Below are 53504 nucleotides of genomic sequence, written 5' to 3'. Positions count from 1 at the left end.
ACAATCGCCCCGGGGGGGGGGGGGGCGGGGGGGGGGGGCGCCGCCCCGCGCCGCCCCCCCCCGGGGGGGGGGGGGGGGGGGGCGCGCGGGGGGGGGGGGGCCACCTCTCCACTCGGGGTCCGTTCATTGCGGCGACACCCCCACCCCAGCCCTCCCCCGCAAGCGGGAGAGGGAGTGCAGCATCGCTGTTGATGCAACTCGCACTCATCTCGAGCAGGAAGCTCCCATGAAGCGCAGCTGGATGGATCGCGTTATCGATTCGATCGAGTGGATCGCAGCCGCCTTCGTCGGCATTGTCGCACTCGACATCTTCCTGTCGGTGCTGCTGCGCAACACGCTGAACTATGCGATCCCCGATAGTTTCGACATCGGCCGCATGCTGCTCGGCATCCTCATCTTCTGGGGCATCGCCGCGACCTCCTATCGCGGCACCCACATCACGGTCGATCTGGTCTGGGGCAATGTCGGGCCGCGCTACCAGCGCTGGATCGACGTGTTCGCGACACTGGTGCTGCTGTTCGTCGTGACGGTGCAGACCTGGACGCTGTTCGACAAGGTCCGCGGCACCTACAACGACAACGTCCAGACCTTCGACATGCACATGCCGACCTGGCCGTTCTTCGCGATCGCCTGGATCGGCGACGTCTCCGCCGTGCTGCTGATCGCGATCCGCACCTATCGGTTGATCTTCCATCCCGAAGAGATGCACGACCCCAAGCTGAAGGCGACGGAGTAATCATGAGCACCGATGCCGTCGCCGTTATCGGCTTCGTTTCCCTGTTCGCCCTGATGCTGCTGCGCGTGCCCGTCGGCATGGCCATGGGCCTCGTCGGCGTCTCCGGCTTCTCCTATCTCGTCGGCGCCACGCCGGCGCTGAAGCTGGTCGGCCAGACCTCCATGCGCACGGTGACCGACTACACCTTCGGCGTCATTCCGATGTTTCTGCTGATGGGCTCCTTCGTCAGCAATTCCGGCATGAGCCGCGAGCTATTCCGCGCCGCCAACGGCTTTGTCGGCCATTTGCGCGGCGGGCTCGGCATCGCCACCGTCGGTGCCTGCGGCGGCTTTGCCGCGATCTGCGGCTCCTCGGTCGCGACCGCAGCGACCTTCTCGGCGGTCGCTTACCCCGAGATGCGCCGTTTCGGCTACCCGCAGTCGTTTGCCACCGGCGTGATCGCGGCCGGCGGCACACTGGGCGCGATGCTGCCGCCCTCCACCGTGCTCGCCGTCTACGGCATCATCACCGAGCAGGACATCGGCAAGCTGTTCATCGCCGGCATCATCCCGGGCATTCTGGCGATGACCATGTACATGATCACGATCTTCCTGATCGGCTATTTCCGGCCGGACTTTCTGCCCAAGGGCAAGGTGCTGCCATGGCGCGAGCGCTTCGCCGGCCTGAAGGACATCTGGGCGCCGGTGCTGCTGTTCGTGTTCGTGATCGGCGGCCTTTACGGTCTGCCCTATTTGCCGCGCTTCACGCCGACCGAAGCCGGCGGCGTCGGCGCTGCCGGCGCCTTCATCATCGGCGTGGCGACCGGCCGCCTCGACCGCGAGAAAATTCTGGCCTCGCTGCTGCAGGCGACGCGCACGGCGGCCGCCGTGTTCACCGTGCTGATCGGCGCCTTGATCTTCGGCTATTTCCTCACGGTGACGCAGACCCCGCAGAAGGTGACGGAATTCCTCACCGGCCTTGGCCTCGGCCCCTACGGCGTGCTGGCGCTGATCATGGTGATGTATCTCGTGCTCGGCTGCCTGATGGACGCCATGGCGATGATCATCCTCACCGTGCCGATCATTTTCCCCGTGATCATGCATCTCGGCTTCGACCCGATCTGGTTCGGCGTCATCATCGTCATGACGGTCGAGCTCGGCCTGATTCACCCGCCGGTGGGCATGAACGTCTTCGTCATCAAGAGCGTGGTGAAGGACGTTTCCTTCTCCACCATCTTCAAGGGGGTGATTCCGTTCGTGGCGACAGACCTCGTGCGCCTCGTGATCCTGATCGCCTTCCCGCTGCTGGCGACATGGCTGCCGACGCGGATGATGGCGCATTGAGGAGGTGAAGCGATGACCACGCCGGCGCTCGAAACCAGATACGTCTTCACCGTCACTGCACGTATCGGCGACGTCGTCACCGCCGGCGAGACCGGCATCGGCGTTCGCCGCATCATCCCGATCATCGGCGGCGAGGTCTCGGGCGCGATCACCGGCAAGGTGCTGCCGTTCGGCGCCGACTTCCAGACCATCCGCCCCAACGAGCTGATTGATCTCGAAGCGAAGTACGCTTTCCAAACCAACGACGGCGCCATCGTCTATGTCGAGAACAAGGGCATGCGCTTCGGCCCGGTCGAGCTGTTACAAAAGCTCAAGCGCGGCGAGCCGGTGGATCCTAAACTGATCTATTTCCGCACCGTGCCGAAGTTCGAGACCGGGCATGAGAAGTACCGCTGGCTGATGCAGCACATTTTTGTCGGTTCAGCCGCGCGGCATGCGGACCGCGTCGTGATCGACGTGCATCAGGTGATGTGAACGCGTGGCGCCGCACCAAGGGCCGGCTGGTCCATTGACATTGCCACTTATGTAGCGTATACGCTACAGATGCCGACGATCAAGAGAACCGACGAATTCTCTGACTGGCTTAGAAACCTGCGAGACCGGAGAGCGAAGGCAAAAATCCTGGCCCGGATCGATCGGCTGGCGCTCGGCAATCCCGGAGACGTTGCTCCGGTCGGAGGCGGCATCAGCGAAATGAGAGTTCACGAGGGCGCTGGATACCGGATCTACTACGTTGCCCGAGGCGAGGAGATCATCATTCTTCTTTGCAGTGGCGATAAAGGCTCTCAGCCAGGGGACATAGCGTTGGCAAAGAAGATCGCGAGCGAATTGGAGGTCTGAGCAATGGCAAAAGTGAAATCCTTTGATACTGCGGAGTACCTCGACAGTCCGGAGATGGTTGCGGCCTATCTCACCGAAGCCCTTGAATCCGACGATCCGTCCGCAATAACGATGGCAATCGGCGCCGTAGCGCGCTCTCAGGGCATGGGCGCCATTGCCGAAAAAGCCGGTCTATCCCGTGAGAACTTGTATCGCTCGCTTGGCGGCGAGGCCAAACCCGAATTCGGCACTGTGATAAAGGTTCTCCACGCCATGGGTATCAATCTTGTGGCGCAACCCCAAAGCGGAACCAAGGCGGCGTAGCGGCCGGATAGCATCGGCGTCGGTGATATTCATCCCAATCTTGCGCATCGGGCATTCGGGTACGGGCTCTGTACCCGGACTGTCGTCCCATTTCCGGACGATGCATCGGCTTCCCCGCTGCCAGCCGTATTGACTCCCCCTGAATTCGTTATACAACATAACTATTCTGACAAGGACGCAAATGACACAGGGAAACGCCGAGACCGCCGACGCGGGCGCCTCCGGGCTTTTGAAGATCGAGCGGGCGGACCGGGTTTTGACCGTCGGCCTCAATCGGCCGGCCAAGCGCAATGCGCTCAACGACGGCATCATCCTGGAAATCGGCGAGTGTTTTGCGTCCCTTCCCGAGGATATCGGCGCGGTCGTCATCCACGGCATCGGCGACCATTTTTCCAGCGGTCTCGACCTCTCCGAACTGACCGACCATGATGCCACCGGCGGCCTTCTCCATTCCCAGATGTGGCACCGGGTGTTCGACCGCATCCAGTACAGCCGCGTGCCCGTGATCGCGGCGCTCAGGGGCGCCGTGATCGGCGGCGGGCTGGAGCTCGCCTGCGCGGCGCATATCCGTGTCGCCGAACCGTCGACCTATTTCGCGCTGCCGGAGGGACAGCGCGGCATCTTCGTCGGTGGCGGCGGTTCGGTGCGCCTGCCGCGCCTGATCGGCGTCGCCAGGATGATGGACATGATGCTGACCGGCCGCGTCTATTCCGCGACCGAAGGCACCTCCTACGGCTTTGCGCAATATGTCACGGAAGCCGGCAACGGCCTCGGCAAGGCGATGGAGCTTGCGACCAAGGTCGCCTCCAACGCGCCGCTGACCAACTTCGCCGTGCTCCAGGCGCTGCCGATGATCGCGGAGGCCAATCCGCAGACCGGCCTGTTGATGGAATCGCTGATGGCGACGGTGGCGCAGAGCGACAAGGAAGCCAAGCGCAGGATCCGCGAATTCCTCGAGCACAAGACCGCAAAGGTGAAGCCGAAATCATGAGCGCGCAGCCGTCCTCTTCCAGCATGGAGCGCGGCGCGAGCACTTCCCCGCTGCGGCCCATTTCATTCGGCGATCCCGTCGTGAATATCGAGCGGCGCGACGACGGCACGATTTACCTGCGGCCCAAACAGCCGCTCGGAGACTATCCGGCCCGCATCACCGACCGCCTGCATCACTGGGCGAATACGACGCCGGATCGCATCTTCATGGCCGAGCGCGAAGGCGGTCGCGGCTGGCGCAAGATCAGTTACGCCGAGCTGCTCGCCGCGAGCCGGCACATCGCCTCAGGACTCATTGCGCGCGGGCTGTCGGCGGAGCGGCCGGTCGTCATCCTCTCCGGCAATTCGATCGACCATGCATTGCTCGCGTTTGGCGCGTTCTATGCCGGCATTCCGTTCTGCCCGGTGTCGCCGGCCTATTCGTTGGTTTCGAAGGATTACGGCAAGCTCTCCTACCTGATGAAGCTCCTGACGCCCGGCCTCGTCTTCGCCGAGGACGCCGACAAGTTCGCCGACGCGCTCGCGGCCAACGTCTCGCTCGGCACCGAAATCGCCGCGTCCTACGGCCACGTGCCGGGCCGCGACGTCACCTCGCTCGCCGACCTCATGGCAACCCCGATCCGCGGCGATCTGGACGAAGTCCACGGCAAGATCGGTCCCGACACCATCGCGAAATTCCTGCTGACCTCGGGCTCGACCGGCAACCCCAAGGCGGTCATCAACACCCAGCGCATGATCTGCGCCAACCAGGTGATGCTGCGCGAGACGCTCGCCTTCCTCAAGGACGAGCCGCCCGTCATCATCGACTGGCTGCCCTGGAATCACACTTTTGGCGGCAACCACAATATCGGGCTGACGCTCTACAATGGCGGCTCGATGTATCTCGATGCCGGCAAGCCGGTGCCTGGAGGCATCGAGGAAACCGTGCGCAATCTCCAGGAGATTTCGCCGACAGTCTATTTCAACGTCCCCAAGGGATACGAGTCGCTGCTTCCTTATCTGCGCGACGACCAGGGCCTGCGCGCGAAATTCTTCGACCGGCTGCACGCGATGTTCTTCTCGGGCGCGGCGCTGTCGCCGTTCGTCTGGAACAGCCTCGACGAGCTCGCGGTGAAGGAAAAAGGCTACCGCGTTCCGATGCTGACCGGCCTCGGTGCAACCGAGACCGCGCCGTTCTTCATGTCGGTCAACCCGCGCACCAGCCGCTCCGGTCATGTCGGGCTTCCCGTATCCGGCAACGACGCCAAGCTGGTGCCGAACAACGGCAAGATGGAAGTTCGTTGCAAGGGACCGAACGTGATGCCCGGCTACTGGCGCCAGCCCGACATCACCGCGAATTCGTTCGACGAAGAAGGCTTCTACAAGCTCGGCGATGCGCTCAAGCCTGTCGATCCCGACGATCTCAACGCCGGCTTCGATTTCGACGGCCGCATCGGTGAGGATTTCAAGCTCGGCAGCGGCACCTGGGTCAGCGTCGGCCCGTTGCGCGCGCGCTTCGTTGCGGCCTGCGCACCGCTGGTGCGCGACGTCGTCATCGCCGGCATCAACCGTGACGAGGTTTCCGCGCTCGTCGTACTCGATCTCGACGGCTGCCGGCTGATCAACCCGACGCTGCCGACCGACGATCTCGTCGTCGCGACCCGCGACCGGCTGGTGCGCGAGGCATTTCGCGAACGGCTGACCCGCTTTCTCGGCGCGGCCACGGGATCCTCGACGCGGATCACGCGCGCGATCCTCATGGACACGCCGCTCTCGATCGACAAGGGCGAAGTCACCGACAAGGGGTCCATCAACCAGCGCGCGGTGCTCGAGCATCGCAGCCTGCTGATCGAGGAGCTCTACGCTGCCAATCCATCGGACCGTGTGATATCGGTCGGCTAAGAAAACATCGCTACAGGGAGAACGCCATGTTGTTGAAGGATCAGGCAGTCATCGTCACCGGCGGCGCATCGGGACTGGGCGCGGCGACCGCGCGTAAGCTGGCGGCGCAGGGCGCCCGGGTGGCGGTGTGCGACCTCAATGCCAAGCTCGCGGAAACCGTGGCCGCCGAGATCAAGGGCGTCGCGGTGACCTGCGATGTTTCCGATGCGGCCTCCGCGGAAGCTGCGATCGCCCAGGCGACCAAGGCCCATGGACCCGCGCGCGTGCTGGTCAATTGCGCCGGCATCGGCGTTGCCAAGCGCGTCGTCGGCCGCGACGGCCCGATGGCGCTCGCGGATTTCGACAAGGTGATCAAGGTCAACCTGATCGGCACCTTCAACATGCTTCGCCTTGCCGCGAACGAGATGTCCAAGCTCGAGCCGCAGGCAACCGGCGAGCGCGGCGTCATCATCAACACGGCGTCGGTTGCCGCTTATGACGGCCAGATCGGGCAATCGGCCTATTCGGCATCGAAGGGCGGCATTGTCGGCATGACGCTGCCGATCGCGCGCGAGCTGGCGCAGTTCGGCGTCCGCGTGCTGACGATCGCGCCCGGCCTGTTCCTCACGCCGCTGCTCGCCAACCTGCCGCAGGAAGCCCAGGACTCACTCGCCGCCGCAATCCCGTTCCCGCGCCGGCTCGGCCACGCCGACGAGTTCGCGGCATTGGCGCTGCACATGGTCGAGAATTCGTATCTGAACGGCGAAGTCGTGCGCCTCGACGGATCGCTGCGCATGGCACCGAAATAGGGCGCGACATATGTTCGTGAACCGGCGCGACGTCCAGATCCAGTGGGGTGACTGCGACCCCGCCAACATCGTCTATTACCCGCGCTATTTCGCGATGTTCGACGATTCGACATCGACCCTGTTCGAAGTCGCCGGGTTCTCCAAGCAGGACCTGGTCCGCAAATACGGCCTGGTGGGTATTCCCATGGTCGACACCCGTGCCAAGTTCTACATCCCCTCGACTTATGGCGACTGGATCACCATCGAAACGAAGGTCGAGAGCATCAAGCGCTCGAGCTTCGAGGTGAAGCACAACGTCTTCAAGGGCGAAGCTCTGGCGATCGAAGGTTTCGAGACGCGCGTGCTGGTCGGCCGCGACCCCGTTAACCCCGACAAACTGAAATCGGCACCGTTTCCCGCGGAAATGGTAGCCAAATTCACGGGGAGCGAGGCCCGGGGCTAAATCGCCACATCACCAAAAGAGGGGGCTGAATTACCCCCCGATTTCTGCTTTCAAAGAAACACATAAAGGGAGGAATAGATGAAACGCTTTTACCTGACCGCCGCCGTCACCGCGGCCGCGCTTGCGCTGCCGGCCGTGCCCGCGCTGGCCCAGACCGCCGAGGTCACCATCGGCATCACCACCACCACGACCGGCCCGGGCGCAGCGCTGGGGATTCCCGAGCGCAATGCGCTGGAGTTCGTGCCGAAGGAGATCGGCGGCGTGCCGCTGAAGGTGATCGTGCTCGACGACGGCGGCGATCCCACCACCGCGACCACCAACGCCCGCCGCTTCGTGACCGAATCCAAGGCCGATATCATCATGGGCTCGGCGCTGACGCCGCCGACCATCGCGGTGTCGAACGTCGCCAACGAAGCCGGCATTCCGCATTTCGGCCTGGCGCCGTTCCCGATCACGCCGGAGCGCATGAAGTGGTCGGTGGCGATGCCGCAGCCGATCCCGATCGTGGGCAAGGTGTTGTACGATCACATGAAGGCCAAGGGCGTGAAGACCATCGGCTATATCGGCTATTCCGACTCCTATGGCGACCTCTGGTTCAACGATTTGAAGGCGCAGGCCGTGCCGATGGGCATAACCATCGCCGACGAGGAGCGCTTCGCTCGCCCGGATACGTCGGTGACCGGACAGGTGCTGAAGCTCGTGGCTGCGAATCCCGACGCCATTCTGGTCGGCGCTTCCGGCACCGCAGCCGCGCTGCCGCAGACCGAGCTGCGCGAGCGTGGCTATCAGGGCCTGATCTACCAGACCCACGGCGCCGCCAGCATGGACTTCATCCGCATCGCCGGCAAAGCGGCGGAAGGCGTGCTGATGGCCTCTGGTCCCGTCATGGATCCCGAGGACCAGCCGGACGAAGCCGCCACCAAGAAACCGGGCCTCGCGCTCAACTCGGCCTATGAAGCCAAGTACGGCCCGAACAGCCGCAGCCAGTTCGCCGGTCACTCTTACGATGCGTTCGAGATTCTCAAGCGCATCATCCCGGCGGCACTCAAGACGGCGAAACCCGGCACGCCGGAATTCCGCGAAGCGATTCGCCAGGCCCTGCTGTCGGAGAAGGAGCTGGCCGCAAGTCAGGGCGTCTACAATTTCACCGAAAAGGACCGCTACGGCCTCGACGAGCGCTCGCGCATCCTGCTCACGGTGAAGAACGGCAAGTACATGCTTGTGAAATAAGCGCAGCGATAGTTTCGAGACGACAGAGCCGGCCCGATGGGCCGGCGATTTTCTTTTGGGTTTGTGTTTGGGGAGCGTGGAGTAAAATAGAGTTCGGCCACCAGCAGCACTCTCTCCGTTCCCGTCCCCCGAGTGGGGGAGGGGCAGGGAGGGGGGTGCCACACGGGGATTTTTTCGATCGCGCACCGACCAGTGCATCGTCGACAACGAGTACCTTTTCCTGGGCTACCCCTCTCCCTAGCCCTCCCCCACAAGGGGGGAGGGAACGCACCTTTCTCGGGGCGCTAGATCAGTCTCATTCCATCAGGCATCAAGCCGCCTGCCGCAGCGGGGTCCAGGCGAACTCCGGATAGTAAGTGTCCATCATCCGGTCGACATAAGCGGTGAGGTTCGGAAATCCTTCGGCGCGACGGCGCAGGGCGGATTCGAAGAACGGCGTCAGGATCCCGGCGAGTGCACCGAAGGCGGTGGCATCGACGCCGCAGGGCTTGTTGCCCATCAGATAGGACTTGTCGCCGAGCTGCACCGAGAGCGCAAACAGCGAGCGCACGGCGAGATCGACGTCGTCATCGGGCGCGTGACGGCCTAATCCGGAGAGCAAATAGTTCTCGGCGACACGGAATTGCGCGTCCTCGCGCAACTTCTCGCGATTGTGCTCCGGCGCGCCGTCGAAGAAATGCGCAGGCCCCTTGGCGAAGTTGACCGGGTCGACCCAGCGCGCCCCGACCAGCGCAAAATAAACGTGATGCTCGATCATGCGCTCGAACGCCCAGGCCTGCGCCCGCTCTTGCAACGACAGGCCGGCGTCGAAATCGAAGCCGTAGCGGCGCTCGATATGGGCGCGGATGAAGGTGGAATCGGCCACCGCCTCGCCGCCATCGTCGATGAAAGGAAGCTGCCCCTTGGGAGAGGCGGGCGGCATCGCCCGCTCCTTCCGGTAGGGCAATCCCGCCATCTTGAGCTGCACCTCCGTCTTGGTGACGAAGGGGCTGATTTCCGGCAGGCCGAAACCGGCGCCAAAGCCGTAAAGCGTGATCATGAAGGCTCTCCTGAAACGACCGAAAGAGTTGAGGGAACTTAGCCGCGGGCTGCTGCCACCATGGTGGCAGCAGCCGTGATATCTTCTGCGAAACGGGCCCCCCGCCAGGCGCGGGCCATGACATGACGAACCAGCCCGTCCGCGGCCTGGACCAGGAAGCGAGCCACCACGGTCGCGAGCGCAAGGCGGAGGTCGAGGACCATGAGATCAAGCGATACGAGGCGGCCGAACGCCCATGCGTACCAGGCTCGGACTTGCAAACGCAGGACTTGCAAAGGCTGGACCCGTAGAGGCTGGGTCCGCCACAGCGCAGCGGCCGGGCCGAAATGAGTTGGAATGATCATGGACAAATCCTCTTCAGTCGACGTGTTGACCCGGTATAGAACTCCCCTGCTGCCAACATCCTGTCAGCAGCCGCGCGCTACCTTCTGAAAAAACCACCGATAAGAGACCCGTCATGAGACGCGCCGACCGGCTGTTTCAAATCATCCAGGTGCTGAGGCGCACGCGTAAGCCGCTGACGGCGGACGCCATCGCGGCCGAGCTCGAGACCTCGAAGCGCACGATCTATCGCGACATCGCCACGCTGATCGGCCAACGCGTGCCGATCCGTGGTGAAGCCGGCATGGGCTACATCCTGGAGAAGGGCTTTGACCTGCCGCCTTTGATGCTGACACCGGACGAGATCGAGGCGGCGGTGCTGGGCGCGCAATGGGTCGCCGGCCATGCCGATCCCGCGCTGGCGCGCGCGGCCGAAGACTTGATGGCCAAGATCGCCGACACTGTCCCCGAACGCCTGCGTCCCTTCGTGCTGGAGCCGGCAAGCCGGGCCCGCCCGAGCTGGAACAGGGAGCCGGACCGCCTGGACATGGCACGCACGCGCACCCAGATCCACGAAGGCAAGAAGATCATGCTGCGCTATCGCGACGAGCAGGGCCGCGCCAGCGAGCGCATGATCTGGCCGATTTCGATCGGCTATCTCGAAGCCGTGCGCCTGCTCGCGGCCTGGTGCGAGCTGCGCGGCGACTTCCGCAGCTTCCGCACTGACCGCGTGGTGGATGCGAGCTATCCCGACGAGAGATATCCTGAAAGGCGCGACGTGCTGCGCGCGAAATGGCGGCAAAGCCTGGTCTGGGGCCCGCCCAAGGATACGTGAAGGACACGTGACGATGGACGAGAACGCCCCCGTCGACCTGTCGAGCTGTTGCCAGAGTTGCGGCGCCTGCTGCGGCTATTCGGCAAACTGGCCTCGCTTCTCGATCGAGAGCGACGAGGAGCTCGCCGCGATTCCCGAAGCGCTCGTCAATGCGCGTCAATCCGGCATGCGCTGCGAAGGCGATCGCTGTTCGGCGTTGCAGGGAGAAATTGGAAAAGCGACCGCGTGCGGCATCTACGCAGTGCGGCCGGAGGTGTGCCGCACATGCATGCCGGGTGATGCCGAATGCGCGATGGCGCGACGGAAATTCGGGCTGCCAATTATCGCGAGCGTTTAGGCCGGGACGGCTTCACTGATCTCGTCGTCGATCTCGTCGTCCAGCGGCGCGAGCACCGAGAGCGGCTTGGTCGACAGCGTGATCGGCTTGCGGCCACCGGACAGCGACGGCGAGGATTTCGCCGCGCCTTCGCGCGCGAGCGCGTAGAGCGTCGAACCGACACGGCCGCCGTTCTCGATCAGGTCGCGCTCGTTACAGCTGCCGGCGATCGCGACCGCCAGCGAGTGCAAATGGCTGCGGCGATAGCAGAACAGCGCCAGCCTGGCGCGCGCGTCTGGGGAAACACTTTCAACCAACCTCGGCAGGCCACTCTCGCTGGCGCGGTACATCTCGCCAAGGAGCTCGTCGCGGACCGGGCACGAATCGCCTTCAAAGGTATCGCGGCTTGAAAACATTGCAGTTCTCCCTCGTGGGCGAAGATGCAGTGCAATTCTCTAATGAAAGGTTAACCACGCTGCCCGGTAGTCGCCCGGGGTGCTTGCGCGTGGGCAGCGAATCAATGGGCTGGAAAGGGTTTCTCTGTGGCCATCCTTCGAGACGCCCGCCTTCGGCGTGCCCTCAGGGTGAGGTCTGTTTTCTGCTGAAAGATTCTCACCCTCATGGTGAGGAGGCGCGAAGCGCCGTCTCGAACCATGCAGGCCCGACAGCCACTTCAGAGGGCCGTCGTCCGTCAGTTCGCCGCCATGAAGATGGAGAGGCCGAAGCCGGTCAGATGGTGCAGGGCCTGGTCGACACCGATCAGGGTCCAGAACCAGGGATGCGCAAGGTCGACGCCGAAATTGGCCGAGACGAGGCCCTTGGCGCGGTCGATCGTGATGTGGATCACGAAGTCGATCAACGCCACGAACCAGAATTTCGGCGCCACGATCAGGATCAGCGGCAGCGCAACCGCGAGGTGAACCAGGCAGTGTACCAGGAGCGGCAGGGCCCAGCCGTGCTTCTGGTCCTTGCCGTGCGCCATCCAGGCGGTCTGGAGGACGAAATCGGCGATGATGTGCTTGAACGTCAGCAGCAACATCCAACCAATGAGGGCTTCGACCGGAACCGCCGATGACAGGGGTGGAAACGACAAGGCGCCCTCGTTGACGTGACAAGAAGAATTGGAGCGTTCAGCGCAATCTCTTCCTGGACCGGTCAAATCGCCGGGACTTGCGATTTATGACACCTCCCGCGGCGGAATGCAGCCGGGGGGAACCGGAAAATCGCCAACTGTGGCTAACTGGTGATAGGATGGCCAATCGCCGCGGCCGACTTGAGTAAGGTTACCTTCGGCTCGGAATTTGCATTCCGCGGGCTGCGCGCTATCATCGCCGGTAGAGAATATCGTTCTTTTTTCAGACGTTTACGAATTGCAGGGCGACCGCAGCGATCACATCCGCGAGCCGCCCGCCACCGGAAGCATAAGGCCAGAGTGCTGCCATGAGTACTGAGGGCCCGACCTCATCGCCGATCGAGCCACCGCCCCGGCGACCCAAGGTGATCAAGACCAACCAGCAGCAGGTCTTCCTCTACGTCGTGCTGACCCTGCTGTTGTCGCTTGCCACCGTCTGGGGCGGCCGCATGCTGGTGCACAATTCGGAAACGCTGACCTTTGCCGTCGGCGCGCCCAACAGCGATGAGGCGCTGTTCGCAGCCAAGCTCGCCGCCGTCCTGAAGAACAACGCCTCGCGCTTCCGGATCAAGATCGTCAACAACGCCGACAACGCCAAGGCGATCGCCCAGTTCGACCGCAAGCAGGCCGACCTCGCGGTGCTCCGCACCGACGCCAAGGTGCCGCTGCGGGCACGCACGCTCGCGATCCTCGAGCACGATCTCGTGCTGCTGCTCGGGCCCGGCAACAAGAAGATCAAGTCGCTCGCCGAGCTGAAGAAGAAGAAGGTCGCCGTCCTCGCCGACAGCGAATCCTCGCTCGCCTTCGTCCGCGGCATCCTCGACATTCCCGACGGTCCGGACGCGGCGAAGATCCAGATGGCGCCGCAGGGCGCAACGCTCGACAAGCTGTTCGCGCCGGCGAGCGGCTTTGGCGCGGTCGTCGCCATCGTTCACGCCTCGCGGGCGGTGCGGGACAAGGCGTATGAGCAGGTCGCCAGGCGTGGCGGCTTCACACTGAACGCGATCGACGAGGCGAAAGCGCTGGCGCGCAGGATCCCCGGCATTTCCAGCGAGACGCTGACGGCGGGGACGCTGTCTGCATCGCCGGAAATTCCCGACGACGATCTCGACACGATCGGTCTCGAATGGTTGCTGGTCGCCCAATCCAGGATGTCGCCGACGGCGGCCGGGGAACTCGCGCGCACCGTCTACGAGAACAAGTCCGCGCTCGGGCTCGACAGCGGCTTTGCCAGCAGAATCGAGCCCGCCTCCGTCGAGAAGGACGCCTTCGTGATGGCGCATCAAGGGGCGGCCGACTACATCAACGACGACACCAAGTCGTTCATGGATAAGTACAGCGACCTGATGTATCTGGGCGCTGCCGCGCTCAGCGTCATCGGCTCGATCTTCGCCGCGATCTACGCCAAGATCACCCGGATCGCGCCGGAGAAGGCGAGCGAGCTCTCCACCGCCATTCTCGACATCGGTGAGCGGATCGAACACGCTCATTCGCTGGACCAGCTCGAATATCTCCAGGACGAGCTGGAAGGCATTTTACGCGGCGCCGTCATCGGCCTCAGAGACGGCACGATCAGTACCGACGGGCTCGACACGTTCAAGCTCGGCTACGAATTCGTCCGCGACGAGATCGGCATGCGCCGCGACTACCTCAAGCGCCATGCCGGCGAGAGCGAGAAGGCAGCTCAGGATGTGGCCCCTCCCCACCACGACGAGAGCAATGTCGTGGTGGTGAAGACAGCTCAGAGTGCCTGACCTATCGAAGCTCGACTGCGGCCATCCTTCGAGACGCCCGCCTGCGGCGGGCCGAGCGACCGGGGGGCCCTAGTCCGGGAACCGTCCCCGTCCACAACCGTTTGTTCTCGGATCAACCGGAGACCGCGCCATGCGTGCACTCCTCATCATCTTCCTGCTGGGAATGTTGGCGGCGGTTGGCTATTTCGCTTATTCCGCGATGACGGTCGAGGGCGAGCCGATCCCGACGGAAGGCTATGTGGCGCTGGCGCTGGGGGCCGGGTTTTCCGTTGTTGTCGGCATCGGCTTAATGGTGCTGCTGTTCTTCAGCAGCCGTCGCGGCTACGACCAACCGCCGCATTTCAAGTAGCGGCGCGTGGCCGGCGGACGCGCCCGTCGTTGACGACCTCGGCCCGGGCAGGCACTTTGGCACCGAGGTTCCAGCCGGGGACCGCAAAGACAAAACCGAGCCGCCGTCCCGCATGTCCAAGCCGCTGATCTCCGCTATGGCCCAGTTCGCGGCCGCCACAGCCGGCCGCAACATGACCAGGGCGGCCTACGTGGCCGTCGCCGTCGGCGTGCTCGCCATGGTGCTGCTGACGGTCAACCCGGCCTATGAGACAGCGCATCGCTGGGTCGATGCCCTGCTTTGGACCTGCCTCGTCTACTTCGTGTTCGAATGGGTGGTCCGGCTACGCCATATGGCGCGACAGGGGCGCCTTGCACTCTACATGTCCTCCTCCGCCGGGCTGGTCGACACGGTCGGAGCGTTGGCTGTGCCGGCCGCGTTGATTCTCGGGATCGAGCCCAGGACGGCGTGGCTGCTCAGCGTGCTCTGGGTGCTGAAGGTGGTGCCCGGCATTCCCGGCCTGCGGCAGCTCCGCCGCGTGCTGGTGCTGGAATCGGGACCGCTGGTCAGCGTGCTCGTGATCTTCCTGATGGTGGTCTTCCTGGCCTCGGTCGCGGAATATTTCCTGGAGCGGGACGTGCAGCCCCAGACTTTCGGCAGCGTCCCCGCCGCACTTTGGTGGGCCGTCGCAACCCTGACGACGACGGGCTATGGCGACGTCGTGCCGGTGACGCCGCTGGGCCGCATGGTGGCCGCGCTGGTGATGATCTCCGGCCTCGGTGTGTTCGGCCTCTGGACCGGCATCCTGGCGACCGGCTTTGCCGCCGAGACCCGGCGTGACAACTTCCTCAAGACCTGGGAATCCGTCAGCAAGGTGCCGTTCTTCGCGGCGCTTGGGCCGGCCGCCATCGCCGACGTCACCCACATGCTGCGCACCATGGAGCTGCCGGCGCGCACCATGATCATCCGCAAGGGTACGCAGGGCGACTGCATGTATTTCATCGCCGCCGGCGAGGTCGAGGTCGACCTGCCCGGCAAGAAGGTGCAGCTCGGCGACGGCGCCTTCTTCGGCGAGATGGCCTTGCTCGGCAACAATTTGCGCGGCGCCAATGTCTCGACCACCAAGGTGTCGCGGCTCCTTGTGCTCGACCTCGTCGACTTCCGCGTGCTGATGGCACGGCATCCCGATCTCGCCGAGACCATCGATGCAGAGGCGAAGCGGCGCACGCTCGAAAACAAATAAATGGAGACAAGAATGTCGGATATCACCGACGCGGCCTCTGGCCCCGTGCTCGAAATCACCGGCGCACGCGCCACCATTCGCCTCAACAGGCCCCAACATCTCAACCGGCTCCAGGCCGAGGATCTCGGCGAGCTGGTCAGACTGTTCGACCGGGTCGAGGCCGATCCCGCCATCCGCGTGCTGGTGCTGACCGGCACGGGACGGGCCTTCTCCGCGGGCTACGATCTCAATTCCGTTGCCGAGCGTGCCGTCAGTGCCAACGAGCAGCAGAGCGCGGGCTCGGCGTTCGAGGTCGTCGTCAACCGGCTGGAGGATCTCGGCGTGCCCACGATCTGCCGGCTCAACGGCGGCGTCTATGGCGGCGCGACCGACCTCGCGCTCGCTTGCGACTTCCGCATCGGCGTCGACACCGCAGAGATGTTCATGCCCGCGGCCCGGCTCGGGCTGCACTATTACAGCAGCGGCATCAAACGCTATGTGACGCGGCTCGGCGTCGACAATGCGAAGAAGCTGTTCCTGACCGCGCAAAAGATCAGCGCGCCGGAGATGCTGCGGATCGGCTACCTCACCGATATGGTGGCGGTCGAGTTTCTGGACGAGGAGGTCGACAAGCTCGCCAACATCCTCGCCGGCAACGCTCCGCAGGCGATGCGCGGCATGAAGCGCGCGATCAACGAATTTGCCCGCGGCGAACTCGACCAGCAAGCCGCCGACCACCGTCACCGCGACAGCATGCGCGGCGACGAGATCAAGGAAGGCATCAAGGCGTTCGCGGAAAAACGACTGCCTCGGTTTTGAGTGAGATGGACATTATTTCGCAACAGCGCGCCACACCCTCAGTGTCGTCCCGGCCTAGTGCGCAATTGCGCACGGGGGCCGGGACCCATACTCCCAGGAAGGAGTTGTAGGGCGAACTGGTAACTCCGGGTCTTCGCAAAACGTAATCCTGTGCTTATGGGTCCCGGCCTTCGCCGGGACGACACCGGATTTGAGGTGCGCGCCGTCGTTCACCGATGCATGCCGCTCACGCTCCAGCAGCCGCAGCATGATGCGCAGCCATCTCGGCATCGGCCGCAGTGATACGCTGGAACGCCGGCCGCGCCGTCATCCGTTCGGCATAGCGGACGAACACATCCTTCTTCGGCACGATGCCGAACATCATGGTCCAGCTGAACGCGACGCCCCACAGCACATCCGCGGCCGTCATGCGCTCGCCGAGCAGATACGGTCCCTTCGACAGCTGCGCCTCGAGCGCGCCGAGCATGATGTCATAGTCGGCATACGGCGATTGCGTGATCGGTGCCGGCTCGCGCTGCATGAACTTGTCGATCAGGGCCGGCTCGAAGGATGAGCCGTAATAGGCGATCCAGCGCAGATAGGGGCCGCGCAGCGGATCGTTCAGCGCAGGCGTCAGCCCCGCCTCCGGAAACAGATCGGCGAGGTAGATGGTGATCGCGACCTGCTCGGTCACAAGCTGCCCCTGGTGGCGGATCGCCGGCACCTTGCCGAGCGGGTTGATGGCGAGATAGGCCGGCTGGCGCTGCGCGCCGGCCTTCATGTTGAGGACATGAAGATCATAGGGCGCTCCCAGCTCCTCCAGCAGCACCCGCGTGCCGGTGGCCCGGGTTTGCGGCGAATAATATAACGTGATGCGGTTCGGATCGGTCATAGCGGTCTCCATCTGGCCGGCTGGCGATGGCGTTGTAGCGGACCATACCTGACATCCTGTGTCAGGTATGGTTTAAAGGATCATGCGCGCGAGCCGGATGCTGTCGATCCTCACCACCCTGCAGGCCAAGGGGCAGGTCACCGCGCCCGAGCTCGCGGAGGCCTGCGAAGTCTCGGTGCGCACGATTTACCGCGACATCGACGCGCTCGCGGCGTCCGGCGTCCCTGTCTATGCCGACCGCGGTGCGGAGGGCGGCTATCGCCTGCTCGACGGTTATCGCGTGCGGCTGAATGGTTTGTCGCAAAGCGAGGCGGAAGCGCTGTTTCTGGCGGGATTGCCGGGCCCGGCGGCGGCGTTCGGGCTGGATGCGGCGATGATCGCCGCACAGAACAAGCTGATGGCCGCCCTGCCCGCCAATTTGCGCGAAGATGCCAGCCGGATGCAGGAGCGTTTTCACCTCGACGCGCCGGGCTGGTTCGGCGAGGCGGAAGAGCCAAAGCATCTGCGCACCATCGCTGCCGCGACCCTGCGCGGGACACTGATCAAAATCCGTTACCAGAGCTGGCGCGCCGAGAAGCACCGCCGCGTCGCGCCGCTCGGTCTCGTGCTGAAAGGCGGCAGCTGGTATCTCGCAGGTCTGGTCGACGGCAGCGTGCGGACCTATCGCGTCGCGCGCGTGCTCGATTGCACGGCGCTCGACGATCGCTGTGAGCGGCCCGCCGGTTTCGATCTCGCCGCCTATTGGCGGGACGCAACGCTGCGTCTCGAGGCCGAGATGCATCCCAATGTCGCGATCGTCCGGCTGTCGCCCTTCGGCGTGAAACTGCTCGACGCACTGAGCCAACCTTACGTCAGGGCGCGTACGCAGCTCGAAGACACCGCAGATGCAGATGGCTGGCGCATTGCCAGAGTGCCGACCGGCAAGACGTCATGGCATGCCGCCGCCGAATTGTTGCGGCTCGGGCCCGAGGCCGAAGTGCTGGAACCGGCCGATCTGCGCGAGAAGATGGCGGAGCTGACAGAGGCGATGGCTGTGCGCTATCGCGCGGCGCGGAAAACAGGACGGCGGCGCAACGCGCCGCGACCGACGAAACACTCCTGAAACACGATTCTCCCCTGCCTGCATGAACGCATCCGCGTTTCGGCTCGACCGAGATGCAGGGACACAACAACGGCCCTTGCGCCACACTGGAGAATAATGATGCTTCGTAAGCTTGCACTTGGTCTGATCGCCGCCGGCTCGCTCGGCGTTGCCGCTCTCGCCCCCACCGCCGCGTCGGCCCACGGCTTCCACCATCATTGGGGTCCCAGCTGGGGCTTTGGCGGCGTCTACGTCAACAGCAGCGTCAACAATTGCTATCAGGAGCGCGTGGTCCAGACCCGCCACGGCCTGCGCGTCCGCGTCGTGAACGTGTGCGCGTACGGGATCTACTGATATCAGCCGCATTCACGACAAAGCCCCGATCGCACCGCGATCGGGGCCTTTGCGCGTCGAATTTTCTTCCGCTAGCCGCCCTGACGTTGCCGGCGAAACCAGGCCCAGGTCTCGCGCGTCGTCCTGATGTAGCCGCGGCCACGATGGACGATCTCGCCGTCGACGATCCCGTTCAGCTTCGGCAGCGCGTGGAACGGGATCGAGGGATAGGCGTGGTGCTCGACATGATAGGGCATGTTCCACGCGATCCATTTGACGATTGCGCCGGTGTAGGTCGTGCGCGTGTTCTGGAATGCGCTGCGGGTACGCTCGCAGCCGGTGTGTTCGGCGTAGAGATAGGGCCGCAGGAAGAACTGCCCAATGATCAGCGGCACGATCCAGACCCAGAGCAGCAGCGCCGACGAGAACCACAAGGACAGAACGAGCAGCAACGCATAGAGCGCGGCATAGGCGCGCGCCTCGGTGACGATGATGGCGCGCCTGTTCTCGGGAATCCAGGGCACGACGACCTTGCCGGTGACGGCATGGCCGAGCATCAGCCGCAGGCGTCCGGCGACCTGAAGCACGCCGCTATAGGCGAGCGCGAGCTGCGTGTCGGATTTCGGTTTCACGCCGACGACCAGTTCAGGGTCCTTGTCCGGATCCTGGGTGTAGCGGTGATGGTCCCAGTGAAACAGGCAATAATATTCGTAAGGCAATCCGATGATGAAACCCGAGAGGTAGCCGACCACGAGGTTGAGACCGCGGCTCTTGAACGCCGTCTTGTGCGCGGTCTCGTGCACGGCCATGAACAGGAAGGCGACGAGATAGCCCTGCACCGCTATCAGCGGCAGCGCCCAAAAGACACCCCAGGTCGAAGAGACCCTCCAGATCAGCGCGCCGACTAGTACGACCAGGCCGTAATGGCTGAGGCTTTGCGCGGCACCTCTGAGATTGGAGCGCACCGACAATTCCCGCAGCATCGTCGGCGCCAGCGGCTTCAAGCGATGGCCGGACTCTGAAATCGTTGCGTCGCTCATGATCGGATGCCTGTCCTACTTGCTGAGGAGCTCCGCGATCTCGGCCTTGATGAAGGCCTGATCGCGCGGATTGTTGACGGGGTTGCCGGCGCGATGGCCGTGCAGCGACGGGATCGGATGCAGCACCGCAGAGCGCGCATTGACCAGCCGGCCGAGTTCGTCCTCGTTGTCGCGCACGTCGAAATAGCGGTCGGTCGCACCGGGCATCAGCAGCATGTGGGCCGTGATCGCACCGAGCGCGCGATCGAAATCGCCGTCGAATGTGGCGCAGCGACTGATATCGCCGTTCTGCCAGATCCCAATCTGCGCCAGGAGATCGTTGGCATCGCGCCGGGCAAACGCCGCGTCCCAGCTGCGGGCGAGATAGTCGTCCAGCGAGGTGAAGCCCGCTTCGCGCCAGATCTCGTCGCGATAGAAACCGTGCGACATCGCCCAACCCGCGTAGACGCGCCCCATGGCGCGATAGCCTGCGACGGGCTTCTCGGCGAAGCGGCCGTCGCGGAAGGCGGGGTCGGCGGTCAGCGCGGCCTTCACGCTTTCCAGAAAGACGTAATTATAGGCCGCGCAGCGGGCACTGCCGCAGACGACGGCCGCCCGCTCGACCATATCGGGATGCAGCGCCGCCCAGTGATAGGCCTGCATGCCGCCCATCGACCAGCCATAGACCAGGGCAAGCTTCGAGATGCCGAACCGCTCGGTGAGCAGCCGGTGCTGGACCGCGATGGCATCGTGATAGGTCAGGATCGGGAACGGCGCGGCGGTATTCGACGGCGAGGACGACAGCCCGTTACCGAACAGATTCGGGATGATGATGAAGTACCGCGTAGGGTCGAGCATCCCGTCGGGGCCAATCAGCCACTCGGTGTCGGCGTGCTGCGCGCTGAACGAGGTCGGATAGAGAATCACGTTGTCCTTGTCCGGACTGAGCGTGCCGTAGGTCTTGTAGGCGAGCTTGAGCGAAGGGACGACGACCCCGGACCGGAGCGCGACGTCGCCGGCCTCGAAGATCTCGTAGTCGCGCCCTGCCGTCATGGACCGAACTCCCGCTCACGCGGCAAGCGCGCCGCGGAAACAGCGATGCATCGATCATGCCGGTCCCGCAGACGCATCGTCGCGTCACGCTTAATAACTGTACTTATAGTCCATGTATTGTGGACCAGCAAGATAAATGCGGTCTCGCGCCGGCTCATGCGATGGCGGCCAGATAGCGCGCGACAGAGGCCGCGAATGCGGCCTTGGCGCCTGCGACGATATTGCGATCCCACCAGGCGCCGTAGACACGGTCGAAGGCCAGCGGCTCGATGGCAGCCGCAATCCGTCGCACCGCGGCGGCGTTGAGCGGCATGTAGTTCGGATAGGAGTACATGAAGCTGACGAAGCGGCGATCCATCGTCACCTGCGCGATATCGCCGGTGAGCAGCGCACCCCTGCCGTCCGCACCACTCGCGTGGTGCAGCATGGTGGCGCCGGCGAAATGACCGCCGGTGCGCAGCAGCAGCACATCGTCGGAGATGCGATGGCTTTCGCCCGTCCAGTGCACGATCGAGGAATGCGGACGCGTCACCCATTGGCGATCATCGGCGTGCAAATAGACCGGCACGCCCCCGAACGCCTCGCTCCAGTCGGCGAGCGCGCCATAATAATGCGGATGCGAGATCGCAATCGCCTTCAACCCGCCGAGCGACCGCACATGCGCGATCGCCTCCGGCGTCGCCAGCGGGATGCAGTCCCACATCAGCCAGCCGTCCGCGAGCGGCACCAGCAGCGCGCGCTGACCGATGGCAAAGCTTGGCTCGAGCGCGATGCCGGTCAGGCCGAGATCGTCGCGCCAGACCATGCGGTGACGTTCCGAGAGCGCCTCGCGCGTGAGGAAAGTCTGTCCGTTCCAGCCGACGTATTGCCGTTCGTCCTCGCAAATTTCACAGGACGTTGGCGGATTTTCGCCCGGAAATTGCGCGCCGCAGGTTTCGCAGGTCCAGAGGGGCATGCCGTACTCCCGACAAAGACGATCCAACGTCAATAGGGAATTGCTGGCCGTGATCGCAAGCCCCGCCGACCGGGCGAAACCTGGAACCAACCCGATCAGCGCTCGTTAAACTCTCGTCCGCGCCAGAACGATTGGCTGAAAGGATCATGTCCCACCCGCCGTATCCCGGCTGAGACCACGTTTTGGTATCGATGACATCGCGGTCCCCCTCCTCGTCTCGTATCTGGCCCCTGTTCGCTCTCAACTTCTTCATGGCCGACATGCAGTCGGGCATCGGCCCTTTCGTCGGCGTCTTTCTCCAGGAGCGCGGCTGGGCGAGCGGGTTGATCGGTACCGCGATGACCATCGGCAATGTCGCGGGCATGCTGATCACGACGCCGATCGGCGGCTTCATCGACGCGAGCCGCAACAAGCGGATGTGGGTCGTGATTCCCGGCATCTGCGTGGTGCTCGCGTCCGCGATCATCCTGATCTCGCAAAATTTCTGGGCGGTAACGTTCTCGCAAGTCGCACAATCGCTGGCGAGCGCTGCGATCGTGCCGGCGGTCACCGGCATCACGCTCGGCATTGCCAAGCAGAAGGGCTTCAACGCGCTCAACGGCCGCAACCAGGCCTTCAACCACGCCGGCAACATGGTCGGCGCCGCGCTGTCGGGCTATCTGGGTTACAAGTTCGGCTACGTCTCGGTGTTCGTGTTGGCGGCTGTGTTCGGCGCCATCGCGATCGCCTGCGTGATGATGATCCCGGCCAAGGCGATCGACGATCGCGCTGCGCGCGGCAGCAAGGAGGACGATCCCGACAGCGCGCCGGACGCGTTCACGATGCTGCTCAAGCACCGCGCGCTGCTGGTGCTGGCATTGGCGCTCGCGCTGTTTCATCTCGGCAATGCCGCCATCGTTCCGCTCTATGGCCTGGCGGCGGTCGCGGAAGGCCAAGCCAATGGCCCGAGCTTCGTCGCGACCACCGTGGTGATCGCGCAAGGCGTCATGATCATCACGTCGCTGATCGCCATGAAAGCGGCGAGCAAGCGCAACTACTGGCCTGTCATCCTCGTCTCCTTCATGTTCCTGCCCATCCGCGGCGTGCTCGCCTTCTTCGTCACGGGCTGGTGGGGCGTCGTACCGATGCAGGTGCTCGACGGCATCGGCACGGGACTCCAGACGGTTGCCGTCCCCGGCATGGTCGCGCGCGCCCTCAACGGCACCGGCCGCATCAATCTCGGCCAGGGTGCCGTGATCACCGTGCAGGGCATCGGCGCGAGCCTCAGTCCCGCCCTTGGCGGCTGGATCGCGCAATGGATCGGCTACGGCCCGACGTTCCTGCTGCTCGGCGGTTTTGGCCTCGCGTCGATGGCGCTGTGGTTCGCGTTCGGCGCCCATGTGAAGAAGTATTGAGGCGTCCTTTTTCGCTCTCCCTGTTCTTGCGGGAGAGCGAGAAGAGGAATGCGTCAAGTCCCAAAATTCTTCTGGATCGCCTTGTCGAGCGTTCACCGCCGACGAAGCGCTGGCGCAGCTCGCGCTTGCCCGCGATCCAGATCGTCGGCGGCGCGAAGAACGACGTGACCTTGTGCGCCTGGATCAATGAGAGGATGTTGTCGGCCGCAGGCTTGCCCGTGATCACGCCGGAGGCGCCGAGATAGATTTGCGGCCCCAAGAACACGTCGAGCTGCGCGGGCGCTGGCCGCGTCAAATCAGCCAGCGAGCGCGCCAAGCTCAGAGCTTGTGCCCCTTCTGGCGCAACGCTTCGATGAGGCGCTGCTTCAACTCGTCGGCCGTCTTCTGGCCGACATCCTGGCCGATCTGCGCGCTTGCCTGCGCCAGCGCATCCGACTTCTCCAGAAGCTTCTTCCCGGCCGGCTGGACGTAGAAAGCCTCGATCTGGCGCAGCTCGTCGATGCTGAAGCTCTGGGCGTAGAGAGCGGCGACCTGATCGACCATCGAGGTGAGCGCCGGAGTGTAGATCTCGGAGCCGGGTGCCGTCACCGCATCATAATCGCGCTCGATCTCCGGCCTGTCCTGCGCGACCACGGGCCTCAACTTGAGCAGGAGCTGCGGCAACAGCGCGCGATACTGATCCGCGATCTTCAAGGTGACCACGAGCTTGCGCGCCGCGCTCATCGCCTCCGGGGAGGGTGCTTGCGCCGATGCACCCGAGATCAGGAGCAGGAGGGCGCCGGCGATCGTCAACACAAGTCTGGGCATGAACCTCTCCGTTGGACCTCTCCGCGAAAATGCAGGCTGGCGACGCTCAATGACCCGCGGGCGCCACGGCAGACCTGTCCGCAGGCGCGCTTTCCAGGATGGTGTCGGCCTCCTCGATCTCCGTCACCTTCACGAACAGATTCGGCACCCGCTCGGCCCGGTCGAGCAGCCAGGCGGCTGCGATCATGATGGCGATGCCGACGGCGGAGACCGCGAGCTGCTCCCAGACGCCCTTGGTGTATTGCGTCAGGATCCAGTGCGCCGAAAACGAGAGGAAGACGCCGAGGCAGAAGATCGGCAGCGAATGCTGACCGCAGAGGATCACGGGGCGCAGCCAGGCTCCGTGCAGGGTCCGCCATTTGCGCGAGATGAGGTGAGTCACCCAGATCGCCAGCGCCAGGAAATGCGTGAAGCGCAGCATGTCGAGGTCGGTCTTGTCGATCGGGTAGATCGCCTTGATCATCCATTTCGGGATCAGGGCTTCGAGCGCGGGGACGTGCCAGGTCATCACGATCAGCAGCGCGAAGGCGAGCCAGGCCGCGGTCAGCGCCATCGCCGCCCTCGACCACACCCATGTCGCGATCTTGTCGATCTGGCCGATGCCGCACCAGGCCGCGAACACGAACATCAGCTGCCAGCAGAACGGATTGAAGTACCAGTGCGTGCCCGGCGGATAGGAGGCGACGTTCCAGTCGAACCAGCGCGCCAGCACGTAGAGCACCACGGACGCGGCAAGCGTCAGGTTCGGCCGGCGCACCAGGCACCACACGATGAAAGGCGAGGCGAACACCAGCGTGATGTAGAGCGGCAGCACGTCGAGATTGACCGGCTTGTACTTCAGGAGGATCGCCTGCCCGATCAGCTCGTCCGGATGCGACAGGAAATTGAACACGTTGAACTCGTGCTCGTACATCGGATTGTCGAAGCGGCGCGCGGTGCGGGCGATCTGCGCCGTGAACAGCAGGAACAGCATGATGTGGGCGACATACATCTCGACCGCACGCCGCCACAGCCGTTTCAGCGCGGCGGCAAACCAGCCGCCCGCGACGATCGGCCCGTAGATCCAGCCGACCAGATAACCGGAGATGAAGACGAAGAATTCGGCGGCGTCGCTGAAGCCGTAATTGCGCAGGGTCAGCCAGGCCACGACGTCGTGCGGGATGTGGTCGAGGAAGATCATCCACAGACCGATGCCGCGGAAGAGATCGAGCCGCAGGTCGCGCTCGACCGGCGCGAGCAGCGCTGACTGGTCCCGTGTGATCATGGCCCCGCCTCGTTCGGTGGGCGTCGCGCCGTCGCGGCGCCGGAAAATCGGATGCTAAAAAATTGAAATCAAAAGTCGCCTGGCCGTGTGGCCAGGGCCGACGGTAGCCGACCTTGCTGCGCGTGCAAGGGCATAGTCATCGGAGCGGGCCGCACCAGCGTGCCGTCCTCCGCGCTGCACCATGGGGGCCTTCAAGATAAAAGGGCGAAAACAACCCCATGCACAGTAGCTAAGTCATTGCGACGACTACTGAATTTATTTGACGCGTCGGGCAGATTTGGCCCGCGATGGCGGCCCGGCCGCCGCTGCCGTCAGCTGAGCTCGTCATCGGTCGCCTGCATCTCGTTGAGCATCGCCTCGGCCTTGTGCCGCAGCGGCAGCGCGCCGCTCTCGGCGGCGATCGCGATGGTCGCGCGCAGGGCGCCAAGGATGGCCGCCTTGGCCTCCGCATCCGACGGCGGCGTCACCACGGCCTCGCCGAACAGGGCCTCCGCCTCCAGCCCGGAGAACCCCTGTTGCCGCGCGGTGTTGCGCGCCTCGCGCAGCATGTTCTGCGCGGCCTGGACGTCGCCCAGACGGTGGGTCGCGAGCGCCAAATAGATCGAGCTGCGCAGCACCGCCGAGGTATAGCCGACCGCCTTCGCCTCCTCCCGCGCCTCCGTCAGCATGCCGCGCGCCCGGTCGAACAGCCCCTGCTCCAGATAGGCCATGCCGAGATGGCAGGCGAGCACCGGCACGAACAGCCGGATGCCGTGCTTCTGCGCCAGGACAAAACCGTCTTCGAGAATGGCCGCGGCCGCCGCCGGCTCGCCGCGGCCGAGCATCAGCCACCCGCCGCTATAGGCCGCGGCGACGCGGTCGTAGGGGCGACCGGTTTCCTCCGCGATCGCGACGGCCTGCTGCTGGAGCTGCTCGGCGGTGTCGAACTCGCCCATGACGGTATGGGTGACGCTGTTCATCATGCAGCAAAGTAACAGGGCAGGCTTCGGTGTCGTGCCGAAAGGAGCACTCGGCTCCGGCCCCGCCAGTTGGGCACAGGCTCGCGCGAACAATCTGTCAGCTTCACGATAGCGTGCGGCAAGGAAGTACACTTGGCCCAGACCGTATTGCGCGGCATTGAGCCAACCCGGATTGCCCGCCCCCTCCGCGAGGCGCACGACTTCCTCACCAATCGTAACTGCTTCGAGCGGGGTGCCGTAGAAATTCTGTGCGGCAGCCATCACGGTCATTGCGGCGACCTTCCGTCCGATGTCGTTGATCGCGTCGGCGCGGCGCTCGGCCTCCTTGCCAAGATTCAACCAGTCGGCGATCTGGCCGGAGGCGATAAACGCCGCACGCGCCTCGATGCGAACATCCACGGCGTTCGCTTCTCTCGAAGGAGAGATCGGGGTCTGATCCAGCGATTTCATCGCGATCTCGAAATAGTCAGCCGCATCGACAAACGCCGACCGCGCAAGACATTTGCGCGCCGAGGCTCTGCCGTAGCTGAACGATTTGGTCCAATCCTTCGCTCGCGTGGCATGATAGCAGAGCTTGTCTGGATCGTCGGCTCCAACCTCGCCGCCTTCCAAGGCCGAAAGAATGCGCGCATGGATGTCTTCGCGCGCCCTTTCGACCATGGAGTCGTAGGTCACCTGCCGGACCATTTCATGCCGGAATTCCAGCGCATCTTCCAATTCGCTGTCGATCCTGACCAGTAGCTCGGCGCGATCGAGTGCGACGAGGCATCCCTGAAGAGCATCCTCGGGCAGGGCCGCGATCTTCCGCAGCATGACTTCGCTCGATCTCGGCCCCAGACTGGCGGCGATCTGCAAAACGGACCGTTCCTGCTTCGACACCCGATCGAGGCGTGCTGCAATCACGCCTTGGATACTTGTGGGAATGCCGAGTTCGTCGATCGGACGCACGAGTGCGAGGTCGCCCCATTGGCCACGTAGCGTGCCGCTGTCCTTCAATCCGCGGCAGACCTCCTCAATGAACAGAGGAACGTTGGCGGTATGAGAAATGATCCGGCTCTTCAAATCCGCGTTGGTTTCGGAGGAGCCGAGCATGTCTGCCAGCATGGCGAGCCCCGAATCGTCGTCGAGGGGCCGCATTGCGACGATCTCGGCCTGACAGCGCGCAATCCAGACCGGCATGCCATTTGGCCGGGAGGTGAAAAGCACGAGAAGGCCGGCCGCCTGCAACGACGCGATGGCAGCCACGACGCCGTCGCTCGCCCGGTCGATCCAGTGCAGATCCTCCAGCAGGAGCACCGTTCGCCCGCGATTTGCCAGGCTTCCGGCGATGGCACAGCTTGCATCGGAGATGGCTCGTCCCCGTGCATGAGGCTCCAGTTCATCCCAATGCGAATTCGATATGGGGAGATCGAGCACTGCATCGAGCGCACTTTGCTGAATCGATGGCAGTCCCTGTCGAATATCTCCCGGGCTGTCCGGCTCCCTTGCAGCCGCGTCCATGGCCGACAGCAAAATCCGCTTGAGTGTGCTGAAGGGGGCACCCTGGAGGTTCGGGCTGCACTCGGCATCGATCAGCCTCCAGCCATCGGCCTTGAGCTGCTGGGCAAACTCGTGCGCCAACCGCGACTTGCCGATACCAGCATCACCCAGCAGCAGCACTGTCTGCCGGCTTGTCGCGGCGCTTCCCGCACTGCGCTCCAGCAGCGCGCGCTCGGTCGTGCGATCGACGAAACGGGAGACGCTGCGAGCCCTTCGCACCCGCCAGCTTGACAAGTCGCTCGCGCCCACGATCCGATAGACCGGCACGGGTTGGCTGAAGCCGCGCAGTGATTTTCCGCCCAAGGATTCAAAGCGGACATGCCCGTCGGCGAGCTTCTGGCAGGCCTCGGAGACGCAGATCTGGTTCGCCTCAGCCGTCGCCTCCAGCCGAGCGGCCAAATGCTGGGCCGCGCCGCCGATCTCGTAGACCTTGGAGAACTCGCTGGCGACCATGTAGGCAACGACATGGCCGGAGTGGAGACCAACCCGGACCTGAAGCCCGGGATCACCAAGGCTCGCGACGCGCCGAACCAATTCTATCGCAGCGTGGCAGGCCAAGGGCGCATGATTGTCGTCCGCAATGGGGGCACCGAACACGGCGGCAAGGCCGTCGCCCAATTCCTTGCTGACGATACCGCCGAACTGCCGAACCGCCCCCCGCATAGCGGCCAGGGCTGGCTCCAGGCGCGAGACCGCCTCCTCCGGATCGAGTTCTGCAACAAGCCCGGTGGAATCGACGACATCGGCCCGGAGAATTGTGACAAACCGTCGTTCACTGTCGGGATCGGAGCGGCTCACGCCTGCACCGCAATTGGGGCAGCGGCTGTCGCTTGCTTCGATCGTCGACTGACATGCCGTGCAAAGCATTCCGTGCTCTCAAGACCTTGCAGCGGTACGGTCGGTAGGCCACTGCGAACGATGGCGACAGGATCGCCTATGAAAACCCGCTTAGCAACGGGGCATGCGATGCATCCCAGACAAAGCGCCCCCAGAAACGGTTGCTGATCTGGACGATTCACAGTCCTGGGTGGTAGCTTGCCAAAAGCCGAGCGAAGAAGATGCTACGAGTAACGGGCACAGGCTCGTGTTCTAACCGTCAAGCTTCGCAGAGCTGCATATTTCCCAGGGAAGCCAAGCATTGATTGAGGGACAAAATACATGGGCATGAGAGTTTACACGGGTAAGCCATTTAAGGACCTGATGAATGGTAATTACTATCCATTGGAGAACATGAAGAAGAGCGTAAAGAAGCTCAAAGCCTCGGAAAATATCCATCTCCCGACATTGGAATACGGCCAGTATCACCTGATTTTGACGCCGAAGAGCAAGTGGCCGCAGGGCAGCGCGAAGCACTGGCACAAGGAGAAGGGCCGTGCGCGCGTCGACCTCACCTCCCAACCGAATACCACGCCGCTGTCGAAGGACGAGCCGGACGTGATTCCGCTGACGCGATGTGCCTTGCTCGATGCCTGTGTCCGGAAGTGCTTCAACTCGGAGCCTCCGATTCCGATGAAGACCAACATCATCACGCATGCGTCGACGGATCGGAACGCCGACCGGCACGAGATCCGGCTGGAGTGGGAGTACGAGGCCGACAGCAACACGCCCAAACTGCTCAATTTGACGATGGTCTGTCCGCACAAGCCACCCAAGTCCTGATCTCTGGTCGGACCCGACAGTTCGACAACAAGGAAGGTCCGTTGTCGCCGCCCCCTCGCCCAGTCGCGAATACGCTGCTCGACGGACCGATCCTGCGGACGCTGCTCTCGCTCGCCTGGCCGAACGCGCTCGCGTTTTCGGCCGGCACCTTGGTTGCGATCGCGGAAACCTCCTATATTGGGAAACTCGGGATCGAAGCGCTGGCAGCAATGGCGCTGGTGTTTCCCTGCGTGATGCTGACCATGAGCATGTCGGGCGCGTCGATGGGCGGCGGTGTGGCGTCGGCCATTTCCCGCGCGCTCGGCGCGGGTGACCGCGACCGGGCGGAGAGCCTGGCCACGCACGCACTGCTGATCGCCGTCTTCTTCGGCCTGGTTTTCACGCTTGGCATGCTCATCGGTGGCCGGCAACTGCTGGAGTTGCTCGGCGGCAAGGGGGATGTGCTGGCGCTGGCAGTCGCCTACAGCCAAGTGTACTTCGGCGGAGCCGTGCTCACCTGGCTGGTCAATATTCTAGCCGGCGTCCTGCGCGGCACCGGCAACATGAAATTGCCGTCGCTGATGATCGTCAACTCTGCGATCTTGCAGATCATCCTTGGCGGAACGCTAGGTCTTGGTCTCGGACCCGTACCCCAATTCGGGATGCCGGGGGTCGCGACAGGGTCGTTGATCGCGTATTCGATCAATATTGCGATTATGAGCTGGTACCTGTTCTCCGGCCGGGGTGGCATCATTCCCCGGCTGAATGGGTTTCGTATGCGGTGGCCGTTGTTTGCCGACATCCTCAAGGTCGGCGTGGTCGGCTGCTTCTCCCCACTGCAAAATACGCTGACGAACCTCGTCTTGACTCACATGCTTGCCGTGTTCGGCACCGCGGTCCTCGCGGCTTATGGCATCGGCGCGCGCCTGGAATACGTGCTGGCGACCATCGCCTTCTCTGTTGGCATCGGCTCGGTGCCCATGATTGGCGTTGCGATCGGCGCGGGGCGCATCGCGCGTGCCCGCCGGATCGCCTGGACGACCGGCCTCGTGGCACTGGTTGTTATCGGGACGCTAGCGTGCGCGGTTGCTCTCTTCCCCGGACCGTGGGTTAGTCTCTTCACGGACGACGCCGAGGCGGGCACCGCCAGCCGGCAATTTCTCCGCACCGTCGCTCCGTTCTATGCCTTCATCGGGCTTGCCTCGGCGATGTATTTCTCGTCGCAGGGTGCCGGGAATGTGCTCGGTCCAGTGCTCGCGCAGACCGCACGGCTGCTCTTCATCGTGCTTGGCGGCTGGTATCTGGTCTCGCAGACGGCAACGACCGAGAGCTTTTTCTCGCTCACGGCTGCTTCAATGATGTTGCTGGGCCTCCTTTCCTCCGCCGCAGTTGCGTTTACACGCTGGGGGCCTCGCAACGCCGATGCGAAAGGCCCGCTGACCTTGGCCGGTGCGGCCGACAAATAAGAGCGCAAGACATGCACAGTGAGACGCTCTCAGATTGCTTTCGTTGACGCCACATCTTCGCGAATGATAGCGTTCGCAGGTAAGCTTGGGGGCACAAGCGTGGCTCGTCGTTGAGCTCGCTGCCGTGGAATACTTGCCAGTATCTGTGCCAGTACGCGGCGAAAAATCGAGAGCGATCAATGGGCACAATCTACGACGATCAAAACTACAAAGACCTGATGAACGGCAACTACTATCCGCTCGAGAACATGAAGCGGAGCGTTGCCAGGCTTAAGGCCTCCAAGCAGATCGACATCGAGACGATGGAATACGGCCAGTATCAGCCGATCCTGTCGCCGCTGGAGACATGGCCGAACGGTAGCGGCAAGGTGTGGTTCAAGGCGCTCGGCCATGCCCGCCTCCAGCTCACCGCCCAGCCCAACACCACGCCGCTGTCGAACGACGAACGTGTCGTGGTCCCGCCGACCAAATGCGCGCTGCTGGATGCGTCCATCCGCAAGTGCTTCAACTCGGAGCCGCCGATTCCGATGAAGGCGGACATCAGGCAGCACCAGAAGGACGACGCCAATTCCGACCAACACGAGATTCGTCTGGTCTGGGAGTACGGCAATGGCGAGGATCACGCGCCGACATTGCTCAATCTGACCATGGTCTGCCCCCATGCAGCCAAGCCGCGACAGGCGGATGCCTCAGTCGAGGCCCGGCAGGAGCTCTCCGAAAAGTAAGACGCACTCTGGCGGTAATACCATTTGATCTGGCGCGGGCCGGCACTTTGCCGGCCCGCCTTTTTTCGTGCGTGCTTTCGAAGGACGCTGAATCACGAGACCACGCCTCCCCACCAGCAGATGCTCGGCGCGACGTCGAGCAAGGCGCGGCATGATTTCCTCGGCAGTGCCAGCGAAACGACGCTCGCCTGCCGGCGACTACGGGGACAGTGCGCTCGATAGCGGTTGTCGAAATCGCAATGGCTGCCACGTCCGAATTCGGCGCTGTCGGCGCAACGCTCACCCACCTGAGGCAGCCGCAAGGGATTCGTCGGAGCCCGTGACACTCACGCACGGCTCCCCCCAAAACAAAAATGGCCCGCGCGATGCGGGCCATTTTCGGATCGGGACCGGTAAGGTCCGAACTTGGTTGCGGGGATAGGATTTGAACCTATGACCTTCAGGTTATGAGCCTGACGAGCTACCGGGCTGCTCCACCCCGCGTTAACCGTTGCTTTGCCTTCGTGAAAGTGCCGGGGACGGTGAATGAAGGGCCGGCGCTGTTCGCGTGGCTTGCTTCGTCCGTCCCGAAGGCTTCCTTGGAAGGCAACCCCGGGCAAAGCCCGTTGGGTGCGGGCGGTATGTACCAACCCGGGGTGGCTTTGGAAAGGGCCGCGGGGACGTTTTTTTCGACTTTATGACAGCGTGGTGGACGAATTTGCGGCCTGTTTGGCCCGCCCTTGCCAGAAGTTCCCCAAGGGGCCAGCTTGCTGGCAACAAAACCAGGCGGAAATGCCAGTTCAAGGGGAGAACGCCATGGACCACGCCTTGGGACGTCCCTTGGACGGCCCCTCTGACCGCCCCCTGGACCGGTCCCCGACAAGCGCCCCGCTTCGGGCCCTCGAAGACGCCTTCCATGCCATGGTCGCGCGGTCGCGGGCCGAGCCGGCGCCTGGCCTTGCCGAGCGGCTCGACCGGCTGGCGCGGCTGCGCACTGTCGTCGCCGACAACGAGGAGCGCTTCCGGCAGGCGATCTCGGCCGATTTCGGCCACCGCTGCGCGGTCGAGACCAATATCGCCGAGACCATGATGGTGTTCTCCGAGATCCGTCATGCCACGAAACACCTCAAGAGCTGGACGGCGCCGCAGCGCGTTTCGACGGCGCTGCAATTCATGCCCGCGCGCAACCGGCTGATGCCGCAGCCGCTCGGAGTCGTCGGCATCATCGCGCCGTGGAATTATCCGCTGCAGCTGACGCTCGCGCCCGCGATCGGCGCACTCGCCGCCGGCAACCGCGTCATCATCAAGCCGAGCGAACACGTCGCCCATTTCGCAAGCCTGCTGAAGGAGACGGTCGCCGCGCGGTTCGATGCTGCGGAGTTGCTCGTCACCGGCATCGAGGATGAGGTCGCGAAGGCCTTTGCATCGCTGCCGTTCGATCATCTGGTGTTCACCGGCTCGACACGGGTGGGGCGGCTGGTCGCGGAGGCGGCGGGGCGTAACCTCACGCCCGTCACGCTCGAGCTCGGCGGCAAGTCGCCTGTGATCATCGACGCCTCGGCCGACCTCGAAGAGGCCGCCGAACGCATCGCCTACGGCAAGCTGCTCAATGCCGGGCAGACCTGCATCGCGCCCGACTATGTGCTGGTGCCCGAGCGCTCGCTGCAGGCCTTTGCCGAAAAAGTGCGCGCGCAGATGCGACGCATGTTCGGCACCGACCCCGCCAACAAGGACTACACCTCCGTGATCTCCGACCGGCATTATGCGCGGCTGGAGAATCTCGTCGCGGATGCGGCACGTCGCGGCGCCAAGATCCTGCAGCCGGCGAAGGCGGACGATCCGAACTGGAAGGCGCACCGCAAATTCCCGCCGACGCTGATTGTGGGCGCGACGGAAGAGATGGCGGTCATGCAGGAGGAGATTTTCGGCCCCGTGCTGCCGGTGCTCGGCTATCGCGAACCGGCGGACGCCATCGCCTTCGTCAACGCCCGCGACCGGCCGCTGGCGCTGTACTGGTTCGGCAAGGACCGCATTGCGCGCGACGAGGTGCTGGCGCGCACGGTCTCCGGCGGCGTCACCATCAACGACTGCCTGTTCCACTTCGCGCAAATCAACCAGCCGATGGGCGGCGTCGGCGCATCCGGCACCGGCGCCTATCATGGCGAATGGGGCTTTCGCACCTTCAGCAAGCTGAAGCCGGTGTTCTATCGTTCGAAATTCAACCGGCTCGCCGACCTCTATCCCCCCTACGGCGGCAAGATCGCGCGGCTGGAGAAGATGATGCGGTTCATGTCGTAGGGGTGGTCGTTCCGGGGCGCGAAGCGAACCCGGAACCTCGAGATTCCGGGTTCGATGCTCCGCATCGCCCCGGAATGACGATAAAAGGGGGAAACATCAGTGACGGACACATTCGATTTCGTCGTCGTGGGCGCGGGCTCCGGCGGCTGCGCGGTGGCGGGGCGGCTGTCGGAGGATGCGGGGACATCCGTGGCGCTGCTCGATGCCGGCGGTCGGAACGACAATTGGCGGATCACCACGCCGTTCGGACTCGCTTTGCCGTACAAGGTCGCGAACTGGGGCTTCGATACCGTGCCGCAGAAGGGATTGAACGGCCGTATCGGCTATCAACCGCGCGGCAAGGGGCTCGGCGGGTCCTCGGCGATCAACGCCATGGTCTACATCCGCGGCAACAAATGGGACTACGACCACTGGGCCTCGCTCGGCAATGCCGGCTGGTCGTACGCGGACGTGCTGCCCTATTTCAAGCGCTCGGAGAACAACGCCGATTTCGACGGCGCGTATCATGGCAAGGGCGGCCCGCTGCACGTCAACAGGCTGCGCGCGGACAATCCGATCCATGACGTCTTCCATCAGGCCGCGCGCGAGGCGCAGTTCCGCATCCGCGAGGACTTCAATGCGGAGGACCATGAAGGGCTCGGCAGCTATCAGGTGACCCAGCACAATGGCGAGCGCTGGAGCGCGGCGCGCGCCTATGTGAATCCGCACATGGGCAAGCGCGCGAATCTGCGTGTCGAGACGCAGGCGCATGCCACGCGCATCCTGTTCGAAGGCGGGCGCGCGGTCGGCATCGAATATCTCCAGGGCAAGCAGACAAAACAGCTGCGCGCCCGCCGCGAGGTGATCCTCGCCTCCGGCGCATTCCAGTCACCGCAATTGCTGATGCTGTCAGGCATCGGCGACGGCGAGGCGCTTGCCGCGCACGGCATCGGCGTCGTGCATCATTTGCCGGGCGTTGGACGCAATCTGCAGGACCATCCGGATTTCGTGTTCGTCTACGCCTCCGACTATCCGCACTTCGTCCATTCATCGATCGGACGGCTGCCATCCCTGCTCCGCGCCATCCAGCGCTACCGCCGGGAGCGGCGCGGCCTGATGACCACCAATTTCGCCGAGTGTGGCGGCTTCCTGAAGACCCGAGCCGACCTCGATGTGCCCGACATCCAGCTGCACTTCATCATCGCGATGCTCGACGACCACGGCCGCAAGAAGCACAAGGAGGCGGGCTTTTCATGCCATGTCTGCCTGTTGCGACCGAAGAGCCGTGGCAGCGTCTGGCTGAGAAGCGCCGATCCGCTGGCGGCGCCGATGATCGATCCGAATTTCTTGGGCGAGGCGGAGGATCTCGAGACAATGGTCGCGGGCTTCAAGACCACGCGACGGCTGATGGAGACGCCCGCGATGCGCGCGTTGCAGAAGAAGGACATGTTCACGTCCGATGTGAGAACGGACGACGACATCCGCGCCATCCTGCGCGCGCGGGTCGACACCGTCTATCATCCCGTCGGCACCTGCAAGATGGGCACGGGCGCGATGGCGGTGGTCGATCCGGCGCTGAAGGTGCACGGCGTCGAGGGCCTGCGCGTCGTCGACGCCTCGATCATGCCGACACTGATCGGCGGCAATACCAATGCGCCGACCATCATGATCGGGGAGAAGGCGGCGGATATGATCAGGGCGGAGATGCGGGTAAACTAGCATTGCGCGGGCTACGGCAGCCACTTGCTCCGACCTCGTCCTGAGGAGCGCGCTCTTGCGCGCGTCTCGAAGGACGCACCTCGCACTCATCTTCATCCTTCGAGACGCCGCTTCGCGGCTCCTCAGGATGAGGGCGGAGCGTGCGGCAGCTCCTCAATTCAACAAGAACCCGCCGTCCACCGTCACCACGCTGCCCGTCATGTACCGCGAGGCCTTCGAGGCCAGCAGCAGGATCGCGCCGTCGAGATCGGACTCGGCGCCGATGCGGCGCTGCGGGATGCGCTTGGTCAGGCGCTCGCCCGACGGCGTCGACCAGAACGCGTGGTTCATCTCGGTGTCGATGTAGCCGGGCGCCAGCGCGTTGATGCGGATGTTCTGCCCCGCGAGCTCCAGCGCCATCGCTTTGGTCGCCTGGATGATGCCGGCCTTGGAGATCGCGTAAGGCGACACCGCCTTCAGCACGCCGATGCCGAGCACGGAGGCGATGTTGACGATGTTGCCTGCCTGCTTGCGCGCGATCATGCGGCGCGCGATCTCGGTCGCTAAGAAATAGGCGCCCTTGAGATTGGCGCCGATCACCGCGTCCCAATCGGCCTCGGTCTGCTCGGTCGCGAGCTTTTCGATGGCGATGCCGGCATTGTTGATCAGCACCGTGACCGGGCCGAGCGCGGCTTCCGCGGCATCGACGGCCCTGGCGATCGATGCGGTGTCGGTGACGTCGAGCGCGACGGCTGCGGCACGGCCGCCCTTGCCGCGGATCTCCTCTTCCAGGCTCTTCAGCTTGTCGGTCTGCCGCGCCGCGAGCGCGACGGCCGCGCCATGCGCCGCCAGCACCCGGGCAAATTGCCGCCCCAAGCCCTGGCTCGCACCTGTGACGAGGATGGTTTCCTGACTGACGTCGAATAGGTCCGACATGACGCTTTCCTTGAGCTTTGCAGCCATCAATACAGACGACTTTAACGATCTGAAACCGGAATGATCGGTTCTGCGTTCACTCGTTCCATGGCAGGGTCACGCGCATGAACAGTTTCGATCTCGCCGTCTATGCGGCGTTCGTCATCGCGATCGGCTTCGGTTTCAGGACCGGCCTGCTCGGCAGCGCCATGACGATCCTGGCCTATCTCCTCGCCGCCCCCATCGCCGTCGCGTTGATGCCGCTGATCGTCCCTCAGGTCGCGGGCAATCCGAATGCGCCGCTGTTGCAGAACTGGCTCTGGTTCTTCGTTATCTTCGTGGTGGTCGGCATGCTGTTTGGACATCTCGGCCGGCTGGCGCTGAGCGACACGATACGGCAGGCCGGCATCGGCGACCGGCTTGGCGGCGCAGCCCTCGGCGCCATCAGGGTCGGCCTCGTCGCCACCACCCTGGTGCTGGTGTTCGACCAGATCGTGCCGGCTAACCGCGAGCCGCCGTTTCTCGCCGGTTCGCACCTGCGGCCGCTGTTCTCGACGGTCGGCCGGATGGGCTTCAAGTCGCTGCCGCCGGAGGCGGCCTCCGCGATCGACCGTCTCAAGCAGGAGCGGCACATCTGATGATGCCCGCACATTTGCATCGCCGCGCGAGCGTGCATGCATTTTGATGCGAGCCAATCCCTTATCAGCGGCGCCAAGGTTGGCTAGAATAGCGGCTCTAAAAACCTAGCTGACATTACGGGAGTGAAACAGTGGATCTTGGGATCAAAGGTCGCCGCGCCATCGTCTGCGCATCCAGCAAAGGCCTCGGACGCGCCTGCGCCATCTCGCTGGCCGAGGCCGGCGTTCACGTCACGCTGACCGCGCGCGGCGCCGAGGCCCTGAAGAAGACGGCCGACGACATCCGCAAGGCCTATCCTGATGTGACCGTCACCGAGATCGTCGGCGACATCACGACGCCGGCGGGCCGCGAGGCCGTGCTGAAGGCCTGCCCGGAGCCGGATATCCTGATCAACAATGCCGGCGGACCGCCGCCCGGCGATTTCCGCAACTGGACCCGCGACGACTGGATCAAGGCGATCGACGCCAACATGCTGACCCCGATCGAGCTGATCAAATCGACCGTGGACGGCATGATGACGCGCAAATTCGGCCGCATCGTCAACATCACCTCGGCCGCGGTGAAGGCGCCGATCGACATTCTCGGTCTCTCCAACGGAGCGCGCGCCGGCCTCACCGGCTTCATTGCCGGCCTGTCGCGCAAGACCGTGATCAACAACGTCACCATCAACGGCCTGCTGCCGGGCCCGTTCGAGACCGACCGCCTGCGCAGCACCGCGAAAGGCGAATCCGAGAAGCGCGGCATCACGCCGGACCAGGTTCTGGCCGAGCGCGCCAAGCTCAATCCCGCGGGCCGCTTCGGCGACCCCGACGAGTTCGGCTACGCCTGCGCCTTCCTGTGCGGCGCCAAGGCGGGCTTCATCACCGGGCAGAACCTTCTGCTCGATGGCGGTGCATTCCCAGGAACGCTGTGAGAGCAGTCTGGTACGAGGAGACAGGACCGGCGGCGGACGTCCTCACCTATGGTGAGATGGCGACGCCGGTCGCAGGTCCAGGCGAAGTTCGTGTTCGACTGGAAGCCTCCGGCGTCAATCCGGCCGATGTCGGCCGGCGCGGGGGCAGCTATCGCGCGAAGGAATTTTCGCGTGTCATTCCGAACAGCGATGGCGCGGGCTTTATCGACCAGATCGGCGATGGCGCGACGGGGTTCAAGATCGGCGACAGGGTCTGGCTGTTCAACGGCCAGCGCAACGGCCGCGCCTTTGGCACCGCGGCCGAACATATCGCGCTTGCCGAGCACCTGGTGACGCCGCTGCCGGACAATCTCTCTTTTGCGGAAGGCGCGACGCTGGGCATTCCCGCAATGACGGCGTGGTGCTCCCTGTTTGCGGACGGGCCGATCGTCGGCAAGACCGTGCTGGTCACCGGCGGCGCGGGTGCCGTCGGGCATTACGCCGTGCAACTCGCGAAATGGGGCGGCGCGCAGGTGATCGCGACCGTCAGCTCGGCGATGAAAGGCGAGCAGGCGCGACAAGCCGGTGCCGATCTCGTGGTCAATTACAGGGACGAAGATGTCGTTGCCAAGGCGATGGCCTTCACCGGCGGACGCGGGGTCGACCACTTGGTCGATGTCGATTTCGGCGGCAACATTGCGACGACGCTGAAGTTGATGGCCATGAATTCGACCATCGCGGTCTACGCCACGAATGGCAACCGCACGCCGACCGTGCCGCTACGCGAGTTGATGGAAAAGTGCATCACGCTCCGCTCGCTCGTCTTGTTCGCGCTGCCGCCGGCGCTGCTTGCGGCGGCGCAGGCCGACATCTCGAAATGGCTGGCGGCGGGGCCGCGAATCCACAATGTCGCGGCGCAGTTTGCGCTGTCGGAGACGGCGCAGGCCCATATCGCCGTCGAGAAAGGCGACAAGCTCGGCACCGTGGTCGTTGACTGCGCGCGCTGATATCGGCCGGAATCACCGCTGTTGCTTGGTGGGCTCGTCTTCGTCCCGCTGGCTCGGACTGGATGAATCGGCGACTGGGTTTCCGTCGGTCCAGTCGACGCCGAATTCGTCGAGCCCGTCGGCGAGCAGATCGCCCAGCATCGGCTCACCGAGCAGATAATGCGCCGTCTCGCGCCGGGGACTGCGATACTCGGCGCGCGCCTCCACCGCGCGTGCGCGCAAATCGTCCCAATCGTCGATCGTGCCGTCGCCGCGGCCGAGCCAGGTCAGTGTGACGAGATCGATCTGCTCGTCCTCGTTCATGGCCACGATGAAACTTCCGAGCTCGTTGACGACCGGATCGGAGCCGTCATCCTCGAGGACGTCGACCGCATCGTCATCAGTCGCGTTCGAGCCGGAATCCGGATCGGAATCCGCCTGCTTGACGTCGAATTCACGCGCCTTTTCGATGATGAAGGCGACCTTCTCCGCGGAAATCGCAAGCTCTGGCATGGCTGGCCCTTTGTCTTTCCCTGGGTTCCCGCGATAACGCCGCACCGCGTCAGATGATCCATTGCGCCTGACAGCGAAACTGCGCATGTTCCCCGCCAAAGCAAGAACATGAGGATGCGCCGGATGCAGTGGAAGGTCGGCAGGGTCAAAATCACTGAGGTCGTGGAATTGGAGACGGTCGGCTCGACCCGCTTCATTCTGCCCTTGGCGAGCAATGCAGAAATCCAGAAGCTGCCCTGGCTGATCCCGCATTTCGCCACCGAAGAGGGCCGGCTGAAAATGTCAATCCATTCGCTGGTGGTGGAGACGCCGACGCGCCGCATCGTTGTCGATACCGGGCTTGGCAACGACAAGCAGGGCCGCAACGTCCCGACCTGGAACAATCGCACCACGCCGTTCCTGGAGACGATGATTGCGGCGGGCTTTCCCCCTGACAGCATCGATACCGTGCTGTGCACGCATCTTCATGTCGACCATGTCGGCTGGAACACGAAATGGGTCGACGGCAAATGGGTGCCGACCTTCCCCAACGCGCGCTATGTCTTCGGCAAGACCGAGTATGAGCATTGGCGCGACCATTCCACCGAGCCGGACAAGCAGGCCGTGTTTGGCGATTCCGTGGAGCCGATCGTCGATGCAGACCGGGCCGAGTTGGTCGCGAGCGACCACCGGCTCAGCGACGAGATCAGCATGATCCCAACCCCCGGCCACAGCCCCGGGCATATGAGCATTCTGATCCAGTCGGGAGGCGAGCAGGGACTGCTGACGGGCGACGTCGCCCATCATCCCTGCCAGATGGCGCATCTCGGCTGGTCCTCGACCGCGGATTCCGACCAAAGCCAATCGGCTACGACGCGGCGCAAATTGTTCGGCCGGTTTGCCGACACCCCGACGCTGGTGATCGGCGGGCATTTTTCGGCCGGGCATATCAAGCGGGACAGGGACGCATTCAGGTTCGAGGCGCTGGCCTAGTCTCGTGCCCCGGACGAACCTCCCGAATTGAGAGGGCTGCAATGCGCCCCTCTATGAGCGGTTGAATTTCCCGCCGCCCTGTTCCATGAAGCTGTTCAACCGATCGGTCCATTCCAGGGAGAAACGAGAATGAAGCTTGTTCGTTATGGCGAGAAGGGTGCGGAAAAGCCCGGCCTGATCGACAAATCCGGCCAGTTGCGGGACCTGTCGGCGCATGTGAAGGACCTGACCGGCGAGGCCTATTCGCCCGAGAGCCTGAAGAAGCTGGCGGCGCTCGATCCCGCCTCGCTGCCCGCCGTCTCCGGTAAGCCGCGGTTCGGCGCCCCCGTCACCGGCATGTCGAAATTCGTGGCGATCGGCCTCAACTACAGCGACCACGCCAAGGAGACCGGCGCGGAGATCCCGAGCGAGCCGATCATTTTCATGAAGGCCAACACCTCGCTGTCCGGCCCGAACGACGCCATCGAGAAGCCGCGCGGCTCGACCAAGCTCGACTGGGAGGTCGAGATCGCCGCGATCATCGGCACGCGCGCAAAATACGTCTCTGAAGCCGACGCGCTCAACCACGTCGCCGGTTACTGCGTCTGCAACGACGTCTCCGAGCGCGCCTTCCAGATCGAGCGCCTGGGTCAGTGGACCAAGGGCAAGTCGCACGACACGTTCGGCCCGCTCGGCCCCTGGCTCGCCACCAAGGACGAGATCAAGGACGTGCAGAACCTGCCGATGTGGCTCGACGTCAACGGCCAGCGCCGCCAGACCGGCTCGACCAAGACCATGATCTTCTCGATGGCCAAGTGCATCTCCTATGTCTCGCAGTTCATGACGCTGCTGCCGGGCGACATCATCACGACGGGCACCCCGCCCGGCGTCGGCCTCGGCATGAAGCCGCCGACCTTCCTCAATGTCGGCGACGTCATCACGCTCGGCATCGAGGGCCTCGGCGAGCAGCGCCAGGAGATCGTCGCGGCGTAAGCCGTGGCCCTCTCCCCGTCATTGCGAGCGAAGCGAAGCAATCCAGTAATCCATCCGCGGAGACAGTCTGGATTGCTTCGTCGCAAGTGCTCCTCGCAATGACGAACTAAAACTTTCATTTTTTTGGATACTCGCCATGAAGCTCACCTTCTCCCCCGCCTCGCCCTTCGCCCGCAAGGTGCGCATCGCCGCAATCGAGCTCGGGCTGATCGACAAGATCGAGTTCACGCCGGCAGCCGTCGCGCCCGGTACGGCCAACGAGGACTATTCGAAGATCACGCCGCTGAAGAAGCTGCCGGTGCTGATCACCAATGACGGCGATGTCATATTGGACTCCTACGTCATCGTCGAATATCTCAACGAGATGGCCGGCGGCAGCCTGATCCCCGATTACGGTCCGCGGCGCTGGAAGGCCAAGACCAATCACGCCCTGATCAACGGCATGCTCGATTCCATGCTGCTGTGCCGCTACGAGAAGATGGTGCGGCCGCAGGGCCTGCAATGGCAGGCGTGGTCGGACGACCATTGGAACCGGGCCTGGACCGGAATGGCGCGCTTCGAGAACATGCCCGAGGTGCTGAACGGCCCCTTCGACATCTCGCAGATCGGCCTCGTCTGCGTGCTCGGCTATGCCGACTTCCGCTTTGCCGATTGCGGCTGGCGCAAGGCCTATCCGAAGCTCGACGCGTTCCACCAGAAGATGCTGGAGCGGCCCTCCGTGAAGATCTCGGTGCCGCCGGCGGCGTAGTATCGCGACTGCGGGGAGAAGGATGATGCGCGATCGCTTCCCCCGCCTCAGCATTCTCGGCGCGAGCCTCATGCTCGCGTTGACCGTCTCAACCACTTCCGTGCAAGCCGACGGCATGGTGCCTGGACAGCGAAACCTCGCCTGCGAGCCGCCATCGTCAACCGACGACGGCTGGACGACTGCGTCGCCCGACAGCGTCGGCATGGACGGCGCAAAACTTTGCGGGATCGCCGCACGACTCGAACAACGCGCGACTTCGGTTCATTCGGTTGTCGTGGCGCGCCACGGCAAGCTCGTCTTCGAGCAATACTTCGCCGGCTACGATCAACCCTGGGGACAACCGGAAGGCCAGCACGAATTCACCGCGACGACGAAGCACGACATGCGTTCGGCATCGAAGAGTGTCGTTTCGCTGCTCATCGGTATCGCGATCGATCGCAAGCTGATCGAAGGCGTCGACGAACCTGTGCTCAAATTCTTCCCCGACCATCAGGCGGTGAAGCAGGCGGGCTGGGAGGCCATCACGCTGCGCCATCTGCTGACGATGTCCTCGGGAATGAAATGGGACGAGGCGCGGGCATGGACCGATCCGAACAACGACGAGCCGCATCTCACCTTTGAAGCCGATCCGATTGATTATGTGCTCGGAAGGCCGGTCGCCGCGCCGCCGGATGTGCTCTGGACCTATAATGGCGGCGGGACTGAACTGCTCGGCAATATCCTTGAACGCGTCTCGGGCAAGCCGCTGGAGACGTTTGCGCGCGAGGCGCTGTTCCAGCGGCTCGGGATCGCCGATTTCGTGTGGAAGGCCTACCCGAAGAACGGCAAGATCGCGGCGGCCGCCGGCCTGCGCTTGCGTCCGCGAGATGCCGCCAAGCTCGGCCAGCTCGTGCTCGATCGCGGCCAGTGGAACGGCCAACAAATCGTCTCGGCCGATTGGATTGCACAATCGATCGCACCGCGCTTCCAGGCGATCGGCTATTTCGGCGGCACGCTGTTCTACGGCTATCAATGGTGGATGGGCCGCTCGCTGGCCGGCGGGAGGGAAATCAAATGGGTTGGCGCCTTCGGCTGGGGCGGACAACGCATTTTCATCGTGCCCGAGCTTGATCTCGTCATGATGACCACCGCTGCCCAATACGGCCAGCCGAAGGAAGGGCTGGCCGCGATCGACGTCCTCTCCAACATCGTCATTCCATCCGTGCGTGACGCACGCTGAGTGCAAGGAAGCGAGCATGAGCCTGAAATACGCGGTTGGCGACCTCACCATCCATCGCGTCGTCGAGCAGGAAACCTCGTTCGTGCCGGCGCTGGAGATGTTGCCGGGGCTGACACCGGAGCTGCTGGCTGAGAACCGGGCGTGGATGAGGCAGGCGAAAGCCCTGGATGACAGCGACACGTTGATGCTGTGCTTCCAGTCCTATGTGATCAAGACGCCGCACCACACCATTCTGGTCGACAGCTGCATCGGCAACGACAAGCCGCGGCCGCAGCGTCCGAAATGGAACATGAAGACCGACGACACCTATCTGCGCGGACTCAACGCTGCCGGATTCTCGCCTGACGACATCGACTTCGTGATGTGCACGCATCTGCATGTCGATCACGTCGGCTGGAACACGCGGCTGGAGAACGGCCGCTGGGTGCCGACTTTCCCCAACGCGCGCTACGTCTTCGCCAAGCAGGAATTCGATCATTGGACCGAGCAGAACGCGAAGGCAGAAGTGCCGCCCTTCGTGGACAGCGTGCTGCCGGTGGTCGAGGCCAAACGCCACGAGCTCGTCGGCAACGATCACCAGATCGGCGACCACGTTCGTATTCTGCCGACGCCGGGCCACACGCCGGGCCATATCGCCATCACCATGGGACACGGCAAGGACGACGCTGTGCTCTCCGGCGACCTCATGCACTCGCCGATCCAGACGCTCTATCCGGAGCTGTCGGTCAAGTTCGACCTCGATCAGGCCAGGGCGGCAGCAACGCGCCGCAGCTTCCTGGAACGCTATTGCGACACCGACACGCTGTGCTGCACCGCGCATTTCCCCTCGCCTTCGGCGGGGAAGATCCGGCGCAAGGGCAGCGGCTTCGTCTGCGCGGCGGTGTGATCTAGCCGATATCCCGTAGGGTGGGCAAAGCGAAGCGTGCCCACCATGCCAAACGCGTTATAGAATGATGATGGGCACGGCGCGCGAAGCGCGCCTTTGCCCACCCTACGATTCCACCCGTGTGGAGAAAGCAATGACCGACCTCCCCGAGATCCCTCTCCCCGCCGGCATCCGCTCACGCTATGTCGACGATATCAACGGCTTGCGCATGCATGTGCTGGAGGCCGGCTTCGAGACCAAGGGGCGGCCCTGCATCCTGCTGCTGCACGGCTTTCCCGAGCTAGCCTTCTCCTGGCGCAAGGTGATGCCGGCGCTCAGCTCGGCCGGCTATCACGTGATCGCCCCGGACCAGCGCGGCTATGGCCGGACGACGGGATGGAGTGCGGAGTATGACGGCGACCTCGCGCCGTTTTCGCTCTTCAACCTGGTGCGGGATGCGCTCGGGCTGGTGTCGGCTTTCGGGTACAGGCAGGTCGATGTGGTCGGACATGATTTCGGCAGCCCAGTCGCGGCCTGGTGCGCGCTGATGCGGCCCGACGTGTTCCGTTCGGTGGCGATGATGAGCGCGCCGTTCGGCGGAGCGCCGCCGCTGCCGTTCAACACGATCGACGCGCCGGCAAAGCCACCGTCCGAAGACCCCGTGCATCGCGAGCTCGCCGCCTTGCCGCGTCCACGCAAGCATTATCAGTGGTACTATGCGACACGCCCGGCCAATGCCGACATGCACCGCGCGGCGCAGGGCGTGCATGATTTCCTGCGGGCCTACTATCACCATAAGAGCGCGGACTGGACCGACAACAAGCCATATCCGCTGAAGTCCTGGTCGGCGAATGAGCTTGCGAAGCTGCCGACCTATTATGTGATGGACCTGAACGAGACCATGGCCGAGACGGTCGCAAAGGAGATGCCCTCGCCGTCCGCGATCGCCGCCAATCAATGGCTGCCCGACCGCGAGCTCGGCTACTACAGCGCCGAATATGGCCGCACTGGATTCCAGGGCGGCCTGCAATGGTATCGCTGCGGCACATCGGGTGCGTTCAACAACCAGCTCCAGTTGCTAGCCGGCCGCACCATCGACGTCCCCTCCTGCTTCATCTCGGGCAAGCAGGATTGGGGCACCTACCAGCGTCCCGGCGTGTTCGAGGCCATGCAGGCGCGGGCCTGCACGAAGCTGCTCGGCTGCCGCCTCGTCGACGGCGCCGGTCACTGGGTGCAGCAGGAGCAGCCGGCCGAGGTAAGCCGACTGCTACTCGATTTCCTAGCAAAGAGCCGCGGCGTGGTTTGACCCGGGAACCCAAGCGCCCTATATAGTTTAGAATTGTTCTAAACTAATCAGACAGGGCCGCCGTGAAGAATTTTGCCGATCTGACCGAACGCGAGGTGCTTGCGGTCGCGATCTCCTCCGAGGAGGAGGACAGCCGCATCTACATGAGCTTCGCCGAAGACCTGAAGGAGCGCTATCCGGACTCCGCCAAGATCTTCGAGCAGATGGCCGAGGAAGAGCGCGGCCATCGCCACATGCTGCTGGAAATGTACGAGCAGCGCTTCGGTCCGCATTTGCCCCCGATCCGCCGCGAGGATGTCAAAGGCTTCCTGCGCCGCCGTCCGGTCTGGCTCACCAAAAACCTGCCGCTCGACACCATCCGCAGGGAAGTCGAGACAATGGAATTGCAGGCCGAGCGCTTTTACGTGAAGGCCGCTGAACAGGCGCAAGATGTCGGCGTGCGCCGCCTGCTCGGCGATCTGGCCGAAGCCGAGAAAGGCCACGAAGAGGTGGCGGCGAAGCTGACAGACCAGATCCTGAGTTCAGACGTGCGCGCCGAGGAAGACCGCACCAACCGGCGCATGTTCGTGCTGCAATATGTGCAGCCAGGTCTCGCCGGCCTGATGGACGGCTCGGTTTCGACGCTGGCGCCGCTGTTTGCGGCTGCCTTCGCCACGCATCAGAATTGGCAAACATTTCTGGTCGGCCTCGCCGCCTCGATCGGTGCCGGCATCAGCATGGGTTTTGCGGAAGCGCTGTCCGACGACGGCTCGCTAACCGGACGTGGTTCGCCCTGGCTGCGCGGTCTCACCTGCGGCTTGATGACGACGCTCGGCGGGCTTGGGCACACCCTGCCCTATCTCGTGCCCGACAGCTGGGCCAACGCATTCTGGATCGCCACCGGAATTGCCGGAATTGTCGTGTTCTTCGAATTGTGGGCGATCGCCTTCATCCGCGCGCGCTACATGGACACGCCGTTCCTCCAGGCCGTGTTCCAGATCGTGCTCGGCGGCGCGATCGTGCTGGCGGTGGGGATTTTGATCGGAGCGGCGTAGGCCTCCACTCCTGGCGTCATGCCCCGCGAAGGCGGGGCATCCAGTACGCCGCGGCCTATCGTTTCAATCACAGCCGTCTCGGCGTACTGGATCGCCCGGTCAAGCCGGGCGATGACAGCTAGCGGCACAGCAATCGCGATCAAACAACCGTTGCGGCCTTCCGCCAAACTGCGCATCATCGTTCGACAAGAAGAACAGGAGATGCGCCATGGCCAAATCCGAATGGAGCTTCAAGAGCGCGGTCGAACTGTCGGCCGCGTTGACCGCCAAGAAGGTTTCCGCGGTCGAGCTCACCCGCGATGCGATCGATCGCATCGAACGGCACGACGGCAAGGTCAATGCGATCTGCGTGCGGGATTTTGATCGCGCGCTGGACGCCGCACGCGAGGCGGACGCCGCATTGGCGCGCGGCGAGCGCAAGCCGCTGCTCGGCCTGCCGATGACGATCAAGGAATCCTTCAACATCGCCGGCCTGCCCACGAGCTGGGGCTGGACGCCGCAGAAAGATTTCAGGCCGCCGGAGGATGCGCTGTCGATCGCCCGGGTGAAGGAGGCCGGTGGCGTTATCCTCGGCAAGACCAACGTGCCCGTAGGGTTAGCTGATTGGCAGAGCTACAACGAGATCTACGGTACGACCAACAATCCATTCGATCTCGGCCGCACGCCGGGTGGCTCGTCGGGCGGCTCGTCTGCGGCGCTCGCGACGGGCTATGGACCACTCTCGCTCGGGTCCGACATCGGCGGCTCGCTGCGCGTGCCCGCCTTCCACTGCGGGGTCTATGCGCACAAGCCGACCTACAATCTCTGTCCAACGCGCGGCCACACGCCGCCGCCCTTTCCGGCCATCCCGATGGAGCGCGACATGGCGGTGATCGGTCCGATGGCGCGGAGCGCAGTCGACCTGCCCCTGCTCCTGGACGTGATGGCAGGCCCCGATCCGTTGGACCTGGGCATCGGATACAAGCTCGCGCTGCCGGAGGCGCGACACCGCGCGCTGAAGGATTTCCGCGTGCTGGTGATCGACAGCCATCCGCTGCTGCCTGCGAATGCCGATATTCGCAGCACGATCGAGAAGCTGGCGAAACAATTGGCGGGCGCAGGTGCAAGCATCACGCGGGAAAGCCCTCTGTTTCCCGACTTCACCGATGCCTCTCGCCTCTACATGCGCATGCTGATGAGCTTCCTCGGCGCCTTCCTTCCGCCGGACGATCTCGCGGGCGCGCGTGCCGGTGCAGCGCAGCTCTCGCCCGACGACAAGAGCCTCGCTGCCGAACGGCTGCGTGGTATCACCAGCACGCATCAGGCCTGGGTGTTCGACGAAGGCGCCCGCGCCGGCCTACGCGCGCAATGGCGACACCTGTTCAGGACATTCGATGCGGTGATCTGTCCGATCATGCCCACGCCGGCCTATCCGCATGATAATTCGCCGGAGCAGGAAAAGCGCCGGATCAATATCGACGGCAAGGACCACGCCTATCCGGACCAGCTTGCGTGGCCCGGCATTGCCACGCTGACGGGCCTGCCGGCAACGGCTGTTCCACTCGGCCTGTCGAAGGACGGGCTGCCGGTCGGCGTGCAGATCATCGGGCCCTTCCTCGAGGACCGGACGCCGCTCAAGCTCGCCGAGCTGATCGAACGCGAGTTCGGCGGGTTCGTGCCGCCGAAGATGTTCGACGATTGATGCGTTCGTCGTTGCGACGGCGCGCCAGGTCACTGCTCCAGATTCTTCAGCAGCAATTTCAGCGCTGTCGCCGCAAACATCTGCATATTGGCCAAGCGGTCGTTGCTGCACGTCTCCAGTGTCATCACCTCAACTGCGGGCCCGGCAACCGCCATGCAGCTGTGGCCCGCCGCATCGCCGTAGCGATTGCCGGTGGGACCGGACGCGCCGGTCTCGGACAGGCCCCAGTCGCAGTTGAAACGGCTGCGCATCCGCTCGGCCAACAGTTGCGCGTAGGGCTCCGACGAGGAACGAAAGCCCTTCATTCCTTCGTCCGAAATATCCATCAGCACGCGCCTGGCATCGCGGGTGTAGACCACGGCGCCGCCGAGGAAATAAGCGGACGCGCCGGGTACCGCGAGAAGGCTGGCCGAGATCAGGCCGCCGGTCGAGGATTCCGCCACGGCAATTGTCTGTTTGCGCACGATCAGTTTCGCTGCGACCTGTTCCGCAACGCCGACGAGCTCTTTCATTCCTTGACCCCTTATGCCTTCGCAACCGAGCTCGGCCTTTCTAGCATATGACAGCGGCCTTGGCCGAGTTGCAGCCAACGGGCAGGCCTGCTTGAATGGCAGTCAAGAGGCGGAGCGGCCAAGCGCCGCCCGCGAGAAGACGCGACGAGGAAACGTGAAGGACACGTCATGGCGTCCCTGATCGCTGGCGGGGTGGATTGCGATGTGCATCCGGCCGTGCCGCATCTGACCAGCCTGCTGCCGTACCTGAACGACTATTGGCGCGATCAGGTGACGACGCGCGGCATGGTCGATCTCATCTCGCAATCCTACCCGCAGAACTCGCCGATCACGGCGCGGCCCGACTGGCGCCCCGAAAGCGGCAAGCCGGGCGAGAGCCTTGCGGACATGCAGCGCCATGTGCTCGATCCCTTTCAGCTCTCGCATGCCATCTGCAATCCGCTCTATGGCGTGCAGATGGTGTTTTCCGAGGATCTGCAGGCCGCCTTCTGCCGCGCACTGAACGTCTGGCTCGTGAAGGAATGGCTCGATCGCGACCCGCGGCTGCGCGGCTCGATCGTGATCCCCACCCAAAGCGTCGAGAAGGCCGTCGCCGAGATCGAGCGCTGTGCGGCGGATCGCCGCTTCGTGCAGGTGCTGATGCTGGTGATGGGCGATACGCCGCTCGGAAAGCGCGCGCTCTGGCCGATCTATGAGGCGGCAGAACGGCTGGAATTACCGATCGGCATTCATGCCGGTTCCGCCTATCACAATCCGCCGACCGCCGTGGGCTGGGGTTCCTACCACATCGAGGATTATGCCGGTCAGGCCCAGGCGTTCCAGACCCAGCTCACCAGCCTGATCGTCGAGGGCGTGTTCGCCAAATATCCGCGACTGAAGATGGTGATGCTGGAATCTGGCGTGTCCTGGATCTCCCCATTTCTGTGGCGCCTGCACAAGTTCTGGCGTGGGGTGCGGATGGAGACGCCATGGGTCGATCGCGCGCCGCTGGACATTGTGCGCAGCAACATCCGCTTCTCGTTACAGCCATTCGATGCGCCGCCGGACGAGACGACATTAATTCGCCTGTTTGATCATATGCAGTCGGACGAATTGGTCGTATTCTCCACCGACTATCCGCACTGGCAGTTCGACGGCCAGGAGGCGCTGCCCGCAGGTCTCACCCCCGATCTCGTGCGCAAGATCATGATCGATAATCCGCATGCGACCTATCCCCGCCTGACTTAGCCGCTGCCAAAGGAGGCAAGGCGATGAATATTCAGTTCCGCGAAAGCTCCGAAGCCGCTTCCCCACTGACCGTCAAAACCGCAATCGCGGACTGCGACATCCATCCGGCACGCGCGACCCGCGCCGAACTCTATCCTTACCTCGCCAAACGCTGGCAGCATCATCTCGAAGTCTACGGCGTCCATGCCTATCAGGGCATGATGGAAGGTCCGCCCTATCCGAAGGCCCAACCCAACGCCTCGCGCCGCGACGCCTATCCGCCGGAAGGCGGGCCGCAGGGCTCCTCGCTGTCCTTCATGCAGAAGCAGCTGCTCGATCCCAACAACGTTCAGCTCGGCGTGCTCAATCCGCTCAACACCGGGCAGGGCATCCGCAACCACGAGCTCTCGGCCGCCTTGTGCTCGGCGATCAACGACTGGCAGATCGACAAATGGACCAGCAAGGACAAGCGGCTGAAGGCGTCCATCGTCGTCGGCAATGAGGACGGCCTGTCGGCCGCCGCGGAAATCCGCGAGCGCGCCGGCGACAAGAATTTCGTCCAGGTGCTGCTGCTCAGCCGCAATGTCGAGCCGCTCGGCCAGCGCCGCTACTGGCCGATCTATCAGGCCGCGGAAGAGGCCGGCCTTCCCGTCGGCGTCCACGCCTTCGGCTTCGGCGGCAATCCGATCACGCCGTCGGGCTGGCCTTCCTACTACATCGAGGAGATGGTCGGCCACTCGCAATGCCAGCAATCGGCGCTGGCGAGCCTTGTTTTGGAGGGCGTGTTCGAGCGCTTCCCGAAATTGAAGATGGTGATGATCGAGGCCGGCTTCGGCTGGGCGCCGTCGCTGGCGTGGCGGCTCGACAAAGTCTGGCAGCGGCTGCGGAGCGAGGTGCCGCATGTCAAACGGCCGCCGTCGGAATATATCCGCGAGCAGGTGTGGTGGACGACGCAGCCGATGGAGGATCCGGAGCGGCGCGAGGATCTGTTCGACGTCATCAAGTGGATCGGCTGGGACCGGCTGCTGTTCGCCACCGACTATCCCCATTGGGATTATGACGAGCCGTCGCGCGTGTTGCCCGCGGGCGTCAGTGACGACAACCGCGAGGCGTTCTATCTCGGCAATGCGAAGAAGCTGTACGGGATCGCTTGATGGCGCGGCATGTGATTGCCGCGGTCGATGAGCTTCCGCCCGGCACGCGAAAATTTCTGGAGATCGACGGACGGCCGATCGCAATCTTCAACATCAAGGGTGAATATTTCGGCCTGATGAACCGCTGCCCGCATCAGGGCGCGGCGCTGTGCGAGGGACCCTTGATCGGGCTCGCGCAATCGAAGGATCCGGGCGAGATCGAATATACCAAGCTCGGCGAGATCATTCGCTGCCCCTGGCATGGCTGGGAGTTCGACATCCGTACCGGCCAGTCTTACTGCGACCCCCGCCGCTTCCGCGTGAAGGCCTACCCGGCTCATGTCGAGCCGGGTGCGAGCGTGGTGAAGGGGCCGTATGTCGCCGAGACTGTCACGGTGAAGGTCGAGAGCGATTACGTCGTGGTGGAGTTGTAGCGAAGCAGGTGGCCGGACATGCGCCGGCACGATATCAGGCTTTATTCCGCGTTGCGGCGATCATCCAGTCGCGGAATGCGGCGAGCTTCGGCGCTTCGCGGCGGCCCTCCGGCGCGACGAGGTAGAAGCCGGCATCGGCCGGCAGCGCGATCTTGAAAGGAACGACGAGCCGGCCCTTGGCGATGTCGTCCTGGACGTAGGAGGTCCGCCCCATCGCCACGCCGATGCCGTCGATCGCGGCCTGGACGGTCATGAAGATCATGTCGAAGGTGATGCCGGGCTGCCTGGCGATGTCGGCCGGCAGACCGGCCGCCGTCAACCACAGCCGCCAGTCGTCGCTGTTGGCGTTGGAGGTGTGCAGCAGCATGTGGCTCTTGAGGTCCTCGGGACAGCGCAACGGCTTGTCACCGCGCAAAAGAGACGGGCTGCACACCGGAAACAGCTCGTCGGCCATCAGCCAGTCGGCGCGCAAGCCCGGCCACTGGCCGCGGCCATAGCGGATCGCGGCATCGACATTGTCGCGCTGGAAGTCGACGAGGCTGGTCGAGGTGGTGATGCGGACGTCGATGCCGGGATGGTGCTCCTGGAAATCGGTCAGCCGCGGCAGCAGCCATTTTGCGGCAAGCGAGGCCAGCGTCGAGACCGTCAGCACCTTGTCGTCGTCCTTGCGCAGCAGCCGGTCGGTGGCAAGGCGAAGGTCGTTGAAGGCGGCGCGGACGCCTGGCAGATAGTCGCGCGCCTCGGCCGTCAGCGCCAGCGCGCGGTTCTGGCGGACGAACAGGCGGATGCCGAGCTCCTCCTCCAGCCTGCGGATCTGATGGCTGATCGCGGTCTGGGTCACGTTCAGCTCGGACGCCGCCAGCGTGAAGCTGAGATGGCGCGCGGCGGCCTCAAAGGCCCGCAATCCATTCAGGGAGGGCAATCTGGCAGTCATCTGGCAGCAGGATACATGACGTTATTTCATGCGAAAGAGTACAAATTGTCGTTTGTCGCAGTGCACTCGGAAGCCGATATTAGGGGTCAACTTAGCTCCAGGAGCTGACAATGTCTACTTTGACCCAGAATTCGATGACAAATCATCATGCGCCAGGGCTGATCCACCAGATCGGCGAGACCCTTCACGTCTGGCACGAGCGCTACCGGACCCGGCGTGAGCTCACCAACTGGTCCGCGCGTGACCTCCAGGACGTCGGGCTGTCCTGGAGCGATGTGGCCTATGAGGCCGACAAACCCTTCTGGCGGGCCTGATTGGCCGCCAGGCCGGCGCCGCCTGACTGTGGGGGCGCCGGCGGTCCCTTTCCCTTTGGTCCCCTTGGGGCGCGTGTCATGAGCACTCTTCGCCTGGAAGATCTGAAGCAGTATTCGGACACGCTGCGCACGCGACACGGCGAGGCGCTGCGCGTTCGCTTCGTCGAACCGCGCGACACCGAGGAGCTCCAGCACTATTTTCGCTCGCTCTCGACGCGGTCCCGTTACAACCGCTTCTTCGGCGCGATCAGCGAACTGCCGCAGGGCCTGCTGCACGAATTCCTCCAGGTCGGCGAGCGCGAGCGTTTTACCGTGGTGGCGACCATGATGGTCGACGGCTTCGAGACCATCGTCGCCGAAGCGCGCTACGCACTGCATGCCGAAACCGCGACGCTTGAATTCGGTCTGTCGGTTGCCGACCGCTGGCAGGGCCACGGCATCGCCACCGTGCTGATGAAGAATCTCGAATGCCGCGCGGCCGCGCTTGGCGCCGACCACATGTTCGGCGACACGCTGCGCTCCAACGCGGCCATGATCTCGCTCGCGCGCAAATCGGACTTCGCCTTCGTCAATCATCCTGACGACTGGAAGCTGGTGCGCTTCGACAAGGAGATTTCCGTCGCACCGAAGGACATTCCCTGCGCGAGTTGGCGTCTCGTTGCCCTTTCCCGTCAGGCCGATAGCCCCTCAGCCTCGGTCTGACACCACTCGAGCCCGGCTCTGGTCAAACAGCGCCGGGCTTTTTTTATTCTTCGTAGCCCGGATGGAGCGAAGCGCAATCCGGGTTTCGGGCTTCAGCTGAAGCGTGCCCGCGGTTTGGGTGGGGGAAACCCGGGGCCACACCCCACAAAGAGGGGGTTTAACCCCAGGGGG

Annotated in this window: 55 protein-coding genes and 1 tRNA gene; 40 read left to right on the top strand and 16 right to left on the bottom strand. The window is 64.0% G+C overall.

Going from position 1 to position 53504, the window contains the following annotated elements; translation table 11 throughout:
• Positions 1-226 precede the first annotated feature (226 nt).
• From AC0L30_RS07300 to AC0L30_RS07255, 10 genes are all read left to right on the top strand, one after another.
• A complete protein-coding gene (locus AC0L30_RS07300; RefSeq protein WP_007599673.1) occupies positions 227-736 on the top strand; it encodes a TRAP transporter small permease in 510 nt (169 codons plus the stop codon).
• Between the two features lie 2 nt (positions 737-738).
• The gene (locus tag AC0L30_RS07295) at positions 739-2058 is read left to right on the top strand and encodes a TRAP transporter large permease (protein ID WP_007599671.1); all 1320 of its coding nucleotides are present in this window, start codon (positions 739-741) and stop codon (positions 2056-2058) included.
• 12 nt (positions 2059-2070) lie between these two features.
• Positions 2071-2532, top strand: coding sequence for a DUF3237 domain-containing protein (locus AC0L30_RS07290; protein ID WP_007599665.1), 462 nt, complete (start codon positions 2071-2073; stop codon positions 2530-2532).
• A 69-nt stretch (positions 2533-2601) separates the two neighbouring features.
• Positions 2602-2898 (top strand): type II toxin-antitoxin system RelE/ParE family toxin, encoded by a 297-nt coding sequence (locus AC0L30_RS07285; RefSeq protein WP_007599663.1) that lies wholly within the window; start codon positions 2602-2604, stop codon positions 2896-2898.
• 3 nt (positions 2899-2901) lie between these two features.
• Positions 2902-3201 (top strand): addiction module antidote protein, encoded by a 300-nt coding sequence (locus AC0L30_RS07280; RefSeq protein WP_473404097.1) that lies wholly within the window; start codon positions 2902-2904, stop codon positions 3199-3201.
• Between the two features lie 181 nt (positions 3202-3382).
• The gene (locus AC0L30_RS07275; RefSeq protein WP_007605285.1) at positions 3383-4192 is read left to right on the top strand and encodes a crotonase/enoyl-CoA hydratase family protein; all 810 of its coding nucleotides are present in this window, start codon (positions 3383-3385) and stop codon (positions 4190-4192) included.
• The gene (locus AC0L30_RS07270) at positions 4189-6072 is read left to right on the top strand and encodes a feruloyl-CoA synthase (protein WP_473404096.1); all 1884 of its coding nucleotides are present in this window, start codon (positions 4189-4191) and stop codon (positions 6070-6072) included. The genes AC0L30_RS07275 and AC0L30_RS07270 overlap by 4 nt, the downstream gene beginning before the upstream one ends.
• Positions 6073-6098: 26 nt before the next feature.
• Positions 6099-6860, top strand: coding sequence for an SDR family NAD(P)-dependent oxidoreductase (locus tag AC0L30_RS07265; RefSeq protein ID WP_219682940.1), 762 nt, complete (start codon positions 6099-6101; stop codon positions 6858-6860).
• A 10-nt stretch (positions 6861-6870) separates the two neighbouring features.
• On the top strand, positions 6871-7302 hold the full coding sequence (locus AC0L30_RS07260; protein ID WP_354200457.1) for an acyl-CoA thioesterase: 432 nt from the start codon (positions 6871-6873) through the stop codon (positions 7300-7302).
• A 78-nt stretch (positions 7303-7380) separates the two neighbouring features.
• Positions 7381-8532, top strand: coding sequence for an ABC transporter substrate-binding protein (locus AC0L30_RS07255; RefSeq protein ID WP_354200458.1), 1152 nt, complete (start codon positions 7381-7383; stop codon positions 8530-8532).
• A gap of 310 nt (positions 8533-8842) precedes the next feature.
• Here the strand turns inward: AC0L30_RS07255 and AC0L30_RS07250 are convergent, their stop codons facing one another.
• Positions 8843-9571, bottom strand: coding sequence for a glutathione S-transferase family protein (locus AC0L30_RS07250; protein ID WP_354200459.1), 729 nt, complete (start codon positions 9569-9571; stop codon positions 8843-8845).
• 38 nt (positions 9572-9609) lie between these two features.
• Complete coding sequence (locus tag AC0L30_RS07245; RefSeq protein ID WP_354200460.1) at positions 9610-9915, bottom strand: hypothetical protein; 306 nt, start codon at positions 9913-9915, stop codon at positions 9610-9612.
• Positions 9916-10028: 113 nt separating this feature from the next.
• Here AC0L30_RS07245 and AC0L30_RS07240 point away from each other — a divergent pair, with 113 nt between their 5' ends.
• Together AC0L30_RS07240 and AC0L30_RS07235 are read left to right on the top strand one after the other, a co-directional pair.
• Entirely contained in the window at positions 10029-10727 is a 699-nt protein-coding gene (locus tag AC0L30_RS07240; protein WP_007599649.1) for a helix-turn-helix transcriptional regulator, read from the top strand.
• A 13-nt stretch (positions 10728-10740) separates the two neighbouring features.
• Positions 10741-11064: a YkgJ family cysteine cluster protein gene (locus tag AC0L30_RS07235; protein ID WP_007599647.1), complete on the top strand. Its 324-nt coding sequence runs from the start codon at positions 10741-10743 to the stop codon at positions 11062-11064.
• Here the strand turns inward: AC0L30_RS07235 and AC0L30_RS07230 are convergent.
• Together AC0L30_RS07230 and AC0L30_RS07225 are read right to left on the bottom strand one after the other, a co-directional pair.
• Positions 11061-11459, bottom strand: a complete 399-nt coding sequence (locus tag AC0L30_RS07230; protein WP_007599645.1) for a hypothetical protein — start codon at positions 11457-11459, stop codon at positions 11061-11063. The two genes, AC0L30_RS07235 and AC0L30_RS07230, sit on opposite strands and share 4 nt — an antisense overlap.
• 275 nt (positions 11460-11734) lie before the next feature.
• Positions 11735-12082 (bottom strand): DUF3307 domain-containing protein, encoded by a 348-nt coding sequence (locus tag AC0L30_RS07225; RefSeq protein WP_018458457.1) that lies wholly within the window; start codon positions 12080-12082, stop codon positions 11735-11737.
• A 401-nt stretch (positions 12083-12483) separates the two neighbouring features.
• Here AC0L30_RS07225 and AC0L30_RS07220 point away from each other — a divergent pair, with 401 nt between their 5' ends.
• The 4 genes from AC0L30_RS07220 (at position 12484) to AC0L30_RS07205 (ending at position 16298) form a co-directional block, all read left to right on the top strand.
• Complete coding sequence (locus tag AC0L30_RS07220) at positions 12484-13929, top strand: TAXI family TRAP transporter solute-binding subunit (protein ID WP_473404095.1); 1446 nt, start codon at positions 12484-12486, stop codon at positions 13927-13929.
• A 130-nt stretch (positions 13930-14059) separates the two neighbouring features.
• A complete protein-coding gene (locus AC0L30_RS07215; RefSeq protein ID WP_473404094.1) occupies positions 14060-14278 on the top strand; it encodes a hypothetical protein in 219 nt (72 codons plus the stop codon).
• Positions 14279-14390: 112 nt separating this feature from the next.
• Positions 14391-15500: a cyclic nucleotide-gated ion channel gene (locus AC0L30_RS07210; protein ID WP_007599633.1), complete on the top strand. Its 1110-nt coding sequence runs from the start codon at positions 14391-14393 to the stop codon at positions 15498-15500.
• 12 nt (positions 15501-15512) lie between these two features.
• The gene (locus AC0L30_RS07205) at positions 15513-16298 is read left to right on the top strand and encodes an enoyl-CoA hydratase/isomerase family protein (RefSeq protein ID WP_354200462.1); all 786 of its coding nucleotides are present in this window, start codon (positions 15513-15515) and stop codon (positions 16296-16298) included.
• A 226-nt stretch (positions 16299-16524) separates the two neighbouring features.
• Here the strand turns inward: AC0L30_RS07205 and AC0L30_RS07200 are convergent, their stop codons facing one another.
• Entirely contained in the window at positions 16525-17169 is a 645-nt protein-coding gene (locus AC0L30_RS07200; RefSeq protein WP_354200463.1) for a glutathione S-transferase family protein, read from the bottom strand.
• A gap of 82 nt (positions 17170-17251) precedes the next feature.
• Here AC0L30_RS07200 and AC0L30_RS07195 point away from each other — a divergent pair, with 82 nt between their 5' ends.
• Positions 17252-18271, top strand: coding sequence for a helix-turn-helix transcriptional regulator (locus AC0L30_RS07195; RefSeq protein WP_473404093.1), 1020 nt, complete (start codon positions 17252-17254; stop codon positions 18269-18271).
• Positions 18272-18370: 99 nt separating this feature from the next.
• A complete protein-coding gene (locus tag AC0L30_RS07190) occupies positions 18371-18604 on the top strand; it encodes a hypothetical protein (protein WP_473404092.1) in 234 nt (77 codons plus the stop codon).
• A gap of 71 nt (positions 18605-18675) precedes the next feature.
• On the opposite strand, the gene AC0L30_RS07185 is transcribed toward AC0L30_RS07190, so the two are convergent.
• The 3 genes from AC0L30_RS07185 to AC0L30_RS07175 all read right to left on the bottom strand — a co-directional run bounded on the left by AC0L30_RS07185 (position 18676) and on the right by AC0L30_RS07175 (position 21610).
• Positions 18676-19623, bottom strand: coding sequence for a fatty acid desaturase (locus AC0L30_RS07185; protein ID WP_473404091.1), 948 nt, complete (start codon positions 19621-19623; stop codon positions 18676-18678).
• Positions 19624-19638: 15 nt separating this feature from the next.
• A complete protein-coding gene (locus AC0L30_RS07180; RefSeq protein WP_473366172.1) occupies positions 19639-20655 on the bottom strand; it encodes an alpha/beta fold hydrolase in 1017 nt (338 codons plus the stop codon).
• Positions 20656-20809: 154 nt separating this feature from the next.
• Positions 20810-21610, bottom strand: a complete 801-nt coding sequence (locus AC0L30_RS07175) for an MBL fold metallo-hydrolase (RefSeq protein ID WP_473404090.1) — start codon at positions 21608-21610, stop codon at positions 20810-20812.
• A 191-nt stretch (positions 21611-21801) separates the two neighbouring features.
• Here AC0L30_RS07175 and AC0L30_RS07170 point away from each other — a divergent pair, with 191 nt between their 5' ends.
• Positions 21802-23004 (top strand): MFS transporter, encoded by a 1203-nt coding sequence (locus AC0L30_RS07170; protein WP_007599621.1) that lies wholly within the window; start codon positions 21802-21804, stop codon positions 23002-23004.
• Positions 23005-23322: 318 nt separating this feature from the next.
• Here AC0L30_RS07170 and AC0L30_RS07165 read toward each other — a convergent pair whose 3' ends face one another.
• The 3 genes from AC0L30_RS07165 to AC0L30_RS07155 all read right to left on the bottom strand — a co-directional run bounded on the left by AC0L30_RS07165 (position 23323) and on the right by AC0L30_RS07155 (position 28440).
• Positions 23323-23811, bottom strand: a complete 489-nt coding sequence (locus AC0L30_RS07165) for a DUF2059 domain-containing protein (protein WP_473404089.1) — start codon at positions 23809-23811, stop codon at positions 23323-23325.
• Between the two features lie 46 nt (positions 23812-23857).
• Positions 23858-25075 carry an OpgC domain-containing protein gene (locus tag AC0L30_RS07160; RefSeq protein WP_473404088.1) on the bottom strand — a complete coding sequence of 406 codons (1218 nt, stop codon included), beginning with the start codon at positions 25073-25075 and terminating at the stop codon, positions 23858-23860.
• Between the two features lie 311 nt (positions 25076-25386).
• Complete coding sequence (locus tag AC0L30_RS07155) at positions 25387-28440, bottom strand: ATP-binding protein (protein WP_473404087.1); 3054 nt, start codon at positions 28438-28440, stop codon at positions 25387-25389.
• A 291-nt stretch (positions 28441-28731) separates the two neighbouring features.
• Here AC0L30_RS07155 and AC0L30_RS07150 point away from each other — a divergent pair, with 291 nt between their 5' ends.
• The 3 genes from AC0L30_RS07150 (at position 28732) to AC0L30_RS07140 (ending at position 31402) form a co-directional block, all read left to right on the top strand.
• The gene (locus AC0L30_RS07150) at positions 28732-29232 is read left to right on the top strand and encodes a hypothetical protein (RefSeq protein WP_354200471.1); all 501 of its coding nucleotides are present in this window, start codon (positions 28732-28734) and stop codon (positions 29230-29232) included.
• A gap of 41 nt (positions 29233-29273) precedes the next feature.
• Positions 29274-30677, top strand: coding sequence for an MATE family efflux transporter (locus tag AC0L30_RS07145; protein WP_354200472.1), 1404 nt, complete (start codon positions 29274-29276; stop codon positions 30675-30677).
• A 179-nt stretch (positions 30678-30856) separates the two neighbouring features.
• Positions 30857-31402, top strand: coding sequence for a hypothetical protein (locus tag AC0L30_RS07140; RefSeq protein WP_354200473.1), 546 nt, complete (start codon positions 30857-30859; stop codon positions 31400-31402).
• Positions 31403-31808: 406 nt separating this feature from the next.
• Here the strand turns inward: AC0L30_RS07140 and AC0L30_RS07135 are convergent.
• Positions 31809-31885, bottom strand: a tRNA-Met gene (locus AC0L30_RS07135).
• A gap of 312 nt (positions 31886-32197) precedes the next feature.
• Here AC0L30_RS07135 and AC0L30_RS07130 point away from each other — a divergent pair.
• Entirely contained in the window at positions 32198-33679 is a 1482-nt protein-coding gene (locus tag AC0L30_RS07130; RefSeq protein ID WP_354200474.1) for a coniferyl aldehyde dehydrogenase, read from the top strand.
• A 99-nt stretch (positions 33680-33778) separates the two neighbouring features.
• Complete coding sequence (locus tag AC0L30_RS07125; protein ID WP_354200475.1) at positions 33779-35377, top strand: GMC family oxidoreductase; 1599 nt, start codon at positions 33779-33781, stop codon at positions 35375-35377.
• A 153-nt stretch (positions 35378-35530) separates the two neighbouring features.
• Here the strand turns inward: AC0L30_RS07125 and AC0L30_RS07120 are convergent, their stop codons facing one another.
• Positions 35531-36292, bottom strand: coding sequence for an SDR family oxidoreductase (locus AC0L30_RS07120; protein ID WP_354200476.1), 762 nt, complete (start codon positions 36290-36292; stop codon positions 35531-35533).
• 104 nt (positions 36293-36396) lie between these two features.
• On the opposite strand from AC0L30_RS07120, the gene AC0L30_RS07115 reads away from it, so the two are divergent.
• From AC0L30_RS07115 to AC0L30_RS07105, 3 genes are all read left to right on the top strand, one after another.
• A complete protein-coding gene (locus tag AC0L30_RS07115; RefSeq protein WP_007599604.1) occupies positions 36397-36909 on the top strand; it encodes a CvpA family protein in 513 nt (170 codons plus the stop codon).
• A gap of 131 nt (positions 36910-37040) precedes the next feature.
• On the top strand, positions 37041-37823 hold the full coding sequence (locus AC0L30_RS07110) for an SDR family oxidoreductase (protein ID WP_007599602.1): 783 nt from the start codon (positions 37041-37043) through the stop codon (positions 37821-37823).
• Positions 37820-38809 carry an NADPH:quinone reductase gene (locus tag AC0L30_RS07105; protein WP_354200477.1) on the top strand — a complete coding sequence of 330 codons (990 nt, stop codon included), beginning with the start codon at positions 37820-37822 and terminating at the stop codon, positions 38807-38809. Before AC0L30_RS07110 ends, AC0L30_RS07105 begins: the two co-directional genes overlap by 4 nt.
• Positions 38810-38821: 12 nt before the next feature.
• Here the strand turns inward: AC0L30_RS07105 and AC0L30_RS07100 are convergent, their stop codons facing one another.
• Entirely contained in the window at positions 38822-39301 is a 480-nt protein-coding gene (locus tag AC0L30_RS07100) for a DUF3775 domain-containing protein (protein ID WP_354200478.1), read from the bottom strand.
• A gap of 123 nt (positions 39302-39424) precedes the next feature.
• Between AC0L30_RS07100 and AC0L30_RS07095 the strand changes: the two genes are divergently transcribed.
• From AC0L30_RS07095 to AC0L30_RS07060, 8 genes are all read left to right on the top strand, one after another.
• Positions 39425-40273, top strand: a complete 849-nt coding sequence (locus tag AC0L30_RS07095; RefSeq protein ID WP_473404086.1) for an MBL fold metallo-hydrolase — start codon at positions 39425-39427, stop codon at positions 40271-40273.
• 129 nt (positions 40274-40402) lie between these two features.
• Complete coding sequence (locus AC0L30_RS07090; protein ID WP_018457567.1) at positions 40403-41245, top strand: fumarylacetoacetate hydrolase family protein; 843 nt, start codon at positions 40403-40405, stop codon at positions 41243-41245.
• A gap of 136 nt (positions 41246-41381) precedes the next feature.
• Entirely contained in the window at positions 41382-41993 is a 612-nt protein-coding gene (locus AC0L30_RS07085; RefSeq protein ID WP_007599593.1) for a glutathione S-transferase family protein, read from the top strand.
• 25 nt (positions 41994-42018) lie between these two features.
• Positions 42019-43212, top strand: a complete 1194-nt coding sequence (locus AC0L30_RS07080; protein WP_354200481.1) for a serine hydrolase domain-containing protein — start codon at positions 42019-42021, stop codon at positions 43210-43212.
• A gap of 16 nt (positions 43213-43228) precedes the next feature.
• Entirely contained in the window at positions 43229-44098 is an 870-nt protein-coding gene (locus tag AC0L30_RS07075; protein ID WP_473404085.1) for an MBL fold metallo-hydrolase, read from the top strand.
• Positions 44099-44231: 133 nt separating this feature from the next.
• Entirely contained in the window at positions 44232-45383 is a 1152-nt protein-coding gene (locus tag AC0L30_RS07070; RefSeq protein ID WP_354200483.1) for an alpha/beta hydrolase, read from the top strand.
• Between the two features lie 62 nt (positions 45384-45445).
• Positions 45446-46417, top strand: coding sequence for an iron exporter MbfA (gene mbfA / locus AC0L30_RS07065; protein WP_219682962.1), 972 nt, complete (start codon positions 45446-45448; stop codon positions 46415-46417).
• 208 nt (positions 46418-46625) lie between these two features.
• Complete coding sequence (locus AC0L30_RS07060; RefSeq protein WP_473404084.1) at positions 46626-48098, top strand: amidase; 1473 nt, start codon at positions 46626-46628, stop codon at positions 48096-48098.
• A 29-nt stretch (positions 48099-48127) separates the two neighbouring features.
• Here AC0L30_RS07060 and AC0L30_RS07055 read toward each other — a convergent pair whose 3' ends face one another.
• A complete protein-coding gene (locus tag AC0L30_RS07055; protein WP_354200486.1) occupies positions 48128-48610 on the bottom strand; it encodes a CinA family protein in 483 nt (160 codons plus the stop codon).
• A 168-nt stretch (positions 48611-48778) separates the two neighbouring features.
• Between AC0L30_RS07055 and AC0L30_RS07050 the strand changes: the two genes are divergently transcribed.
• From AC0L30_RS07050 to AC0L30_RS07040, 3 genes are read left to right on the top strand one after another with little or no spacing between them, the layout of a single operon-like run.
• Positions 48779-49837 (top strand): amidohydrolase family protein, encoded by a 1059-nt coding sequence (locus tag AC0L30_RS07050; RefSeq protein ID WP_354200487.1) that lies wholly within the window; start codon positions 48779-48781, stop codon positions 49835-49837.
• Positions 49838-49860: 23 nt separating this feature from the next.
• Complete coding sequence (locus AC0L30_RS07045; protein WP_354200488.1) at positions 49861-50970, top strand: amidohydrolase family protein; 1110 nt, start codon at positions 49861-49863, stop codon at positions 50968-50970.
• Positions 50970-51383, top strand: a complete 414-nt coding sequence (locus tag AC0L30_RS07040) for a Rieske (2Fe-2S) protein (protein ID WP_354200489.1) — start codon at positions 50970-50972, stop codon at positions 51381-51383. The genes AC0L30_RS07045 and AC0L30_RS07040 overlap by 1 nt, the downstream gene beginning before the upstream one ends.
• Before the next feature lie 34 nt (positions 51384-51417).
• Here AC0L30_RS07040 and AC0L30_RS07035 read toward each other — a convergent pair whose 3' ends face one another.
• Positions 51418-52317: a transcriptional regulator GcvA gene (locus AC0L30_RS07035; protein ID WP_354200490.1), complete on the bottom strand. Its 900-nt coding sequence runs from the start codon at positions 52315-52317 to the stop codon at positions 51418-51420.
• Positions 52318-52427: 110 nt separating this feature from the next.
• Here AC0L30_RS07035 and AC0L30_RS07030 point away from each other — a divergent pair, with 110 nt between their 5' ends.
• Both AC0L30_RS07030 and AC0L30_RS07025 read left to right on the top strand, forming a co-directional pair.
• The gene (locus AC0L30_RS07030; RefSeq protein WP_007599575.1) at positions 52428-52631 is read left to right on the top strand and encodes a DUF1127 domain-containing protein; all 204 of its coding nucleotides are present in this window, start codon (positions 52428-52430) and stop codon (positions 52629-52631) included.
• Between the two features lie 78 nt (positions 52632-52709).
• Positions 52710-53333, top strand: a complete 624-nt coding sequence (locus tag AC0L30_RS07025) for a GNAT family N-acetyltransferase (RefSeq protein ID WP_354159605.1) — start codon at positions 52710-52712, stop codon at positions 53331-53333.
• Positions 53334-53504 lie beyond the last annotated feature (171 nt).

The sequence above is a fragment of the Bradyrhizobium sp. MI1.11 genome (assembly GCF_055811255.1).
Note: the sequence above shows the minus strand (reverse complement) of the source record. Positions and strands in the feature narration are given on the sequence as shown.

Bases quoted from the DNA above. Each gene is read 5' to 3' on its own strand.
- AC0L30_RS07300 (WP_007599673.1), top strand. From the start codon at position 227: ATGAAGCGCAGCTGGATGGATCGCGTTATCGATTCGATCGAGTGGATC.
- AC0L30_RS07295 (WP_007599671.1), top strand. From the start codon at position 739: ATGAGCACCGATGCCGTCGCCGTTATCGGCTTCGTTTCCCTGTTCGCC.
- AC0L30_RS07290 (WP_007599665.1), top strand. From the start codon at position 2,071: ATGACCACGCCGGCGCTCGAAACCAGATACGTCTTCACCGTCACTGCA.
- AC0L30_RS07285 (WP_007599663.1), top strand. From the start codon at position 2,602: ATGCCGACGATCAAGAGAACCGACGAATTCTCTGACTGGCTTAGAAAC.
- AC0L30_RS07280 (WP_473404097.1), top strand. From the start codon at position 2,902: ATGGCAAAAGTGAAATCCTTTGATACTGCGGAGTACCTCGACAGTCCG.
- AC0L30_RS07275 (WP_007605285.1), top strand. From the start codon at position 3,383: ATGACACAGGGAAACGCCGAGACCGCCGACGCGGGCGCCTCCGGGCTT.
- AC0L30_RS07270 (WP_473404096.1), top strand. From the start codon at position 4,189: ATGAGCGCGCAGCCGTCCTCTTCCAGCATGGAGCGCGGCGCGAGCACT.
- AC0L30_RS07265 (WP_219682940.1), top strand. From the start codon at position 6,099: ATGTTGTTGAAGGATCAGGCAGTCATCGTCACCGGCGGCGCATCGGGA.
- AC0L30_RS07260 (WP_354200457.1), top strand. From the start codon at position 6,871: ATGTTCGTGAACCGGCGCGACGTCCAGATCCAGTGGGGTGACTGCGAC.
- AC0L30_RS07255 (WP_354200458.1), top strand. From the start codon at position 7,381: ATGAAACGCTTTTACCTGACCGCCGCCGTCACCGCGGCCGCGCTTGCG.
- AC0L30_RS07250 (WP_354200459.1), bottom strand. From the start codon at position 9,571: ATGATCACGCTTTACGGCTTTGGCGCCGGTTTCGGCCTGCCGGAAATC.
- AC0L30_RS07245 (WP_354200460.1), bottom strand. From the start codon at position 9,915: ATGATCATTCCAACTCATTTCGGCCCGGCCGCTGCGCTGTGGCGGACC.
- AC0L30_RS07240 (WP_007599649.1), top strand. From the start codon at position 10,029: ATGAGACGCGCCGACCGGCTGTTTCAAATCATCCAGGTGCTGAGGCGC.
- AC0L30_RS07235 (WP_007599647.1), top strand. From the start codon at position 10,741: ATGGACGAGAACGCCCCCGTCGACCTGTCGAGCTGTTGCCAGAGTTGC.
- AC0L30_RS07230 (WP_007599645.1), bottom strand. From the start codon at position 11,459: ATGTTTTCAAGCCGCGATACCTTTGAAGGCGATTCGTGCCCGGTCCGC.
- AC0L30_RS07225 (WP_018458457.1), bottom strand. From the start codon at position 12,082: ATGTTGCTGCTGACGTTCAAGCACATCATCGCCGATTTCGTCCTCCAG.
- AC0L30_RS07220 (WP_473404095.1), top strand. From the start codon at position 12,484: ATGAGTACTGAGGGCCCGACCTCATCGCCGATCGAGCCACCGCCCCGG.
- AC0L30_RS07215 (WP_473404094.1), top strand. From the start codon at position 14,060: ATGCGTGCACTCCTCATCATCTTCCTGCTGGGAATGTTGGCGGCGGTT.
- AC0L30_RS07210 (WP_007599633.1), top strand. From the start codon at position 14,391: ATGTCCAAGCCGCTGATCTCCGCTATGGCCCAGTTCGCGGCCGCCACA.
- AC0L30_RS07205 (WP_354200462.1), top strand. From the start codon at position 15,513: ATGTCGGATATCACCGACGCGGCCTCTGGCCCCGTGCTCGAAATCACC.
- AC0L30_RS07200 (WP_354200463.1), bottom strand. From the start codon at position 17,169: ATGACCGATCCGAACCGCATCACGTTATATTATTCGCCGCAAACCCGG.
- AC0L30_RS07195 (WP_473404093.1), top strand. From the start codon at position 17,252: ATGCGCGCGAGCCGGATGCTGTCGATCCTCACCACCCTGCAGGCCAAG.
- AC0L30_RS07190 (WP_473404092.1), top strand. From the start codon at position 18,371: ATGCTTCGTAAGCTTGCACTTGGTCTGATCGCCGCCGGCTCGCTCGGC.
- AC0L30_RS07185 (WP_473404091.1), bottom strand. From the start codon at position 19,623: ATGAGCGACGCAACGATTTCAGAGTCCGGCCATCGCTTGAAGCCGCTG.
- AC0L30_RS07180 (WP_473366172.1), bottom strand. From the start codon at position 20,655: ATGACGGCAGGGCGCGACTACGAGATCTTCGAGGCCGGCGACGTCGCG.
- AC0L30_RS07175 (WP_473404090.1), bottom strand. From the start codon at position 21,610: ATGCCCCTCTGGACCTGCGAAACCTGCGGCGCGCAATTTCCGGGCGAA.
- AC0L30_RS07170 (WP_007599621.1), top strand. From the start codon at position 21,802: ATGACATCGCGGTCCCCCTCCTCGTCTCGTATCTGGCCCCTGTTCGCT.
- AC0L30_RS07165 (WP_473404089.1), bottom strand. From the start codon at position 23,811: ATGCCCAGACTTGTGTTGACGATCGCCGGCGCCCTCCTGCTCCTGATC.
- AC0L30_RS07160 (WP_473404088.1), bottom strand. From the start codon at position 25,075: ATGATCACACGGGACCAGTCAGCGCTGCTCGCGCCGGTCGAGCGCGAC.
- AC0L30_RS07155 (WP_473404087.1), bottom strand. From the start codon at position 28,440: ATGCTTTGCACGGCATGTCAGTCGACGATCGAAGCAAGCGACAGCCGC.
- AC0L30_RS07150 (WP_354200471.1), top strand. From the start codon at position 28,732: ATGGGCATGAGAGTTTACACGGGTAAGCCATTTAAGGACCTGATGAAT.
- AC0L30_RS07140 (WP_354200473.1), top strand. From the start codon at position 30,857: ATGGGCACAATCTACGACGATCAAAACTACAAAGACCTGATGAACGGC.
- AC0L30_RS07130 (WP_354200474.1), top strand. From the start codon at position 32,198: ATGGACCACGCCTTGGGACGTCCCTTGGACGGCCCCTCTGACCGCCCC.
- AC0L30_RS07120 (WP_354200476.1), bottom strand. From the start codon at position 36,292: ATGTCGGACCTATTCGACGTCAGTCAGGAAACCATCCTCGTCACAGGT.
- AC0L30_RS07115 (WP_007599604.1), top strand. From the start codon at position 36,397: ATGAACAGTTTCGATCTCGCCGTCTATGCGGCGTTCGTCATCGCGATC.
- AC0L30_RS07100 (WP_354200478.1), bottom strand. From the start codon at position 39,301: ATGCCAGAGCTTGCGATTTCCGCGGAGAAGGTCGCCTTCATCATCGAA.
- AC0L30_RS07095 (WP_473404086.1), top strand. From the start codon at position 39,425: ATGCAGTGGAAGGTCGGCAGGGTCAAAATCACTGAGGTCGTGGAATTG.
- AC0L30_RS07090 (WP_018457567.1), top strand. From the start codon at position 40,403: ATGAAGCTTGTTCGTTATGGCGAGAAGGGTGCGGAAAAGCCCGGCCTG.
- AC0L30_RS07085 (WP_007599593.1), top strand. From the start codon at position 41,382: ATGAAGCTCACCTTCTCCCCCGCCTCGCCCTTCGCCCGCAAGGTGCGC.
- AC0L30_RS07080 (WP_354200481.1), top strand. From the start codon at position 42,019: ATGCGCGATCGCTTCCCCCGCCTCAGCATTCTCGGCGCGAGCCTCATG.
- AC0L30_RS07075 (WP_473404085.1), top strand. From the start codon at position 43,229: ATGAGCCTGAAATACGCGGTTGGCGACCTCACCATCCATCGCGTCGTC.
- AC0L30_RS07070 (WP_354200483.1), top strand. From the start codon at position 44,232: ATGACCGACCTCCCCGAGATCCCTCTCCCCGCCGGCATCCGCTCACGC.
- AC0L30_RS07060 (WP_473404084.1), top strand. From the start codon at position 46,626: ATGGCCAAATCCGAATGGAGCTTCAAGAGCGCGGTCGAACTGTCGGCC.
- AC0L30_RS07055 (WP_354200486.1), bottom strand. From the start codon at position 48,610: ATGAAAGAGCTCGTCGGCGTTGCGGAACAGGTCGCAGCGAAACTGATC.
- AC0L30_RS07050 (WP_354200487.1), top strand. From the start codon at position 48,779: ATGGCGTCCCTGATCGCTGGCGGGGTGGATTGCGATGTGCATCCGGCC.
- AC0L30_RS07045 (WP_354200488.1), top strand. From the start codon at position 49,861: ATGAATATTCAGTTCCGCGAAAGCTCCGAAGCCGCTTCCCCACTGACC.
- AC0L30_RS07040 (WP_354200489.1), top strand. From the start codon at position 50,970: ATGGCGCGGCATGTGATTGCCGCGGTCGATGAGCTTCCGCCCGGCACG.
- AC0L30_RS07035 (WP_354200490.1), bottom strand. From the start codon at position 52,317: ATGACTGCCAGATTGCCCTCCCTGAATGGATTGCGGGCCTTTGAGGCC.
- AC0L30_RS07030 (WP_007599575.1), top strand. From the start codon at position 52,428: ATGTCTACTTTGACCCAGAATTCGATGACAAATCATCATGCGCCAGGG.
- AC0L30_RS07025 (WP_354159605.1), top strand. From the start codon at position 52,710: ATGAGCACTCTTCGCCTGGAAGATCTGAAGCAGTATTCGGACACGCTG.